General features: G+C 66.5%; 51 protein-coding genes (2 of these 51 running past the window's edge). 30 read left to right on the top strand and 21 right to left on the bottom strand.

Going from position 1 to position 57157, the window contains the following annotated elements; translation table 11 throughout:
- A protein-coding gene (locus tag ATO6_RS03350) for a carboxyl transferase domain-containing protein (protein ID WP_088622511.1) crosses the window boundary here: on the bottom strand, window positions 1-999 show its start. It extends 2238 nt beyond the left edge of the window; 999 of the gene's 3237 nt are visible here — the first part of the coding sequence; its start codon is at window positions 997-999; the stop codon falls past the left edge of the window.
- A gap of 130 nt (window positions 1000-1129) precedes the next feature.
- On the opposite strand from ATO6_RS03350, the gene ATO6_RS03345 reads away from it, so the two are divergent.
- Entirely contained in the window at window positions 1130-1909 is a 780-nt protein-coding gene (locus ATO6_RS03345; RefSeq protein ID WP_088622510.1) for an SDR family NAD(P)-dependent oxidoreductase, read from the top strand.
- Between the two features lie 43 nt (window positions 1910-1952).
- Here ATO6_RS03345 and ATO6_RS03340 read toward each other — a convergent pair whose 3' ends face one another.
- The 4 genes from ATO6_RS03340 to ATO6_RS03325 all read right to left on the bottom strand — a co-directional run bounded on the left by ATO6_RS03340 (window position 1953) and on the right by ATO6_RS03325 (window position 6806).
- Window positions 1953-2915, bottom strand: a complete 963-nt coding sequence (locus ATO6_RS03340; protein WP_088622509.1) for an SDR family NAD(P)-dependent oxidoreductase — start codon at window positions 2913-2915, stop codon at window positions 1953-1955.
- 38 nt (window positions 2916-2953) lie between these two features.
- Window positions 2954-4192 carry an MFS transporter gene (locus ATO6_RS03335; RefSeq protein WP_088622508.1) on the bottom strand — a complete coding sequence of 413 codons (1239 nt, stop codon included), beginning with the start codon at window positions 4190-4192 and terminating at the stop codon, window positions 2954-2956.
- Window positions 4193-4344: 152 nt separating this feature from the next.
- A complete protein-coding gene (locus ATO6_RS03330) occupies window positions 4345-5592 on the bottom strand; it encodes an alpha-hydroxy acid oxidase (RefSeq protein ID WP_088622507.1) in 1248 nt (415 codons plus the stop codon).
- The gene (locus tag ATO6_RS03325; RefSeq protein ID WP_088622506.1) at window positions 5589-6806 is read right to left on the bottom strand and encodes a PLP-dependent aminotransferase family protein; all 1218 of its coding nucleotides are present in this window, start codon (window positions 6804-6806) and stop codon (window positions 5589-5591) included. Before ATO6_RS03325 ends, ATO6_RS03330 begins: the two co-directional genes overlap by 4 nt.
- Window positions 6807-6925: 119 nt before the next feature.
- Here ATO6_RS03325 and ATO6_RS03320 point away from each other — a divergent pair, with 119 nt between their 5' ends.
- Window positions 6926-7342: a PAS domain S-box protein gene (locus tag ATO6_RS03320; RefSeq protein ID WP_088622505.1), complete on the top strand. Its 417-nt coding sequence runs from the start codon at window positions 6926-6928 to the stop codon at window positions 7340-7342.
- Here ATO6_RS03320 and ATO6_RS03315 read toward each other — a convergent pair.
- Window positions 7333-7833 carry an Lrp/AsnC family transcriptional regulator gene (locus ATO6_RS03315; RefSeq protein WP_088622504.1) on the bottom strand — a complete coding sequence of 167 codons (501 nt, stop codon included), beginning with the start codon at window positions 7831-7833 and terminating at the stop codon, window positions 7333-7335. The genes ATO6_RS03320 and ATO6_RS03315 overlap by 10 nt on opposite strands.
- 95 nt (window positions 7834-7928) lie before the next feature.
- Between ATO6_RS03315 and putA the strand changes: the two genes are divergently transcribed.
- A complete protein-coding gene (gene putA / locus ATO6_RS03310) occupies window positions 7929-11348 on the top strand; it encodes a bifunctional proline dehydrogenase/L-glutamate gamma-semialdehyde dehydrogenase PutA (RefSeq protein ID WP_088622503.1) in 3420 nt (1139 codons plus the stop codon).
- Here putA and ATO6_RS03305 read toward each other — a convergent pair.
- Window positions 11345-13597 (bottom strand): molybdopterin-dependent oxidoreductase, encoded by a 2253-nt coding sequence (locus ATO6_RS03305; protein WP_088622502.1) that lies wholly within the window; start codon window positions 13595-13597, stop codon window positions 11345-11347. The two genes, putA and ATO6_RS03305, sit on opposite strands and share 4 nt — an antisense overlap.
- Window positions 13598-13688: 91 nt before the next feature.
- Window positions 13689-14822: an acyl-CoA dehydrogenase family protein gene (locus ATO6_RS03300; protein WP_088622501.1), complete on the bottom strand. Its 1134-nt coding sequence runs from the start codon at window positions 14820-14822 to the stop codon at window positions 13689-13691.
- A 155-nt stretch (window positions 14823-14977) separates the two neighbouring features.
- On the opposite strand from ATO6_RS03300, the gene ATO6_RS03295 reads away from it, so the two are divergent.
- The 5 genes from ATO6_RS03295 to ATO6_RS24970 are packed head-to-tail and all read left to right on the top strand — an operon-like array spanning window position 14978 to window position 20652.
- The gene (locus tag ATO6_RS03295) at window positions 14978-15838 is read left to right on the top strand and encodes a MaoC family dehydratase (RefSeq protein WP_088622500.1); all 861 of its coding nucleotides are present in this window, start codon (window positions 14978-14980) and stop codon (window positions 15836-15838) included.
- Between the two features lie 27 nt (window positions 15839-15865).
- Window positions 15866-16276 (top strand): Zn-ribbon domain-containing OB-fold protein, encoded by a 411-nt coding sequence (locus ATO6_RS03290; RefSeq protein ID WP_088622499.1) that lies wholly within the window; start codon window positions 15866-15868, stop codon window positions 16274-16276.
- Complete coding sequence (locus ATO6_RS03285; protein ID WP_088622498.1) at window positions 16273-17418, top strand: thiolase; 1146 nt, start codon at window positions 16273-16275, stop codon at window positions 17416-17418. The genes ATO6_RS03290 and ATO6_RS03285 overlap by 4 nt, the downstream gene beginning before the upstream one ends.
- Complete coding sequence (locus ATO6_RS03280) at window positions 17415-18203, top strand: SDR family oxidoreductase (protein ID WP_254919055.1); 789 nt, start codon at window positions 17415-17417, stop codon at window positions 18201-18203. The genes ATO6_RS03285 and ATO6_RS03280 overlap by 4 nt, the downstream gene beginning before the upstream one ends.
- Window positions 18196-20652 carry a CoA transferase gene (locus ATO6_RS24970; RefSeq protein WP_088622496.1) on the top strand — a complete coding sequence of 819 codons (2457 nt, stop codon included), beginning with the start codon at window positions 18196-18198 and terminating at the stop codon, window positions 20650-20652. The genes ATO6_RS03280 and ATO6_RS24970 overlap by 8 nt, the downstream gene beginning before the upstream one ends.
- Window positions 20653-20691: 39 nt before the next feature.
- Here the strand turns inward: ATO6_RS24970 and ATO6_RS03270 are convergent, their stop codons facing one another.
- Genes ATO6_RS03270 through ATO6_RS03260 form a run of 3 tightly spaced genes read right to left on the bottom strand, consistent with a single transcriptional unit; the run spans window position 20692 to window position 24229 of the window.
- Window positions 20692-21489, bottom strand: coding sequence for an enoyl-CoA hydratase/isomerase family protein (locus tag ATO6_RS03270; protein ID WP_088622495.1), 798 nt, complete (start codon window positions 21487-21489; stop codon window positions 20692-20694).
- The gene (locus ATO6_RS03265; RefSeq protein ID WP_088622494.1) at window positions 21486-23078 is read right to left on the bottom strand and encodes a long-chain-fatty-acid--CoA ligase; all 1593 of its coding nucleotides are present in this window, start codon (window positions 23076-23078) and stop codon (window positions 21486-21488) included. The genes ATO6_RS03270 and ATO6_RS03265 overlap by 4 nt, the downstream gene beginning before the upstream one ends.
- On the bottom strand, window positions 23075-24229 hold the full coding sequence (locus ATO6_RS03260) for an acyl-CoA dehydrogenase family protein (protein ID WP_088622493.1): 1155 nt from the start codon (window positions 24227-24229) through the stop codon (window positions 23075-23077). The genes ATO6_RS03265 and ATO6_RS03260 overlap by 4 nt, the downstream gene beginning before the upstream one ends.
- A 110-nt stretch (window positions 24230-24339) precedes the next feature.
- Between ATO6_RS03260 and ATO6_RS03255 the strand changes: the two genes are divergently transcribed.
- The 10 genes from ATO6_RS03255 to ATO6_RS03210 all read left to right on the top strand — a co-directional run bounded on the left by ATO6_RS03255 (window position 24340) and on the right by ATO6_RS03210 (window position 35017).
- Window positions 24340-25242 (top strand): SDR family NAD(P)-dependent oxidoreductase, encoded by a 903-nt coding sequence (locus ATO6_RS03255; RefSeq protein WP_088622492.1) that lies wholly within the window; start codon window positions 24340-24342, stop codon window positions 25240-25242.
- A gap of 88 nt (window positions 25243-25330) precedes the next feature.
- Window positions 25331-25801, top strand: a complete 471-nt coding sequence (locus ATO6_RS03250) for a MarR family winged helix-turn-helix transcriptional regulator (RefSeq protein ID WP_254919054.1) — start codon at window positions 25331-25333, stop codon at window positions 25799-25801.
- 78 nt (window positions 25802-25879) lie between these two features.
- Window positions 25880-27034, top strand: coding sequence for a CaiB/BaiF CoA-transferase family protein (locus tag ATO6_RS03245; protein ID WP_088622491.1), 1155 nt, complete (start codon window positions 25880-25882; stop codon window positions 27032-27034).
- A 28-nt stretch (window positions 27035-27062) separates the two neighbouring features.
- On the top strand, window positions 27063-28040 hold the full coding sequence (locus tag ATO6_RS03240; protein ID WP_088622490.1) for a nitronate monooxygenase family protein: 978 nt from the start codon (window positions 27063-27065) through the stop codon (window positions 28038-28040).
- Window positions 28041-28164: 124 nt separating this feature from the next.
- A complete protein-coding gene (locus ATO6_RS03235; protein ID WP_176440807.1) occupies window positions 28165-29223 on the top strand; it encodes a C4-dicarboxylate TRAP transporter substrate-binding protein in 1059 nt (352 codons plus the stop codon).
- Between the two features lie 76 nt (window positions 29224-29299).
- Window positions 29300-29791, top strand: a complete 492-nt coding sequence (locus ATO6_RS03230) for a TRAP transporter small permease (RefSeq protein ID WP_088622488.1) — start codon at window positions 29300-29302, stop codon at window positions 29789-29791.
- A 15-nt stretch (window positions 29792-29806) separates the two neighbouring features.
- Entirely contained in the window at window positions 29807-31147 is a 1341-nt protein-coding gene (locus ATO6_RS03225; RefSeq protein ID WP_088622487.1) for a TRAP transporter large permease, read from the top strand.
- Window positions 31148-31155: 8 nt separating this feature from the next.
- The gene (locus ATO6_RS03220; protein WP_088622486.1) at window positions 31156-32685 is read left to right on the top strand and encodes a class I adenylate-forming enzyme family protein; all 1530 of its coding nucleotides are present in this window, start codon (window positions 31156-31158) and stop codon (window positions 32683-32685) included.
- A 259-nt stretch (window positions 32686-32944) separates the two neighbouring features.
- Window positions 32945-33859 (top strand): oxaloacetate decarboxylase, encoded by a 915-nt coding sequence (locus ATO6_RS03215; RefSeq protein WP_088622485.1) that lies wholly within the window; start codon window positions 32945-32947, stop codon window positions 33857-33859.
- A 15-nt stretch (window positions 33860-33874) separates the two neighbouring features.
- Window positions 33875-35017 (top strand): 2-methylaconitate cis-trans isomerase PrpF family protein, encoded by a 1143-nt coding sequence (locus tag ATO6_RS03210; protein ID WP_088622484.1) that lies wholly within the window; start codon window positions 33875-33877, stop codon window positions 35015-35017.
- Window positions 35018-35133: 116 nt separating this feature from the next.
- On the opposite strand, the gene tcuA is transcribed toward ATO6_RS03210, so the two are convergent.
- From tcuA to ATO6_RS03180, 6 genes are all read right to left on the bottom strand, one after another.
- The gene (gene tcuA, locus ATO6_RS03205; protein ID WP_088622483.1) at window positions 35134-36636 is read right to left on the bottom strand and encodes an FAD-dependent tricarballylate dehydrogenase TcuA; all 1503 of its coding nucleotides are present in this window, start codon (window positions 36634-36636) and stop codon (window positions 35134-35136) included.
- 86 nt (window positions 36637-36722) lie between these two features.
- The gene (locus tag ATO6_RS03200) at window positions 36723-37436 is read right to left on the bottom strand and encodes an ABC transporter ATP-binding protein (RefSeq protein ID WP_088622482.1); all 714 of its coding nucleotides are present in this window, start codon (window positions 37434-37436) and stop codon (window positions 36723-36725) included.
- Window positions 37436-38206, bottom strand: coding sequence for an ABC transporter ATP-binding protein (locus ATO6_RS03195; protein WP_088622481.1), 771 nt, complete (start codon window positions 38204-38206; stop codon window positions 37436-37438). The genes ATO6_RS03200 and ATO6_RS03195 overlap by 1 nt, the downstream gene beginning before the upstream one ends.
- A complete protein-coding gene (locus ATO6_RS03190; protein WP_141101923.1) occupies window positions 38203-39177 on the bottom strand; it encodes a branched-chain amino acid ABC transporter permease in 975 nt (324 codons plus the stop codon). The genes ATO6_RS03195 and ATO6_RS03190 overlap by 4 nt, the downstream gene beginning before the upstream one ends.
- Before the next feature lie 21 nt (window positions 39178-39198).
- Window positions 39199-40068: a branched-chain amino acid ABC transporter permease gene (locus ATO6_RS03185; RefSeq protein ID WP_088622479.1), complete on the bottom strand. Its 870-nt coding sequence runs from the start codon at window positions 40066-40068 to the stop codon at window positions 39199-39201.
- 57 nt (window positions 40069-40125) lie between these two features.
- Window positions 40126-41286 carry an ABC transporter substrate-binding protein gene (locus ATO6_RS03180; protein ID WP_088622478.1) on the bottom strand — a complete coding sequence of 387 codons (1161 nt, stop codon included), beginning with the start codon at window positions 41284-41286 and terminating at the stop codon, window positions 40126-40128.
- 135 nt (window positions 41287-41421) lie between these two features.
- Between ATO6_RS03180 and ATO6_RS03175 the strand changes: the two genes are divergently transcribed.
- The 4 genes from ATO6_RS03175 to ATO6_RS03160 are packed head-to-tail and all read left to right on the top strand — an operon-like array spanning window position 41422 to window position 46139.
- Window positions 41422-42894 carry an aldehyde dehydrogenase gene (locus ATO6_RS03175; RefSeq protein ID WP_088622477.1) on the top strand — a complete coding sequence of 491 codons (1473 nt, stop codon included), beginning with the start codon at window positions 41422-41424 and terminating at the stop codon, window positions 42892-42894.
- 33 nt (window positions 42895-42927) lie between these two features.
- Window positions 42928-43908 (top strand): NAD-dependent epimerase/dehydratase family protein, encoded by a 981-nt coding sequence (locus ATO6_RS03170; protein ID WP_176440806.1) that lies wholly within the window; start codon window positions 42928-42930, stop codon window positions 43906-43908.
- Window positions 43909-43921: 13 nt separating this feature from the next.
- The gene (locus ATO6_RS03165; protein ID WP_088622475.1) at window positions 43922-44707 is read left to right on the top strand and encodes an N-acyl homoserine lactonase family protein; all 786 of its coding nucleotides are present in this window, start codon (window positions 43922-43924) and stop codon (window positions 44705-44707) included.
- A gap of 25 nt (window positions 44708-44732) precedes the next feature.
- On the top strand, window positions 44733-46139 hold the full coding sequence (locus ATO6_RS03160; RefSeq protein WP_088622474.1) for an MmgE/PrpD family protein: 1407 nt from the start codon (window positions 44733-44735) through the stop codon (window positions 46137-46139).
- 27 nt (window positions 46140-46166) lie between these two features.
- On the opposite strand, the gene ATO6_RS03155 is transcribed toward ATO6_RS03160, so the two are convergent.
- From ATO6_RS03155 to ATO6_RS03145, 3 genes are all read right to left on the bottom strand, one after another.
- On the bottom strand, window positions 46167-46856 hold the full coding sequence (locus ATO6_RS03155) for a GntR family transcriptional regulator (RefSeq protein WP_217898964.1): 690 nt from the start codon (window positions 46854-46856) through the stop codon (window positions 46167-46169).
- A 160-nt stretch (window positions 46857-47016) separates the two neighbouring features.
- Window positions 47017-48534, bottom strand: a complete 1518-nt coding sequence (locus tag ATO6_RS03150) for an AMP-binding protein (protein ID WP_088622473.1) — start codon at window positions 48532-48534, stop codon at window positions 47017-47019.
- Window positions 48531-49691, bottom strand: coding sequence for an acetyl-CoA acetyltransferase (locus ATO6_RS03145; RefSeq protein WP_088622472.1), 1161 nt, complete (start codon window positions 49689-49691; stop codon window positions 48531-48533). Before ATO6_RS03145 ends, ATO6_RS03150 begins: the two co-directional genes overlap by 4 nt.
- Before the next feature lie 83 nt (window positions 49692-49774).
- Here ATO6_RS03145 and ATO6_RS03140 point away from each other — a divergent pair, with 83 nt between their 5' ends.
- On the top strand, window positions 49775-50320 hold the full coding sequence (locus ATO6_RS03140) for a LuxR C-terminal-related transcriptional regulator (RefSeq protein WP_088622471.1): 546 nt from the start codon (window positions 49775-49777) through the stop codon (window positions 50318-50320).
- A 3-nt stretch (window positions 50321-50323) separates the two neighbouring features.
- On the opposite strand, the gene ATO6_RS03135 is transcribed toward ATO6_RS03140, so the two are convergent.
- Window positions 50324-51097 carry an IclR family transcriptional regulator gene (locus ATO6_RS03135; RefSeq protein WP_088622470.1) on the bottom strand — a complete coding sequence of 258 codons (774 nt, stop codon included), beginning with the start codon at window positions 51095-51097 and terminating at the stop codon, window positions 50324-50326.
- 131 nt (window positions 51098-51228) lie between these two features.
- Between ATO6_RS03135 and ATO6_RS03130 the strand changes: the two genes are divergently transcribed.
- The 7 genes from ATO6_RS03130 to dctP all read left to right on the top strand — a co-directional run.
- On the top strand, window positions 51229-52431 hold the full coding sequence (locus ATO6_RS03130) for a CaiB/BaiF CoA-transferase family protein (RefSeq protein ID WP_088622469.1): 1203 nt from the start codon (window positions 51229-51231) through the stop codon (window positions 52429-52431).
- A 4-nt stretch (window positions 52432-52435) separates the two neighbouring features.
- Window positions 52436-53602, top strand: a complete 1167-nt coding sequence (locus ATO6_RS03125) for an acyl-CoA dehydrogenase family protein (RefSeq protein ID WP_088622468.1) — start codon at window positions 52436-52438, stop codon at window positions 53600-53602.
- 11 nt (window positions 53603-53613) lie between these two features.
- A complete protein-coding gene (locus ATO6_RS03120; protein ID WP_088622467.1) occupies window positions 53614-54072 on the top strand; it encodes a MaoC family dehydratase in 459 nt (152 codons plus the stop codon).
- Window positions 54072-54929 (top strand): CoA ester lyase, encoded by an 858-nt coding sequence (locus ATO6_RS03115; RefSeq protein ID WP_088622466.1) that lies wholly within the window; start codon window positions 54072-54074, stop codon window positions 54927-54929. The genes ATO6_RS03120 and ATO6_RS03115 overlap by 1 nt, the downstream gene beginning before the upstream one ends.
- Before the next feature lie 92 nt (window positions 54930-55021).
- Complete coding sequence (locus ATO6_RS03110; RefSeq protein WP_088622465.1) at window positions 55022-55609, top strand: TRAP transporter small permease; 588 nt, start codon at window positions 55022-55024, stop codon at window positions 55607-55609.
- Window positions 55606-56892, top strand: a complete 1287-nt coding sequence (locus ATO6_RS03105) for a TRAP transporter large permease (RefSeq protein ID WP_088622464.1) — start codon at window positions 55606-55608, stop codon at window positions 56890-56892. Before ATO6_RS03110 ends, ATO6_RS03105 begins: the two co-directional genes overlap by 4 nt.
- Window positions 56893-56919: 27 nt before the next feature.
- A protein-coding gene (gene dctP, locus ATO6_RS03100; RefSeq protein ID WP_141101922.1) for a TRAP transporter substrate-binding protein DctP crosses the window boundary here: on the top strand, window positions 56920-57157 show its 5' end (the start). The gene runs 773 nt beyond the window's last position; the window shows 238 of its 1011 coding nt (coding positions 1-238); it begins with the start codon at window positions 56920-56922; the stop codon falls past the right edge of the window.

The raw sequence follows: 57157 nt of genomic DNA, 5'->3' as shown, positions 1-57157 counted from the left end.
ACCGTTCGGCGCGGGGCGGGCGAAGTCGGCGAGGCTGCGACCACCGGCAAGGTCGAACTGGAGCGCGACGAGGTCGAGTCCGGTGACCATCTCGGTGACGGTGTGTTCGACCTGGATACGGGGGTTCACCTCGAGGAAGACGAAGCTCTCGTCGGGACGGACGAGGAATTCGACGGTCCCGATCCCGAGATAGCCGATCTCGCCACAGAGCTTCTCCGCCGCGCCGTGGATCGCGGCACGCGCGGCGTCGGAGAGGTTCGGGGCAGGGCCGATCTCGACCAGTTTCTGGCGGCGGCGCTGGAGCGAGCAGTCGCGGTCGCCGATGGCGAGGGTCTGCTTGCCGTCGCCCGCGACCTGCACCTCGATATGGCGGGCGCCGGTCAGGAACTCCTCGGCATAAAGCCGGTCGTCGCCAAACGCGCCCTTGGCCTCGGAGGCGCAACGGGCCGCGGCATCGGCCACTTGCGCGGGGTCGGACACGATGCGGATACCGCGCCCGCCGCCCCCGGCAACGGCCTTGATCGCGATGGCCGAGCCTTCGGGCAGCCGCTTCAACAGCGCGGCCATGTCGTCGGCCGTCGCCGGGGCGGCGACCCCTTCGGACACCGGCACGCCCAGCTTGACCGCAAGCGCGCGGGCGGCGGCCTTGTCGCCCAGCGTTTCCAGATGCTCGGGCGCGGGACCGAGAAAGGTCATCCCGGCCTTGGCCACGGCGCGGGCGAAAGCGGCGCTTTCGCTCAGCAGGCCATAGCCCGGATGCACGCAGTCGCATTGCAGGCGCAGCCCGGCCTCGACGACCGCGTCGATGTCGAGATACCCGGCGGGACCGGACCCGGCCAGCGGGGCCACGTGGTCGGCATGAAAGACGTGCAGCGCCTCGGCGTCATCGGGTGTATGCAGGGCCACCGTCTCCACCCCGAGCGCGGCGGCGCTGTGCATCACGCGCACCGCGATCTCGCCCCGGTTTGCCACCAGAACTCGCTGGAAACGTTGACTCATCGACACTCCTCCTGTCGCGCTGCCTGCGCCATTTCGCGGGCACTGTCATGGAATACTACCCGAGGGTCAATACATTGACCGGCGGTTCGATTGGGGCCATTGTCGTCCGGCCAGAGAGGGAGGACGTGGCATGAAACTGAAGGACAAGATCGGCATCGTGACCGCCGCGGCGTCGGGCATGGGCCTGGCGGGCGTCAAGATGTTCGCGGCCGAGGGCGCGGCGGTCGGCGTGGTCGACATCGACGGCGCGGGCGTCGAAAAGGCGGTCAAGGAGATCGAGGCGGCGGGCGGTCGTGCGATCCCGCTGATCGGTGACCTGACCGACGACAAGTTCTCGCGCGATATCGTGACCAAGACGGTGGCGGAGTTCGGCGGGCTCGACTTCTTCTGGGGGCATGCCGGCCACCCCGGCCCGGCGATGGTCGAAGAGATGGACCCGGCGCTGCTGGATCTCGCCATCGACCTGAACCTCAGGACCATCGTGCACACCACGGCGGCGGCGCTGCCCGAGATGCGCAAGCGGGGCGGCGGATCGCTGGTCTATACCTCCTCGACCGCCGGTCTGGCCGGATCGCCGCGCAGCCCGGTCTATTCGATGGTCAAGTTCGGCGTGATCGGCTGGACCCGGTCGCTGGCCAAGCGCACGGCGGGCGACGGCATCCGCGCCAATGCCATCTGTCCGGGCGGGGTGGATACGCCGATGCTGCGGACCTTCGTCGCGCGCCCCGACTCGCCGCAGGGCAACCAGGATGCCGAGGCGCTGGTCGCCGCGCGCGCCAAACAGACGCCGCTGTATGGTCGCAACGCGCGGCCCGAGGAAATCGCCTCGACCGCGCTGTTCCTGATCTCGGACGACTCGAGCTACATCACCGGGGCCGCGATCCCGGTCGACGGCGGCATGACCGCCTGATGTTGCAGGGGCAGGGGGCGCGGGTTGGCCGCGCCCCGCTGGCTCAGGCACTCTTGGCCTTCGCGTCCTCGGACCCGGCCAGCGCCGGATCGGTCTTGGGCACGATCGGCTCCAGCCCGTTCATCAGCGAATTGGGCACCGCCGACATCAGCTCGTCCAGCGTGAACATCCCGTCCGCGCCATGCACCAGCCCGCGCTGTTCCTCGCCGTAGTAGTAGGTGTGGATCTTGCCCATCTCGATATGGAAGTTCTGACCGGATATGGCCCAGCTTTCCGGCGTGGTCAGGTAGGCGACCATCGGCGCGATATGCTCCGGGCCGCGGAAGATCATCGTGCGCTCGTACTGCTCCTTGGTCATCAGCCCGGCCTCGTACTTGCGCTGCCGGTTGGCCTTGACCGCCTCGGTCAGGGTCATCCGCGTGTCTGCGGCGGGGCAGATCACGTTGCAGGTGATGTCGTTGCGCTGCGTCTCCTTGGCGATCGAGCGGGTGAGCGAGATGATGCCCCCCTTGGCGGCGGCATAGTTGCACTGCCCGACCGAACCCTTGAACGCGTCCGAGGCAAAGTTGACGATCCGCCCGTAGTTCGCCTTGCGCATGTGGCGGACGGCGTGGTGGCAGAGATTCCAATGTCCCTTGAGGTGGACATTGATGACCATGTCGAATTCGTCCTCGGTCATGTTCCAGATCATCCGCTCGCGCAGGACGCCGGCGGTGTTGACGACGATGTCGATCTTGCCGTGGTCGCGGACGATGCCGTTGACCAGCTCGCCCATCTTGTCGAAGTCCGAGACCGTGTCATAGCACGCCTCTGCCTTGCCGCCCCTGTCGCGGATCTCGGCCACGACCTCGTCCGCCGGACGGTCCTCCGTCTCTTCGCCGCCGCGGCCGACGCCGGGATCGACGGCCCAGACATGGGCGCCTTCCTCGGCCAGCAGCAGCGCGACCTCGCGCCCGATGCCCCGGCCCGCGCCGGTGACGATTGCGGTTCTGCCTTGCAGTTTCATCCTGTTCCTCCCTTTGCGCGCCACCCCCGGCGCGATAATCACAACCTGTCTTCCAGCATGCTGCGGAATCTGGAAAAGCCGACGACGTAGAACAGCATCAGCGCCAGATGGATCGACACCCCCGCGATCAGCGGGATCCGCATGCCGAGGCGATCCGACGCGATGCCCACGATCAGCGCGCCGATGGCGGGCGATCCGCGCATGACCAGCCCGACGACGGACAAGACACGGCCGCGGAATTCGTCCGGCACCAGCATCTGCGTGAGCGTCTGCGCCGTGGTCGCTGCCCCGACCATGCACATGCCGGTGAACATGGCCAGCGGCAGGGCCATCCAAACATGAGTGGAGAGAGCGAAGAGCAGAAGCGCCCCGCACATCGCGATATTCGACCAGACCAGCACGCCCGTCAGGCCCCGCGCGCTCTGCCGGGTGGCCAGCATCAGCCCCGCGATGATCGCCCCGATCCCGAAGGCCGAGGTCAGCGCGGCGAAGTCAGACGAGTTGCCGTTGAACGCCTGCGCGGCCCAGCCCGGCAGCAGCTCCAGCACCGGGCGGACGCAGATGCCCGAGACGATGAGCTGCAGGATGATCGCGTTGACCCCCGGCATGGTGACCGCGGTTTTCAGGCCGATGACGATGTCGGTGCCAAAGCTCTTGCCCGAAGGCGTGCGCGTCTGGCCGTGCAGCTTGACCACCGACAGGGCGGCGACGAAGGCGAGGAAGCTGAACGCGTTCAGGGCGAAGGTCAGGCCCATGCCGCCCAGGGCGATCATCAGGCCGGCGGCGGCGGGGCCGATGAACCGGGCGAGGTTGAAGGTGACGGAGTTGATCGCGATGGCCGCCGTCAGCCAGTCCTTGGTGACGAGGCCGGGCGTGATCGACAGGCGGAACGGCTGCAGGCCGCCGGTGACGAAGCCGTTGAACAGCGTGATCAGGAACAGCGGCCAGATCGTCAGGGTGTCGAGGAAGAACAGGATCGCCAGCAGCAGCGCCTGCGCAAAGCCGAGGTATTGCCCGATCCGCATGACCTTGAGCCGGTCCCATCGGTCCGCCGCCGCCCCCGCGAACGGGCCGATCAGCATACAGGGAAACAGGTCGGCAAAGGCGATGGCCCCGACCCAGCCCGCACTTTCCGTCAGCGTCCAGGCGAGCCAGCCGCTCGCGATCCGCTGCATCCACGTCCCGATCAGCGAGATCGAGTTGCCGAGGGTGAACAGCCCGTAGTTCCGCTGACCGAGGATCTGGAAGATGCGTTCAAAGCCGAGACGGGTGGGCATCGGGAATAGACCTAGTCGGCGCGGCGGCCGAACGAAATGTAGCTTGCTTACCGACCGGTAAGTGGTTTGAACCAGTCATACACCCGATGGGGAAACATGCTCAAGTCATGTTTGACGCCAATGCGGATCACCGCCTGCCTCGCCCCGGCGGGTCACAGCCCGTAGTGCCCGAACGGCACCCCGCCGATCCGCATCAGCAGGTCCGGTGTCATCTGTGTCGTGTCGGTGATCCCCAGCAGGGCCATGTCGCGGTTCACCTCTTCGCCCAGCAGACCGATGGCATGGCCGACTCCCGCCTCCCCCGCCAATGCGGCGGCAAAGATGAAAGGCCGGCCGGCAAAGACGAAATCCGCGCCGAGGGCCAGCGCCTTCAGCACATCCGCCCCGCGCCGGATGCCGCTGTCCATAAGAACCGGCACCTTGCCACCGACCGCTTCGGCCACATGCGGCAGGACCCGCAGCGGCGAGGGCAGGCTGTCAAGCTGCCGCCCGCCGTGGTTCGACACGACCACCGCGTCGGCACCGTGCGCCACCGCCTTGACCGCATCCCCGGCCGTCATGATCCCCTTGATGATCAGGCGGCCCTTCCACGTGCGGCGGATCAGGTCGAAGTGATCCCAGTTCAGGTGATCCCGCGCCCCCATGGCCCGCACCACGTTCCGCGACACGATGGCCGGGCCGCGTTCGACGCGGGCGTTCTCGAAATGCGGCATCCCGTGCTGGACGATCGTCCGCAGGAATGTGCCGACCGTCCATTCCGGGCGCACCATCCCGTCCCATGCCAGCCGCAACGACGGTCTCAGCGGGGCCGAGAAGCCGGCGCGGTAGTTGGTTTCGCGGTTCGAGACCACCGGCATGTCCACCGTCAGCACCAGCGTCCCGAAGCCTGCCGCCTTGACCCGGTCCAGCATCGACAGGATGACCTCCTCCTCGCCGGGCAGGTAGATCTGGAACCACGCGTCCGGACAGGCCGCCGCCACCTCTTCCAGCCGGATCAGCGAGGCGCCGCTCATGATCATCGGGATCCCGGCCCGCGCGGCGGATTTGGCCAGCGCAAGGTCGCCGCGATAGGCGGTCAGGGCGCTGAACCCGACCGGCGCAATTCCGAACGGCTGCGTATAGTCGCGGTCGAACAGGCGCGTCCGGGTGGTCCGTTTCGAGACATCGATCAGCGTTTTCGGCAGGAACGCCAGGTCGCGATAGACCGCGCGGTTGTCCTCCAGCGTCGCCCCGGTTTCGGAGGCGCCGGCGACATAGGCGTAGACCGGGCGCGGCAGGAAGCCCCTGGCCATCTTCTGGAAATCGTCGAGCGACAGCGCCCGCTTCAGCCTGCGCCGCGCCAGCCAGCCGGGTGTCGGCGCGGACGCCAGTGCGGCGGCGGACGGGGCGCCGTCCTTCATCCCGCGGCCACGTTCGCCCGCCGCTCGGGGAAACCGGCGACATCGTGACAGACGCGGGCCAGCGTAGCGACGCCCTCCTCGAGATCCGTCGCGGCCATGTGTGCGAAACACAGCCGCATGTGCCGCTCGCCGTTCTCGGGCATCACCGACCAGTCGGCCCCGGCGTTGAAGATCACGCCTTCCTTCGCCGCGGGCTCTAGCAGGCGGCGGGTGTCGAAGCCCTCGGGGAAGGTCAGCCAGATGTAGATCCCGCCGACATGCGGGGCCACGTCGACGCTGGTCCCGAACTCCCGCGCGACGGCGTTGACGATGGTGTCCCGCTTGGCCTTCAGCGTCTCGCACAGCCCGGCGGTGTGCGCGTCATAGCCGTCCGCCAGCACCTCGGCCACCATGGCCTGCGTGACCGAACTGGTGCCGCTGTCCGCCTTCAGCGCCGCGATCTGCCGGATCAGCGCGGGATCGCCCGCGATGAAGCCGAGCCGCATCGCCGGGCTGAGCGTCTTGGAGTAGGAGCCCACATAGACCGTCACGTCCGGCGCCAGCGCATGGATCGCCGGGGGCCGTTCGATGTCGAATGTCAGCTCGGCGTAACATTCGTCCTCGATGATCGGCACGCCGTATTCGCGGGCCAGCGCGACCAGCGCATGGCGGCGTTCCAGCGGCAGGATCGAGCCGGTCGGGTTCTGGATCGTCGGAATGGTAAAGATGAACTTGGGCCGCACGCCGTCGGCCCTCAGCCCCTCCAGCACGCCCGCGAGCGCGTCCGTGTCGATCCCGTCTCCGTCGAGCGGCGCGCTGACGATCCGCGCGCCCAGCTTCTTCAGCCGGGTCGCGGCGGCGGAGTAGGTGTGCTGTTCCATCAGCACCGTATCGCCCGGCGCGACGAAGCAGGTGTTGATCAGGTCCAGCCCCTGCCCGGACCCGGATGTCACCAGCACACCGTCCGCCGAGACGTCCATCCCCCGCAGCCGGTTCAGCCGGTCGGCGATCCGTTCCCTAAGCAGGTCGAAGCCTAGCGGCCCGCAGCCCATGTTGTAGAACGCCATCCGCGCCCCGTGCCGCCGAATCCCCGCCGCGGCGCGTTCGGCCAGCGTGTCGGTCGCGACGGTGTCGGGGTCGATGTTGCCGCCGACGAAATTGTATTTCGGAAAGCCCTTCCAGATCGGGACAGCGGGGGGAAGACCGGGGGCGAGGGACTGGGTGAGAAGGCTCATGATCTCTCCGGCGGCTGACGGACCGTATCATACGGGCATGGACATTCCGGGCCGCCAAGGCAACGCTGGCATGGCGCAGGCCACATATCTGGCGGCCCGCACGAGGGAGGAGAGAAGCCATGAACATCGAGGATCTGGCACCCGAGATCTGCGCGGCGATGCCCGACGCGCTGGTGGTTTCGGACCGCGAGGGCGTCATCCGCGTCTGGAATGCCGGGGCCGAGCGGATATTCGGCTTTGCCGCGTCCGAGGCTATTGGCGCCACGCTCGACATCATCACGCCGGAACGCCTGCGGGCGCGGCACTGGGAAGGCTATGACCATACGATAGCGACGGGTCAGACCCACTACGGCGCGGGCGATCTGCTGTCGGTGCCCGCGCTGCGCAAGGACGGGGCGCAGATCTCGGTCCAGTTCTCGATTTTCCCGCTGCTCGACGGTGATGGCGGGATTGCCGCCATCGGCGCGGTGATGCGCGACGTGACCGCCGATTTCGAGGAACGCAAACGCCTGCGCCGCGCCGCCGCTCAGACCTGATCGACGCCGCGGTCGATCACGCTTTCAAGCGAGACGTAGGTCGAGGTCGCCGCCACGTTCGGCAGGGTCGAGATACTTTCGCCCAGCACTCGCCGGTAGTCGGCGATGTCGCGCGTCCGGACCTTGACGAGGTAGTCGAACCCGCCGGCGATCATGTGGCACTCCTCGACCTCGGGGATCGCCCGGACCGCCGCGTTGAACGCACGCAGAGCCTTTTCCCGCGTGTCGGACAGCCGGACCTCGAGGAACGCGACGTGATCGCGCCCCAGCCTGCGCGCCGAAAGTTCGGCCCTGTAGCCGGTGATGACGCCCTCCGCCTCCAGCCGTTTCACCCGCGCGGCGACCGGGGTTTTTGACAGGCCGACGCTCTGCCCCAGTTCGACGAGGGAGACACGGCCGTTGCGGACAAGTTCGCGCAGGATTGCCCTGTCGATCTGGTCGAGCGCGACGGCACCGCTCCTCTCGGGTCGTTCGTCCTGCTCCGGGGGCAAAGTTTGGTCCTTCTGGCTGCGATTTGCCGAAGTTTGGGCGAAGGGCCGGGTGCGAGTCAATTATCATGGCCACACCGGCTGACATGGTGAGACAAATGATCGACCTTGATCCGAAATGGGATGTGAACAAGCGACAGGACGAGGCCGCCCTGGTAGCGCGTCTGACCGACCGCGCCGCTCTGGACGCCGGGGCGCGGGCGCGCATCGTCGCCGCCGCCGCGGACCTCGTCCGGCGGATCCGCAGCCGTGCGCGACCGGGGATGATGGAGCTGTTTCTCGCCGAATACGGCCTGTCGACCGAGGAAGGCGTCGCGCTCATGTGTCTGGCCGAGGCGATGCTGCGCGTCCCCGACGCCGCCACGCTCGACGCGCTGATCGAGGACAAGATCGCTCCCTCCGACTGGTCCCGTCACATCGGCCATTCCCACTCGCCGCTGGTCAACGCCTCGACATGGGGCCTGATGCTGACGGGCCGCGTTCTGGCGGATGAGGAGCCGGGGGTCGCCGGCACACTCCGCGGGATGGTGCGCCGTCTGGGCGAGCCGGTGATCCGAACCGCCGTATCCGGCGCGATGCGCGAGATGGGGCGGCAGTTCGTGCTGGGGCAGGACATCGGGGCCGCGATGAAGCGTGCGCGCGGGAAGGAGGCCGAGGGCTTCACCTATTCCTACGACATGCTGGGCGAGGCGGCGATGACGGCTTCCGATGCCGCACGCTATGCCCGTGCCTATGCCGAGGCGATCAAGGCGATCTCCGTCGCCTGTCGTCCCGGCGACATCGCGGCGAACCCCGGCATTTCGGTCAAGCTGTCCGCCCTGCATCCCCGCTATGAGGTCGCCAAGACCGGGCGCGTGATGGCCGAACTTGTGCCGGTCCTGCGTGATCTGGCCCGGCAGGCGGCGAAGGCCGGGATGGGCCTGAACGTCGACGCCGAGGAGGCGGACCGGCTGGGCCTGTCGCTGAAGGTGATCGAGGCAGTGCTGTCCGATCCGGCGCTGGCGGGCTGGGACGGGTTCGGCGTGGTGGTGCAGGCCTATGGCCGCCGCGCCGGGGACGTGATCGAGGGCGTCTACCGCATGGCGCAGACCCATGACCGCCGCATCATGGTTCGACTGGTCAAGGGCGCCTACTGGGACACCGAGGTCAAGCATGCGCAGGTCGAGGGGCTGGAGGATTTCCCGGTCTTCACCCGCAAGGCGGCGACGGATGTGTCCTTCCTCGCCCATGCCCGGATGCTGCTCGGGATGACCGACCGCATATATCCGCAGTTCGCCACCCACAATGCGCACTCCGTGGCTGCCGTCTTGGACATGGCGCGCGGGATCGACACCGCCCGCTACGAGTTCCAGCGCCTGCACGGCATGGGCGAGGCGCTGCACGACATCGTCCTTCGGAACCACGGCACCCGTTGCCGTATATACGCCCCCGTAGGGCAGCACCGCGACCTGCTGGCCTACCTTGTCCGGCGGCTGCTGGAGAACGGCGCGAACTCCTCCTTCGTGCACCAGCTGGTGGACGAGGAGGTGCCCCCGGAAACCGTCGCCGCCTGTCCGTTCGAGGCGCTGTCGGAGCCGGGGCCCGCCCTGCCGACGGGGCCGGAGCTTTTCCTGCCGGAACGTCCCAACTCCGAAGGGTTCGACTTGCACGACGTCACCATACTTGAGCGTATAGACGCGGCACGTGATCGGCCCGCGCACTGGCAGGTGACTCCGATTATCGCGGGCGCGGTCGAGGGCGCGACGCCCGAAGCCGCGTACAATCCCGCCACCGGTGAACGGATCGGAGAGGTCGTCCCGGCCACCCGTGCCGATGTCGAAACCGCCCTCACCGCCGCCCGCACCTGGGACGTGCCGGTCATCGAACGTGTGCGGATCCTCAACGCCGCAGCGGACCGATACGAGGCGGATTTCGGCACCCTGTTCGCCCTGCTCGCCACCGAAGCGGGCAAGACCCTGCCCGACGCCGTGGCCGAATTGCGCGAGGCGGTGGATTTCCTGCGATATTACGCCGCCCGCGCGCAGGAACAGGCCGCCCCGCCGCGCGGCATCTTCGCCTGCATCAGCCCCTGGAACTTCCCTCTGGCGATCTTCACCGGCCAGATCGCCGCCGCGCTCGCCACTGGCAATGCGGTGCTGGCCAAGCCCGCCGAAACTACATCCGCCATCGCCGCCTGGGCCGTCCGCCACCTGCATGCGGCGGGTGTTCCGGACACCGCGCTGCAACTGCTGCCCGGTGCGGGAAGCGAGGTCGGCGCGGCGCTGACCTCGGACCCGCGCGTCGATGGCGTGGCCTTCACAGGCTCGACCGCCACCGCGCGGCGCATCCAGCGGGCGATGGCCGAACACCTCGCCCCCGGCGCGCCGCTGATCGCGGAGACCGGCGGGCTGAACGCGATGATCGTCGATTCCACCGCGCTGCCGGAACAGGCGGTGCGGGACATCGTCGCCTCGTCCTTCCAGTCGGCGGGGCAGAGGTGTTCCGCCCTGCGCTGCCTCTACGTGCAGGAGGATATCGCGGACACGCTGCGCGAGATGCTTACCGGTGCGATGGACGAGCTGGCGCTCGGCGATCCGTGGGAGATCGCAACCGATGTCGGGCCGGTGATCACCGCGCAGGCGCGGGACGAGATCGAGAGCTATGTCGAGAAAGCCCGCGCCGAGGGGCGACTCGTTCATCGCGTCGCCAAGCCGGAGGGCGGGCATTTCGTGGCCCCCGCGCTGATCTCGGTGAAGGGCATCGCGGATCTGGAACGCGAGGTGTTCGGCCCGGTCCTGCACATCGCCACCTTCAAGGCGCGCGATCTGGACCGGGTGATCGACGCGATCAACGCGACGGGCTACGGACTGACCTTTGGCCTGCACACGCGGATCGACGACCGGGTGCAGACGATCGCGGACCGGGTGACCGCCGGGAACATCTATGCCAACCGCAACCAGATCGGCGCCATCGTCGGCTCGCAGCCCTTCGGCGGCGAGGGGCTGTCGGGCACCGGGCCGAAGGCGGGGGGCCCGCACTACGTGACGCGGTTCACGATGCGGGGCAGAGCGCCTGTTGCGCCTGAAACGGGCGAAACTGCAGACCCTGCCAAGCTCCGCAAGGCGCTGGAGGCGGCGGCGTCCCGACCGTCGGAGCCTCAATACACCCAGCTCCCCGGCCCGACCGGAGAGCTGAACCGCCTCAGCCTGTCACCCCGCGCGCCGGTGCTCTGCCTCGGACCCGGAGGTGCGGCGTCAGACCAGGTGCAGCAGGTCGAGGCGCTTGGCGGCAGGGCCGTCGCCGTCGACGGATCACTGCCGCCCGAGGCGCTGAAATCGCTCGACCGGATCGGGGGCGTCCTGTGGTGGGGCGACTCCGCCACCGCCCGCGCCTACGCCCGCGCGCTGGCGGACCGCGACGGCCCGATCATCCCGCTGATCACCGGCCAGCCGGACACCGCCCACGCGATGCACGAGCGGCACCTCTGCGTGGACACCACGGCTGCGGGCGGCAATGCCGCGCTGTTGGCGGGGCGCTAGCGCTCCAGCTTCGCCACCTCGACCAGCGCGGTATGCGCGCTGCACCCCTGCCCGAGGCGCGAGGTGCCGACGTCGCGGGTCAGCACGTTGGGGTTGCCGTCCGGGTCGATGTTGCCGCCCGGATCGCCGAACCATGCGCCGGTCGGAAGCGCGACGACGCCGGGACGGATGTCCCGCGTCAGCGTCGCCCGCGCCCGGCAGGCGCCGCGCGCGTTGAACACCCGCACGATCTCGCGCCCCTCGATTCCGCGCGCAGCGGCGTCGTCCGGATGGATCGCCAGTGCCACGGGGCGCGCGCCCTCGACATCGCGCAGGGCGGCCTCAAGCTGGCTGTGCAGCTTGTCGCCCGGCTGGGGCGAGACCATGTGCAGCGGGTAATCCACGGTCGCATTGCCCAGCCATTCGTCGGCGGGCAGCCAGACCGGATGGCCGGGGCAGTCGTCATAGCCAAACCCGTCGATGGTCTCGGAGAAGATCTCGATCTTGCCCGACGGTGTCCCGAGCGGCGATCCCTCCGGGTCCTCGCGGAACGGCGCGAACAGCTCGCGGTTCGGGCCGGGATCGCGGATCGGCAGCTGCATCCAGTTCTGCTCCACCAGCCCGTCGAACTCCGGCACCTCGATCCCCTTGGACGCAGCCCGTTCGCGGTAATCTGCGTAAAGCTCGCGGATCCATTCGGCGGAGGTCTTGCCCTCCGTGAAATCCGCACCGATCCCCATCCGTTCGGCGAGCCCGGTCAGGATGTCGTAGTCATCCCGCGCCTCGCCGACCGGGGGGATCATCGCGGGCATGTAGAACAGGTAATCGTCCGTCGGCGCGCGCCCGATATCCTCGCGCTCGTAGGGCGTTGTCGCCGGAAACACGATGTCCGCGCGCTTGGCGGTCGGGGTCCACCACGGTTCGTTGACGATGATCGTCTCGGGCTTCTGCCATGCCTCGTGCAGCGCGTTCAGGTCCTGGTGGTGATGGAACGGGTTGCCCCCCGCCCAGTAGACGAGGCGAATGTCGGGATAGGGCTCGTTCCGTCCGTTGAAGTCGTAGGGCACGCCGGGATTGCGCAGCATGTCCGCGATCCGGGCGACGGGGATGAAGCGTTTCACCGGGTTCTGCTTTTGGGAAAACGTCATGCCGGTCAGCCCCATCAGCGACTTGCCGATCCCGCCGATGGCCCCGTAACCGTAGCCGACCCCGCCACCCGGCAGGCCGATCTGGCCCAGCATCGAGGCGAGTACGGCGGACATCCAGAACGGCTGTTCCCCGTGATGCCCGCGCTGCAGTGACCACGACACGGTGATCAGCGTCCGCGTCGCCGCCATACGCCGCGCCAGTTCGCGGATCGTCTCCGGCTCGACACCACAGAGCGGCGCGGCCCATTCCGGCGTCTTGGGCTGACCGTCCGTCTCGCCCATCAGGTAGGGCCGGAACCGGTCGAAGCCGGTGGTGTAGCGGTCGAGGAAGGCGTGATCGGCCAGCCCCTCGCTTTCCAGCACGAACGCCAGCGCCAGCATCATCGCGGTGTCCGACCCCGGCGTCAGCGGCAGCCATTCGCAGCCGTCCACCGCGTCGGTGCGCTGCGGGCCGATGTTCACGCAGCGGGTGCCCTTGTCGAGGATGCGCTGCATCCAGCCGGCCGTGCCGTGTTCGGTCATGCCGCCCATGCTGACCTGGGAATTCTTGGGGTTGATCCCCCCGAACATCACCAGCGTTTCGGTATGCTCGTGGATGGTGTGCCAGCCGTCCTGGCATTCATAGAGCAGCTTCTGGAACACCACGCCGAAGACATGCGGCATGATCGCGCTGGCGCAGCCGGTGGAGTAGCTGCCGAACGAGGCGACATAGCCGCCCGCGCAGTTCAGGAACCGGTGCGCCTGGCTCTGCGCGTGGTGGAACCGGCCCGCCGAGGACCAGCCGTAGGAGCCGCCGAAGATCGCCTCGTTCCCGTGCGTCTTGCGGATGCGGTCGATCTCGGCCGCCGCGATGTCCAGCGCCTCGTCCCATGGCAGTTCCACATAATCGTCCGTCCCGCGCCCCATCCGCTCGCGCCGGTCCAGCCAGCCGCGGCGGATTGACGGGCGCGCGACCCGGCTGGAATGGTGCACGGCGGCGGGGACGATGGCCGGGATGTCGCTGGGGTGCGGATCCTGAGAAAAGGGGCGGGTGGCGACGATGCGGTCGCCTTCCACGTCGACCTCGAACGCGCCCCAGTGGCTTGAGGTCACATGCGTGCGTCTCGTGTTTCCGTCGGCCATGGCGGGATCCTCCTGCTTTTGCGGCGGAGGCTACAACATGCCGCGCGCCACTCCAATCGGCGCGACGGGTCTTTGCGCGGATGAAGCGGCGTCAGCTGGCCAGCGCGCGGGCGATGACAAGCCGCTGGATGTCGCTGGTGCCCTCGTAGATCTGGCAGACACGGACGTCGCGATAGATCTTCTCGACCGGGAAATCGCGGGTGTAGCCATAGCCGCCGAAGGTCTGGATCGCGGCGGAACACACCCTTTCCGCCATCTCCGAAGCGAACAGCTTGGCCATCGACGCCTCCTTGAGCGCGGGCCGCCCGGCGTCGCGCAGGGCGGCGGCGTGCAGCACCATCTGGTGCGCCACCTCGACCTGCGTGGCCATGTCGGCGAGGCGGAAGGCGACGGCCTGATGCCCCATCAGCTTCGACCCCATGCTCTCGCGGTCGTTCGCATAGGTCACGGCATGGTCCAGCGCCGCCCGCGCCATGCCGACGGATTGCGCGGCGATGCCGATGCGCCCGCCTTCGAGGTTCGACAGCGCGATGCGATAGCCCGCGCCCTCGTCGCCCAGCAGGTTCTCGTGCGGGATCTCCAGATCCTCGAACGCGATCTGCGCGGTGTCCGACAGGGTCTGGCCCAGCTTCTTCTCAAGCGAGGCGACGCGGTAGCCGGGCGTATCGGTCGGCACGATGAAGGCGGAGATGCCCTTCTTGCCCGCCTCCGGATCCGTCACGGCAAAGACGATCGCCACGTCCGCATTCTGCCCCGAGGTGATGAACTGCTTGACCCCGTTAAGCCGCCACCCCGCGTTCGTCCGCACCGCACGTGTCTTGAGCGCCGAGGCGTCGGACCCGGCGTGCGGTTCGGTCAGACAGAAGGCACCCAGCTTTTCGCCGCGCGCCATGGGTCGCAGGAACGTCTCTTTCTGCGCCTCGGTGCCGTAGCGCAGGATCGGCACGCAGCCGACCGAGTTGTGCACCGACATGATCGTCGAGATGCCGCCGTCGCCCGCCGCGATCTCCTCCAGCGCCAGGGCATATGCGATGTGGTCCGACATCGCGCCGTCCCAGTCCTCGGGCACCAGCATCCCCATCAGGCCGAGCGCACCCATCTCGGCCAGTTCGGCCTTGGGGAAGGCGCCGGTCCGGTCCCAGTCGGCCGCGTTCGGGGCCAGCCGTCCGGTGGCAAAGCGGCGGGCCATGTCGCGGACCATTTCCTGGTTGTCGTCGAGAATCATGGCGCCCTCCTCCGCAGTGCCGATGGCCCGGCTCGGGGCCGGTCGTTTCACTTTGTGCGGCGGTGCGGTGCGGCGTGCAAGCGGGGTTGCGCTCAATTCAATTAGCTTGCAAACGATTATCGAGCTATGTAATTACCTCGACAGGAGGAGACGTCATGATTGATTACCACGCCCTGATGTCGCGCGCGTTCCCCATCGTGGAACATACCTACACCGCGAAAGACACGATTCTCTACGCGCTTGGCCTCGGCCTCGGGACCGATCCGCTGAACCCCTCGCACCTCCGCGCCGTCTATGAACGCGCCGAAGGGTTCGGCGCGCTGCCCGCGATGGTCAACGTCATCGGCTATCCCGGTTTCTGGGCGATGGAGCCGGACACCGGCCTGACCTGGCAGAAGATCCTGCACGGCGAACAGAGCCTGACGCTGCACGCGCCGCTGCCCGCCGAGGGCACCCTGCTGGGCAAGACGCGTATCACCGGGATCGTCGACAAGGGCGCCGACAAGGGCGCGCTGATCTACTCCACTCGCGAGATCACCGACAAGGCGACGGGTTCGCTGATCGCCACGGTCGAAAGCACCTCGTTCGCGCGGGGCGATGGCGGCTTCGGCGGGTCCGACGATGCCGTCCGCCCGGTCCACACGATGCCCGCGGGTGATCCGCAGACCTATCACGACTTCAAGACGCCCGAGGGCGCCGCGCTGGTCTATCGCCTGTCGGGCGACATGAACCCGTTGCACGCCGACCCCGAGGTCGCACGTCAGGCCGGGTTCGAGCGGCCGATCCTGCATGGGCTCTGCTCGCTCGGGGTCGCGTCCTGGTCGATCACCGAGGCGCTGGCCGGCGGCGATTTCTCGAGGCTCAAGCACCTGCAGCTGCGCTTCTCCTCGCCGGTCTATCCGGGCGAGACGATCCGCACCGAGATTTGGCGCGACGGCGACGACTACAGCTTCCGCGCCCGCGTCGTCGAACGTGACGTCGTGGTTCTGAACAACGGTCTCGCCCGGCTGGGCTGAGACGGACACTTCCGAGGAGACGAGACGATGAGCGAGCGGCCACAGCCGACGATCTACCCCGAAACGCAGTTCTACTGGGACGGGGCGAAAGAGGGCAAACTCCTGCTGAACGCCTGCACGCCCTGCGGCGGCAAGGCCTATTTCCCGCCGCGCCCGTTCTGCCCGACCTGCGGGTCGCGCGATGTCGCGGTGATCGAAGCGTCCGGCAAGGGGCGGCTCTATTCTTACATCATCAACCACCTGCCCGCGCCGGGCTATACGCCGCCGTTCACCGTGGCGGTCGTGATGCTGGACGAGGGCGTCAAGATGGTCGCCAACATCCTCGACTGCCCGGCCGAGCCCGAGGCGCTGACCCTCGACATGCCGCTCGAAGTCACCTTCGAGCAGCGCGGCGACATCGCCGTTCCCCAGTTCAAGCCCGCAGGAGGTGCCGCATGAGCCGCGCAAGTATCGCCATCGTCGGCGCCGCAGAAACCACCCGCATGGGCAAGGTGCCCGAGCTGAGCCAGACCGGCCTGCACGCCGATGCCGCGCTGAACGCGATGGCCGAGTGTGGCCTGACGCCCGCCGACATCGACGGCGTGGCGACCGGCGGCCATGACGTCGCCGAGATCATCCAGTACCTCGGCATCACGCCCACATGGTATGACGGCACCTCGGTCGGCGGCTGTTCCTTCATCACGCTGGTCCGCCACGCGGCGGCCGCCATCGAAACCGGTCTGTGCAAGACCGTGCTGATCACGCATGGGGAAAGCGGGCGATCGAACAACCGCAACCACCGCCCGATCTTCCCGTCCATGCAGCAGCAGGAATTCGAATCCATCTATGGCCCCCTGTTCCCGCCTTCCCGCTTCACACTCCCGGTGATGCGGAAAATGAAGGACGACGGTCTGACCGAGGAACAGCTGGCCATGGTCGCCGTGGTGCAGCGAGAGTGGGCCTCCCACCACCCTCGCGCCACCATGCGCGATCCCATCACCGTCGACGATGTCCTGAACTCCAAGATGATCGCCTACCCGTTCCGCCTGATGATGTGCTGCCTCGTCAGCGACGGCGGCGGCGCGCTGATCCTGACCAGCGCCGACCGCGCCAAGGACTTCCCGACCAAACCGGTCTACCTGCGCGGCATGGGCGGCGAGAGCGCCGAGGGTCCGATGATCAGCCAGATGGAGAGCTTCTCCTCGTCCAAGGCGTTCCGGGTGTCCGGCAAGATGGCCTTCGACAACGCGGGAATCAGCCATTCCGACGTGGATCACCTGATGATCTACGATGCCTTCGCGCATCTGCCGATCTACGGTCTGGAAGACCTCGGCTTCGTCAAGCCGGGCGAGGGCGGCGCCTTCATCGCCGAGGGCAACACCCGCCCCGGTGGCAAGCTGCCGCTCAACACGAACGGCGGCGGACTCAGCTACATGCATTCGGGCATGTATGGTATGTATGCGCTTCAGGAAGGCGTCCGGCAGATGCGCGGTGTCTCGCCCGCGCAGGTCGAGGGTGCCAAGCTGTCGGTCGTCCACGGTGTGGGCGGCATGTTCAGCGCCGCGGCCACCGTGGTCATGACGACGGAGGATCAGTGGTGACCACTTTCGCGGGCAAGACCGTTTTCGTCTCGGGCGGGACGAGCGGCATCAACCTGGGCATCGCCCGGCATTTCGCGGGGGAGGGGGCGAAGGTCTTTGTCATCTCCCGCGATCCGAACAAGGTCGGCGCTGCGGTCGAGGAACTGCGCGCCCTCGGGGCCGAGGCGGACGGCATGTCCGCCGACGTGCGGCACTACGACCAGGTCGAGGCGGCGCTGGCCGACTGCGCAGCGAAGTTCGGTCAGATCGACATCCTCGTTTCCGGTGCGGCGGGCAACTTCCTCGCCCGTGCGGAAAAGATCAGCTCCAACGGCTTCCGCGCCGTGATGGAGATCGACGTGCTGGGCACCCACCACGTCATGCACGCGGCCTTTCCGCACCTGAAAAAGCCGGGCGCGGTCGTGTTCAACATCTCGGCCCCGCAGGGCAGCGTGGCGATGGTCGGCCAGAGCCACGTCTGCGCGGCCAAGGCGGGCATCGATATGCTCACCCGCTCGCTCGCGCTGGAATGGGGGCCACTCGGCATCCGCGTGAACTCCGTCTCGCCGGGCCCGATCGCGGACACCGAGGGGCAGAAGCGGCTGGTGCCGGATCCCAAGGCCGTCGAGGAGCGGGTCAATTCGATCCCGCTGAAACGGATGGGCACGCTGGACGACGTGTCCGAGCTGGTGTCCTTCCTCGCCTCCGACAAGGCAAGCTACATCACCGGCGCGGTGATCCCGGTGGACGGCGGCACGACGCTGAACCCGACGCCGACGCGCATGGCGCAGTTCCTCGATGGCTGAGGGCGCGCTGGCGGGCCTCCGCGTCCTGGACCTCACCGATCATCGCGGCATCCTTGCCGGTCGCATGATGGCCCTGATGGGCGCGGACGTGCTGGCCGTTGAACCCCAAGGGGGCAACGCCGCGCGGCGTCAGGCGCCCTTCGACGCCGATGGCGCATCACTCTACTGGCAGACATACGGCAACGGACGGCGTTCGCTGATCCTCGACCGCGAGGCAGAGGCCGAGCGCCTGATGGCGCTGGTCGCGCAGGCGGACGTGGTGTTGGAAAGCGGAACGCCGGGGAAGGACGCTTTCCTCGACACCGACGCGCTGCTGGCGCGGAACCCGGCGGTGATCCATGCGATCATCACGCCCTTCGGCCTGACCGGGCCCAAGGCGGGCAACGCGGCGACCGACCTGACCATCTGGGCCGCCGGCGGGCCGTTGAACCCGACCGAGAACCAGGCCGGCGTTCCGACCCGGCTGACCCTGCCGCAGGCATGGCACCATGCGGCGGCGGATGCGCTGTGCGGCGTGATGGTCGCGCTCGAGGCGCGGCGGCGTGGCGGGCGCGGACAGCAGGTCGTGACCAGCGCGCAGGCCTCGGCCACCCAGTGCACGCTCAGCCTGTCGATGGCGACGGTGATCGGGCATCCGAACTACGTCTTCCGGGCCGAGGTGAAGTCGAAAAAGAAAAAGGAACTGGACCTCTCCGGCTCCGGTTCGCGGACTCAGCGGTCCAAGTGGCCGGTGCGCGACGGCATGGTCGAGATGCACCTCGCCCTCGGCCCCGCGGCGGGTCGGTTCACCAACAACCTGTTCAAGATGCTGGGCGACATGGGTGTCGTGTCGCAGAAGTTCGTCGACTGGGACTGGATCACCCTGCCGCCCAAGATCGAGAACGACGAGGTCAGCGAAGAGGAAATGGAACAGGCCCGGACCGAAGTCGCGGCCTTTTTCGCGGGCATCACCAAGCGCGAGGCGGTCGACCTGGCACTCAAGCACCGGCTGATGCTGGCGCCGATCATGGATGCTGGCGACCTGCTGGACAGCCCCCACGCCAAGGCGCGCGACTTCTTCCACAAGATCGGCGCGCTGACGCTGCCGGGCAAGATCGCCATCGGCTTTGACGAAGGCTTTACCGTGCCGCGTCCCGCGCCCGCACCGGGCGAGGACGGCGCGGAAGCCGAGGCGGAGTGGCTGGCCGGTCGCGGCGCGGTGCCCTTCGCCCCCGCCGCCGTGCCGGCAGAGGTCGCGCGGCCGCTGGACCAGATCACCATCCTCGACCTGTCGTGGGTCGTCGCCGGACCGATGATCGGCCGCAACATGGCGGATTTCGGGGCCAGGGTGATCCGCGTGGAAAGCGCGAAAAAGCCGGAGGTCGCCCGCCTGACCGGCCCGTTCCCCGAAGGCGTGCGCGACCTGAACCGGTCGGGTCTCTACGAGACCTGCAACGCCGGGAAACTCGGCCTCGCGCTCGACATGGGGCATGACGAGGCCAAGGCGATCATCCTAGATCTGGCCGCCAAGGTGGACGTCATCGTCGAGAGCTTCGCGCCGGGCCAGATGGACCGCTGGGGGCTGGGCTACGACGCGCTGTCGGCGAACAATCCCGGTCTGGTGATGGTGTCGACCTCGCTCATGGGCCAGTCCGGCCCGTGGTCGTCGCTGGCGGGCTTCGGCAACATCGGCGCGGCCATGTCTGGGCTGCAGATCCTCGCGGGCCGCGAAGGGGCGGACCCGGTGGGGCCCTATGGCCCCTACACCGACTTCGTCGCCCCACGCCTGGCCCTGCCGGTGCTGCTGGCGGCGCTGGAGGACCGGCGCAAGACGGGCCGTGGCCGCAAGCTGGACATCAGCCAGGCCGAGGCGGGGATGCAGTTCATCGCCGAAGCCTTTGCGCAGGCCTCGGCCACCGGCAAGGCGCCTGTGGCCATGGGCAACCGCGATCCGCAGATGGCGCCGAACGAGGTCTACCGCTGCGCCGCACCCGAGGGCGAAACCGCATGGGTGGCGATCAGCGTGACATCCGATGCCGCATGGTCCGCTCTGGTCGAGGTCACAGGGGTGTCGGCGCTGGCCGATCCGGCCTTCGCCACGCTCGAAGGCCGGAAGGCACGCGAGACGGAAATCGACATGGCGCTGTCCGCGTGGTGTGCGGGCCGTAACGCGGGTGAGATCGAGGCCGCACTGCAGGCCGCAGGTGTCGCCGCTGCCGTTGCCGCCACGCCCAACGATCTCGCCGCCGATCCGCAACTGGCCGCGATCGGGCATTTCCGGACGCAGCCCCGCTGGGACGGCACGCCGGCCCACCACGAGGCCTGCCGGTTCCGCATGTCGCTGACCCCCGCGCATGTCGATCGCGCCGCGCCCCAGTACGGGCGGGACACGGACATGGTGCTGACGGACTGGCTGGGGATGGACCCGGACCGGATCGCGGAATTGCGAGAGGCCGGGATCCTCACCTGAGACAACGCGCCCGTCCCGAAAGGGGCGGGCGCTTTCGGTTCACTTGAAGTCGAACCGGGGCGGCTGCTTGTTCGTGAAGCGGTCGATCGCGTCCTTGTGGTAGGCGCTGGACAGGCAGATCGCCTGCGCGGTCGCTTCCATGTCCAGCAGCGTGTCGCTGTCGGTTTCCAGCGCACGGGCCGAGATCGACTTTGTCAGCGCGAAGGCCGTGCGCGAGGTGCCGCACATCATCTGCGCCATCTCCTGCGCACGGGGCAGCAGGGCCTCGGGCTCCGTTACTTCCATGCAGATGCCGATGCGCTGTGCCTCTTCCGCGTGGACGGTGCGGCCGGTGTAGAACATTTCGCGCGCCCGTTGCAGGCCGACCATGCGGGGCAGCGAGTAGAAGAGGTTCCCGTCCGGCACCGCGCCGACCTTGCAGAAGGACGCGTTGAACGACGCCCGAGTGGAGGCGAGGATGATGTCCCCCGTCAGCGCCAGCCCCAGACCCGCGCCATAGGCGGGGCCGTCGACCGCGACGATCACCGGGATCGGCAGGTCGCGCAGCAGCTTCAGCCAGCCGTGCAGGCCCTTCATCCGGGGAGTGAAATCCTCGGCCCCGGTGACGAGGCCCGCCTTGTGATCGGCCAGCATCTTTTTCAGATCGCCACCCGCGCAGAAGACGCCGTCGGACCCGGTCAGGATGACCGCCTGCGCCTCGGTGTCGGTGGTCAGGTCCCGCACGGTTTCCTCCAGCGCCGCCTTCAACTTCACGGAGAAGGCGTTGCGGGATTTCGATTCCATCATCTCGATCTGGACGACACTGCCGTCACGGGTGATCCTCAGTGGCTCGGTCATGCGGCGTCTCCCTTGTTGCGCGCGGCCAGAACCTGCGCGCGGATCGTGCTCTTTTCGATCTTGTTGGTGGCGGAAAGGGGCAGAGCGCCCTCCCAGAACGTCACCCCGCGCGGCGCCTTGTAGTCCGCGATCTTCGCCCGGCAGAAGGCGATCAGCTCGGCCTCGGTAACGGACTTGCCGGGGTGCAGGGCGACGGCAGCATAGACCATCTCGCCCCATTTCTCGTGCGGGACGCCGATCACGGCGGCCTGCGCCACGGCCGGATGCTTGCAGAGCGCGTTCTCGGTCTCGATCGGATATACGTTCTCGCCGCCCGAGATGATCATTTCCTTGGTGCGCCCGGCCAGCGTCAGGTAGCCGTCCGCGTCCAGCACCCCGGCGTCGCCGGTGTGGTAGAAGCCGCCGCGCAGCGCCTGCGCGGTTTCCTCGGGACGGTTCCAGTAGCCGTTCATCACCTGCGGCCCGCGCACGATGATCTCGCCCGGCTGGCCCTGCGGGACAGGCTGGTCGTTCTCATCCACGATGCGCAGGTCGACATAGATGACCGGTTTCCCGACCGAACCGAGCTTGCCGATCATCGGGTTGCCGGGGACATGGTCGGCGGGGGTCAGGACGGTCAGCACCGGCGAGGTTTCCGTCATGCCGTAGCCCTGGCAGAAGGTGACGCCTGGGATCGCCTCCAGCGCCTGTTCCATCAGCGCGATCGGCATCGGTGCGGCACCGTATGTCAGGCAGCGGATGGAGGAGAAGTCGAATTCCGCGAACTTCGGATGGTCGAGGATCATGCGCAGCATAGTCGGCACAAGCGTCATGGTGGTGATCCGCTGCGCCTCGATGATCCGCATCGTCGCCTCGACCTCGAAGCGTTCCTGGATCACCATCGTCGTGCCATAGGCCACGGCGGTGTAGACACGGCTGCCGGTGCCGAGGTGGAACAGCGGGCCGGACAGCAGCAGAACGTCGGTCTGGACGTAGCCATAAAGGTGCCCCGACCCGGTGGCGTTGGCCAGCAGGTTGGAATGCGACAGCATCACCCCCTTGGGCTGACCGGTGGTGCCCGAGGTGTAGAAGATGATCATCGTGTCGTCGGACCGGCTGGCCATGTGGTCGAAGGCATCGTTCGGCACCGTCCCCGCCGCCGTGGCGAGGTCATCGTAGTAGAGCGTGCCCTCGGGCATCCCGTCCGGCACGCCGTCCCAGTCGGCAAAGACCAGATGCTTGAGCGACGGGCAGCGCGCCAGCAGCGCGGCGCCGCGGTCGGGGAAGTGGCGGTCGACGATCAGCACCTCGGGGGTGCAGTCGGCGATCAGGTCGGCCATTTCGTCCTCGGACAGGCGGTAGTTGATCGGAACCGAGATCGCGCCGATGGCACAGGGGGCGTAGTACATCTCGACCAGCCAGTGCGAGTTGTGGCCGAGGTAGGCGACCCGGTCGCCCACCCCGACGCCCAATCCGGTCAGTGCCTGACCCATGCCGTGGATGCGGTCGCGGAATTGCGTCCAGGTGAAATCGCGGCCCTCGAAATGGGTCGCGATCTTGTCCGGTGTCAGGAAGGCATATTTCCGGACGAGGTCCGGGTAGCGGATCATTTCGACCCTCCGAGGACCGCGCGTCCGATGATCTCGCGCATGATCTCGCCGGTGCCGCCCGCGATCCGTCCGACCCGCGCATCGGCCCAGGCCCGCGCGATCGGGTATTCCCACATGTAACCGTAGCCGCCGAACATCTGCAGCATGTCGTCCAGACATTTGCACAGGGTTTCCGAGGTCAGCATCTTGCCCATGGCCGCATCCACCGCGTCAAGCTCGCCCGCGACATGCATCTCGAGGCACTTGTCGGTGAACACCCGCATCAGCACCGCCTGCGCCTTGATCTCGGCCAGACGGAAGCGTGTGTTCTGGAAATCGCCGATGGTCTGGCCGAATGCGCGGCGGCCGGTGACATGCTCGACCGTCCATTCCAGCGCGGCCTCCAGCGCCGAGGCGGAGCGGACGCACTGGATCAGGCGTTCCTGCGGCAGCTGTTCCATCAGCTGGTAGAAGCCGCGACCCTCGCCGCCGATCAGGTTGGTGGCAGGCACGCGCACGTTGTCGAAGAACAGCTCGGCGGTGTCCTGCGCCTTCCAGCCCACCTTATCCAGCAGCTTGTTCCCCTTGCGGAATCCGGGCGTGTCGGCGGGGACGAGGATCAGCGACGTGCCCTTTGCGCCTTTCGACGGGTCGGTCTTGCAGGCCAGCACGAGGATGTCGCAATTGCCGCCGTTGGTGATGAACACCTTCTGCCCGTTGATGACGAAGTCGTCGCCGTCACGCACCGCGGTGGTCTTGATTCCCTGCACGTCGGACCCTGCGGCCGGTTCCGTCATGGCGATCGCGCCGATCGCCTCGCCCGCCGCCATCTTGGGCAGCCACTCGGCTTTCAGCTCGTCGCTGGCATAGTGCAGGATGTAGGGCGCGACGATGTCCGAATGTAGCACGAAGCCCGGCCCCATGGCCCCGGCGCGGGCCAGTTCTTCCATGACGATCATCGAGAACAGGAAATCCGCGCCCGCCCCGCCGTATTCCTCGGGCATCGCGGCGCAGAGCAGGCCGTTCTCGCCCGCCTTCTTCCACGCCTCACGGCTGACACGGCCGTCCTTTTCCCATTCGGCGTGATGGGGGGTGATTTCCTCGGCCACGAAACGGCGGACCTGATCGCGGAACAGCTCGTGATCCTCGGTGAAAATGGTGCGCTTGAACATGCGGTGCTCCTCCCTGATCGGCCCGGTTTTCAGGCTTGTTCTTATTTAGCTTGCAATTAATTATCAAGCTAATTAGACCGGGGCCCAATCACTACGGAGGAGATCCAGACATGTTGGACGGCAAGGCAGTCATCGTCACCGGCGCGGGCCGGGGCATCGGTCGCGACATCGCTCTCATGATGGCGTCGCGCGGGGCGAAAGTTATCGTGAACGACCTCGGCGGCGCGGCAGACGGGGCAGGCGCGGACGCGACCCCGGCACAGGAAGTCGTGGACGAGATCAAGGCGGCGGGTGGCGAAGCGGTCGCCAACTTCGGCAACGTGGCCAAGCACGAGGACGCCAAGGCGATGTACGAACAGTCCATGGACGTGTTCGGCACCATCGACGTCGTCGTCAACAACGCGGGCATCCTGCGCGACGTGATCTTCCACAAGATGACCGAATCCGACTGGGACAGCGTCATCGCCGTGCACCTCAAGGGCAGCTTCAACATGGCGCATGCCGTGGCCGCCCAGTTCAAGATGCAGGCCTCCGGCTGCTTCATCAACTTCACCTCGACCTCCGGCCTGATCGGCAACTTCGGGCAGGCGAACTATTCGGCGGCCAAGATGGGCATCGTCGGCCTGTCCAAGTCGCTGGCGCTCGACATGGCACGCTTCAACGTGCGGTCGAACTGCATCGCACCCTTCGCCTGGTCGCGCCTGATCGGCACCATCCCTGCCAAGACCGAGGCCGAGAAGGCCCGCGTCGAACGGATCAAGGAAATGACCCCGGCCAAGATCGCACCGCTCTGCGTGGCGCTGGCGGATCCGACCTGCGACGTGACCGGCCAGATCTTCGGCGTGCGCAACAACGAGATCTTTCTGTTCAGCCAGCCGCGCCCGATCCGTTCCGCGCACCGGTCCGAAGGCTGGACCCCGGAGACCGTGAAAGAGCACGCGCTGCCGGCTATGAAGTCCGACTTCTACGCGCTCGAGCGGTCCGGCGACATCTTCACCTGGGATCCGGTCTGAGGTCGTTCGGTCGGGACTTGGCACGGACCACCTGAACGGCTTAGGCTGACCTACCGTTCAGGAACAACCGCGAAAAGGACGCCACGTCGTGACAGAGGCCATCAAGGAAAAGACGATGCGCATGTCTCTGGGAGAGGACAACAATCCGATCTATCAGGACATCGCGCGGTTCCGGGCCATCCTGTTCGACCAGATCCTCAAGCCCCATGACATGACCATGTCGCAGGGCTGGGTGCTGGTGCATCTGGTGCGGGAAAACGGCCTGCGGCAGTCCGATCTGGCCGACCGGCTGGAGGTGGCGACCGTGACCACCTCCAAGCTGATCGACCGGCTGGAGGCGCGCGGTTACGTGGAGCGTCGGACGGACCCGGAAGATCGCCGGTCCAACCGCGTCTACGCCACGCCGCAGGCCAAGGACATCGTCAAGATCATGACCAAGACGATCCTCGACGTCGATGCCATCGCGAACGAGGGAATCGACGCAAGGGAACTGGCCGCGACGCTCAAGGTGCTGGCCCGGATGCGACGGAACCTCAAGGACGCGCTGCACAAGCGCTGACCTCTTGCCGGGCGCCGTTCCGCGCCCGGTCTCCTAGACTTACGACAGGCGCGGCAATGCGCCGGACAAGGACGCAAGATGCCCCATGACGCATCCGCGCCCCCGCTCGCGGGGCTGCGCATCATCGAGTTCGCCGGGATCGGACCGGGCCCCTTCGCCGGCATGATGCTGGCCGACATGGGCGCCGAGGTCATCCGCGTCGAGCGCCCCGGCGCCACCTCGCCGACCGCGCAGGGCGGGGCCGATCTGGACTTCATGCTGCGCGGGCGCAAGTCGCTGGCGCTGAACCTCAAGGCGCCCGGCGCCGTGGAACTGGCGCTGCGCCTGATCGACAGCGCCGACGGGCTGATCGAAGGCTTCCGCCCCGGCGTGATGGAACGCCTCGGGCTGGGGCCGGACGTCTGCCTGGGCCGCAATCAGAAGCTGGTCTATGGCCGGATGACCGGCTGGGGCCAGTCCGGGCCGATCGCCCACACCGCCGGCCATGACCTGAACTACATCGCGCTGTCCGGTGCCCTGTGGGCCACGGGCGAGGCCGGGCACAAGCCGTCTTTCCCATTGAACCTGCTGGGCGATTTCGGCGGCGGCGGCATGTATCTGGCCTTTGGCATGGTGACTGGGCTGCTCAAGGCCGCGCGCACCGGACACGGGGACGTGGTGGACGCGGCCATCGTGGACGGCACGGCCAGCCTGATGACGATGATCTATTCCCGCCGTGCCATGGGTGTCTGGCGTGACGAACGTCAGGCCAATGCGCTGGACGGCGGCGTGCCGTGGTATGGCGTCTACGAATGCGCGGACGGCGGCTGGATCACCATCGGTTCGCTCGAACCGCAGTTCTGGGCCGTCCTGCTGGACAAGCTGGGCCTGACCGAGGCCGAGATCGGCGACCGCAAGGACCGGGCGACCTGGCCCGCGATGCGCGACAGGTTCACGCAGATCTTCCTGTCGCAGCCGCGCGATCACTGGGTCGACCTGCTGCAGGACACCGACACCTGCTTCGCACCGGTACTCAGCCCGGCCGAGGCCGCGTCGCATCCACACAATCGCGCGCGCGGCATCTTTGCCGAGGGCCCGGTCCAGCCGATGCCCGCGCCCCGCTTTGCCGCATCGCAGACCCCGCTGCCGCCCAAGCCCCCGGCCCCCGGTGCGGACACCCGCGCCGTGCTGCAAAGCGCCGGCTTTGCGGCCGACGAAATCGAGACGCTCTTCAAGGATGGCGCGGTGTCCTGACGGCACCGCAGGCGAGGGAGGATTTGCCATGACCATGCCGACCCAGTTCAAGAACCTGACCCTGCCGCTGATCGGCAGCCCCCTGTTCATCATCTCGACCCCCGCGCTGGTCACCGCCCAGTGCAAGGCCGGTGTGGTGGGCAGCTTTCCGGCGCTGAACGCGCGGGAAAAGGACGGGCAGTCGCTGGACGAATGGCTGTCGCGGATCAAGGACGACCTTGCCGCCTATGACGAGGCCAATCCCGACAAGCCCTCGGCCCCCTTCGCGGTGAACCAGATCGTCCACCGGTCGAACGCCCGGCTGGAAAAGGACGTGGAGCTTTGCGTCAAGCACAAGGTGCCGGTCTGGATCACATCGCTCGGCGCGCAGGAGTGGGTCTACGAGGCGGCGCATTCCGTCGGCGCGGTGGTTCTGCATGACGTCATCAACAACCGCTTTGCCCACAAGGCCATCGAGAAGGGCGCGGATGGCCTGATCGCCGTTGCGGCGGGCGCGGGCGGCCATGCCGGCGCGCAGTCGCCGCTGGCCCTGATCCAGGAGATCCGCGACTGGTTCGACGGCCCGCTGTTCCTGTCGGGCGCCATCGCCAAGGGCGACTCGATCCTCGCCGCGCTCGCCATGGGGGCGGATGGCGGCTATGCCGGGACCGCGTTCATCGCGACCGAGGAGGCGAACGCCGTCGAGGGTTACAAGCAGATGATCACCGCCCACGGGGCCGAGGACATCGTCTATTCCAACCTCTTCACTGGCGTCTGGGGCAACTACCTGAAGCCCTCGATCGCCGCTGCCGGGATGGATCCGGATGCGCTGGAAATCTCGGATCCCAGCAAGATGAACTTTGCCGAGAACCGCGAGAAACCCAAGAGCTGGAAGGAGATCTGGGGATCCGGCCAGGGAATCGGTGCGATCCGCGAAACGGTGCCGACCGCCGAGCTGGTGGCGCGGCTGAAACGCGAATTCGACGCCGCACGCGCACGCCTGAAAGCCACGCTCGACGCCGCCTGACGCCGCGCAAACCCGCCGGGGCACGAAACGCACTGTTATTTAGTTTGCTTGGTTACTATCATCCTGCTATGCAAATATGGAAAAGACACGGGCTGTGATCCCGGTCGTTCAAGGGAGGAACCGAATGAAATCCATCACGAAAACCCTGCTTGCCGCTGCATCCGTTTCGGTGCTGGCGATGGCCGCGAACGCACAGACCGTGCTGATCGCCAACGAGCCGGGGCCGAACCGCGGCGTCCGCGCCGAGGCCGTCACCTATATCGCCGAGCAGATCGCAGAGCGCACCAACGGCGACGTGACCGTCGAGCAGAACTGGGGGGGCGCGCTGTTCAAGACGAACGCGGCGCTTGAATCGATCGGCCTCGGCGTGGCCGACATGGGCGTGATCATCGGCGCTTACGCGCAGTCCGAATTCCCCGAACTCCAGATGGCCGGCCTTCAGCTCAAGTCCGCGCATCCGTGGGTCATGATGCAGGCGGTGTACGAACTCTTCACCACCAACGAGCACATGCAGGCGCGGTTCGACGAGCTGAACCTCGAATACATCTCGACCTTCTCGCTGTCGCCGGGGATCCTCGCCTGTTCCGGTGAAGGCATCCGTTCGCTGGCCGACGTTCCCGGCAAGAAGATCGCACACACCGGCGCGTCGACTGACATCTTCGGCGATCTGGGCGGCAACCTCGTCGCAATGCCGATCTACGACGTCTACCAGGGCATGGAGACCGGTCTGGTCGAGTGCTCGGTCACCTACGCCTACTATGCCGTCGCCTCCAAGCTGAACGAGCTGGTCGACACCGTCACCGACATGCACTTCGGCAGCCTCGCCAGCCTCGGGACCTTCATCAACAAGGACACCTTCGAGTCCCTGTCGCCGGAGAACCAGGAAATCATCAAGCAGATCGGTCGCGACACGATGGACTTCTACGGCCAGCGTCTGGCCGAGGCGGACATCAAGGCGATGGAAACCCTGACCACCGGCGAAGACGCCGTGGACATGGTCGAACTGCCGGCCGAGGACTATGCCCGCATCGACGAACTGTTCGCGCCGTCCATCCAGAACTGGAAGAACGACGCATCCGCCGTCGGCACCGATGGCGACGCGCTGATCGCCGAGCTGATGCAGCTGATCGACAAGTGGACCGCTGTGATGGAACAGCAGGGTCTGCCCTGGGAACGCAGCTGAGTTCTGCCCGACCCCGGCGCGTCATCCGCGCCGGGGTCTCCCTTTTCCGAACATTCTGATCTGAACGGACTCCCCCATGAAACGCATCGAGCATGTCCTCGATACGGTGGCGGCGATTGCCATCGTTCTTCTCTGTCTCCTGATCTCGGCGAACATCGTCGCACGTGAAGTCATCAAGACCGGCGTGCCCGACATCATCGTCATGGTGCAGGAACTGATGGTCCCCGCGATCCTGTTTCCGCTGGCCGGCGCGACTGCCGCCCGCGCCCACATCGCGATTGAGGTGATCGCGAACCACTTTCCTGCCGCGCTGAACCGCTGGATCGCGGTGCTGGCCGCGCTGATCGGCGTCACGATCGCGACGGTGCTGCTGCTGGCCGGGTGGATGGAGTTCTGGAAGACTTTCAATTCGAACGCCCACTACGGCGGGGAATTCTTCTGGCCGAAATGGCCTGGCCGCGCGCTGTTCTTTGCCGCCATCGCTTTTTTCGAGATCCGACTGCTGCACGTGCTGTGGGTCGATCTCCGCGCTGCCGTCACCGGACGGCCGGCCCCCGAAACGCTCTGACCGGAAGGAACCGTCATGGACCTGGCTACCATCGGCTATGTCGCCTGCGCGACCGTTATCCTCCTTCTGGCGATCCGCGTGCCGATCTCCTTCGCCATCGGCGGCGTCGCCGTCGTCGCGATCTTCGTCGTCTTCGCGTTCCGCACCGGGACGTTCATGCCGGAACGCGCGTTCTGGACCACGCTGTCGCTGGCCTTCTCGTCCAGCTTCGACCTTGTCCACTCTTACGACCTGTCGATGATCCCACTGTTCATCGCGCTTGGTCACGTCGCCTACAAGGCTGGGATCACGACCGAGATCTATGCCGCCGCGCGCGTCTGGCTGGCCCGCCTGCCGGGCGGCGTCGCCATCGCATCGGTCGCAGGCTGCGGCGGCTTCTCGGCCATTTCCGGGTCGTCCATCGCCTGTGCCTCGACCATGGGCCGGATCTGCACGCCCGAGATGCTGCGCCTGAACTATGACCCGCGCCTCGCCACCGCCTCGGTCGCGGCGGGCGGCACGCTGGGGTCGCTGATCCCGCCGTCGGTGCTGTTCATCATCTACGGCATCTTCACCGAGAGCTCGATCAGCCAGCTGTTCATGGCCGGGTTCCTGCCCGGCATCCTGTCGCTGCTGGCCTATGCGCTGGTCATCGTGATGTGGGTCAAGCAGTCGCCCGAGATCGCGCCGGTCCCGGACGAGGTGTTCACCACCAAGCAGAAGCTCATGACGGCGCTTGGCGCGTGGCCCGCGGTGCTGCTGTTCGTTCTGGTTCTCGGCGGCATCTACGGCGGCATCTTCACCGCCACCGAAGCCGCGGCCCTGTCGCTGCTGTTCGCCACGATCCTCGGGATCGTGCGCGGCCGGATCAAGGTCACCGAGATCGTTCCGCTGATCCGCGAGACCATGACCACCACCGGCGCGATCTTCCTGATCGCCGCCTGTGCCAAGATCTTCGTCGCCCTGATCGCCCTGACCGGCCTGTCGAACAGCCTTGTCGGCCTGCTGAACAGCGCGGACATCAGCGCGGGCATGTTCATCGTGATGGTCTGCCTGATCTACCTCGTGCTCGGCATGTTCCTCGATCCCGTTGGCATCATGGTGCTGACGCTGCCGCTGATGATCCCGATGGTCGAAAACTACGACATGAACCTGATCTGGTTCGGCGTGGTCATCGTGAAGCTGCTCGAGATCGGCCTGATCACCCCGCCCGTCGGCCTGAACGTGTTCGTTCTGGCTTCGGTGCTGGAGGACAAGGTCGAAATCGGCAAGATCTTCTCCGGCCTCTGGCGTTTCCTCGGGATTGACCTGATCGTGCTGGCACTGCTGATCCTGATCCCCTCGATCTCGCTCTTCCTGCCAATGTCGATGTACTGAGACCGCCCATGCTCCGCTTCCAGCCCCCCGTCGTCCCGAACGAATCCTTCATCAATTTCGGCGCCGCCATAGCGCAGCACGCTGCCGGTCAGGGCGACAAGACTGCCCTCATCGTGGACGGTCGCGAGGTGTCATGGCGCGATTTCGGTGCGATGGTGGCACAGGTCGCGGGCAAGCTCCGGGCCGAAGGCGTCGGCAAGGGCGGGTTCGTCGCGACGCTTGGTGAGAACTCTCTGGAACACGTCGTGATCTACTGCGCGACGCTCGCGGCGGGCGCGTGCAACGTGCCCCTGCCGGTATCCGCCACGCCCGAGGCGCTTGTCCGCATGGTGTCCGACAGCGGGGCGGCGATGCTCTTTGCCTCACCCGGCCAGATGGCAGTGGCCGAGGGTCTGGGCGCGCCCAGGCTGATGGACATGTCCGGACTGTTCGACTGGGCCTCGGATGCCACGCCCGCCGAACCGGTCGACGTCTCGCCTGACGATCTGTTCGACATCATCTACTCCTCGGGCACAACCGGCCTGCCCAAGGGCATCCTGCACGATCATCGCTTCCGGTCGCGCCAGCTGTCGCGGATCACCAACTTCGGCCTGACGGGCGAGGCGCGGATGATCATCTCGACCCCGGTCTATTCCAACACCACGCTGTTCGGAATGCTGCCGTCGATTGTCCTCGGCGCGACGCTGGTCGTCATGTCCAAGTTCAACACGGTGGAGTTCCTCAAGCTCTCCGAAGCGCACAAGCTGACCCACGCGATCCTCGTTCCCGTCCAGTATATGCGCCTGATGAACGAACCGACGTTCGGCGACTACGACCTGACGAGCTATGCCTGCAAGTTCTCCACCTCGGCCCCGCTGGCCGCGCCGCTGATCGCTAAGGTGATGGAGCGCTGGCCCGGCAACCTTGTCGAGGTCTACGGCATGACCGAGGGCGGCATCTCGACCGCGCTGAACTGCGGCGCGTTCCCCGACAAATGGGACACGGTCGGCCGGGCGGGCGACGGCGTGGATATGCGGGTGATCGACGACCAGGGCAACGAACTGCCACGAGGGTCCTTCGGTGAACTGGTCGGGCGGTCGCCGTCGATGATGCCCGCCTATCACAACCTGCCGGACAAGACGCAGGAGATCCTGTGGACGGACCCGGAGGGCAACCATTTCATCCGTTCCGGCGACATGGGCCGCATCGACGAGGACGGGTTCATCCATCTGATGGACCGCAAGAAGGACATGATCATTTCGGGCGGCTTCAACATCTACGCCGCCGATCTGGAGGCGGTGCTGCGCGCACATCCGGACGTGGCCGACACGGCGGTCATCGCCGTCCCCAGCGAAGCCTGGGGCGAGACGCCGCTCGGCTTCGTGATTCTCAAGGCAGGGGCCGATACCACGGCCGAGGCGATCAGGGACTGGGCCAATGCGCAACTCGGCAAGACGCAGCGGCTGTCCGAGGTCGTCCTTCGTGACGACCTGCCCCGCAGTGACATCGGAAAGATCCTGAAACGCGACCTGCGCGCGCCCTACTGGCCCGCGAGCTAACCCAGTCACAGTTGCAGATTGGCGGATGCCGGCGACCCGAATGTCGCCGGCATTTTCCGTTGCGCCGGTCAGGACGCGACGTGGCGCGCCGCCGTGGCCGGGTCATTTCTTCGATTTGAAACATCTGAATCAGGATGCCGCCTCGGGCCGCATCCCGATGTAATATTCACGCCAACTCACGCGAGCCACAATAGTGTAGACAGTTGACATATAGGCCTGCAACTCGGTAGGGTCCTGCGAGTTCAGAAGGATGATTTGGATGTATGAAGACAGCATCACGGGCAATGGCCCCCACGGTCATGCCAGTCTGGCCGGGCGCCGCCGGCTCCTCAGGGGGCTCGTCGACGAAAGGTCCGCGGTGCTGTTGCCCGGTGCGCCCAATGCCATGACCGCCCGGATCGTCGAGGCCATCGGGTATCGGGCCGTCTATCTGACCGGGGCGGGGCTGACCAACATGTCCCTCGGCCTGCCGGATCTGGGGCTGGTGACCGCCAACGAGGTCGTCGAGGCCACGGCGCGTCTCAGCGATGTCTGCAGTCTGCCGCTGATCGTCGACATGGACACCGGGTTCGGCAACGCGCTGAACGCCTATCACACCGTCCGCAAGCTGGAACGCGCGGGTGCCGCAGGCATCCAGATCGAAGATCAGGTGTTTCCCAAGAAATGCGGCCACTTCTCGGGCAAGGCCGTCGTGCCCATCGACGAGATGCTGGGCAAGCTGCGCGCCTGTCTGGACGCCCGGGAGGACGAGAACACGATGATCATGGCGCGGACCGACGCCCGCGCGGTGGAGGGGTTCGACGCCGCGATGGAGCGCGCGCACCGGATGATCGAAGCGGGCGCGGACATCATATTCGTCGAGGCGCCGGAAACGGTCGAAGAGGTCCGCGCCATTGCCGCGCTGCCCGCGCCGGGCGTGGTCAACCTTGTGGTCGGCGGCAAGACTCCGATGATGGGGCTGGACCAGCTGCGGGAGACGGGGTTTTCCATGGTGCTTTACGCGAACGCGGCCCTTCAGGCCTCGATCCGGGCGATTCAGGAAGTCCTCGGTACGCTGCACGAAACCGGATCGCTCGACACGGTTCAGGACCGGCTGGCCAGTTTCGCGGAACGGCAACAGGTGGTCGGCAAGCCGGGAATTGACGCGCTGTCGCAGCGCTACGAAGGGGCATAGGCGGGCAGGACTGACATGACGCTGAACAGGATCCCCGCGCTTTTCATGCGGGGCGGCACGTCCAAGGCACTGGTGTTCCTCGCCCGCGATCTTCCGGCTGAACAGGTCGAGCGGGACCGGATCTTCCTCGCCGCCATGGGCACGCCCGATCCGAACGGTCGCCAGCTGGACGGAATGGGCGGGGGTATATCTTCGCTTTCCAAGGTCTGCATCCTTGGTCGGGCAAGCCGCGAAGACGCCGACATAGACTATACTTTCGCGCAGATCGGCGTCGGCCGGGCCGAGGTCGACTATGCCGGAAACTGCGGCAACATGAGTTCGGCCATGGGACCCGCCGCGCTTGAGCTGGGACTGGTCCCGCCACCCGCCGGGCCCGAGGCCGCGGTCCGGCTTCACAACACCAACACCGGCAAGATCATCGTGGCCCGGTTCCCGGTCCGCGACGGCCTGCTGGACCCCGAGGGCGACTTTGCCATCGACGGCGTCGCCGGTCAGGCCGCGCCGATCCGGCTGGAGTTCCTTGAACCCGGTGGCGCCAAGACCGGTCGCCTGCTGCCGACCGGCCATGCCGTGGATGATCTGAGCCTGCCGGACGGCACGACCATCCGCGCCAGCCTTGTGGATGCGGCGAATCCCTGCGTCTTCGTCGCAGCCGCTGACATGGATAAGACCGGCGCGGAGGGGCCGGACGACCTGGTCGGAGATGCGGCCTTCATGGACCGCATGGAAGCGATCCGCCGCGCCGGGTCCGTCCTGATGGGGCTGACGCCGGACATCGAGGCCGCCGCGGCGATGCCCAGCCTTCCCAAGGTGGCGATGGTCGCCCCGGCGGCTGACAGCGTGACCCTGTCCGGCGCGGTGATCCCTGCAGGTGAGATGTCGTTGCTCGTTCGGATGATCTCGATGGAGCAGCCGCACCGTGCCGTGCCGATTACCGGTGCGATCTGTCTGGCCGCCGCCACGCGGGTCACCGGGTCGGTCCCGCAGATGGCTGTCACGGAACAGGCCGGTGCCGTGGTGGTCGGCCACCCCTCGGGCACGACTGTCGTGGATGCCGAGATCACACAGGCGGACGGCATGGCCTTTGCAAAGAGCGCCACAATCTACCGCACGGCACGCACGCTTTTCGCGGGCGAAGTGCGCTTCCGGCTGTCCTGACGCAATGGCAGTCTGAAGCGTTTTCCGCCTGAAGAGACACGAAAAGGCCCGGACGCATACATCGTCCGGGCCTTTTGCAATGGCTGGGTGCCCGCCCTGCGACGGGCACCCGGATATCATGCGGCGTCCACCTTGGCCGACGCACCGCAATAGGCCGCCGCGCTTTCGCCCGCCAGCTTGCCGAAGACCGAGCCGGACATCAGGCCGGTGCCGCCCGGATAGTTTTCGTAGAACAGCCCGCCCACCAGTTCGCCCGCGGCGTAGAGGCCGGGGATGGACTGGTCGGTCATGTCCTGGACCTCGCCGCTGGTGTTGATCTGCAGGCCGCCGAAGGTGAAGGTGATGCCGGTGGTGCAGACATAGGCCTCGTAAGGCGGCTGGTTGATCGGCAGCGCCCAGTTGGTCTTGTTCGGGCTCAGCCCCTTGGTCGTCACGCCATCCAGAACCGACGGGTTGTAGTCGCCGCCCTGGCAGGCATCGTTGTAGTCCTTGACCGTCTTCGCCAGCTTCTCGGGATCAAGGTCCAGCTGTTCCGCCAGCCCCTCGATGGTATCCGAGGTCGCCTTGGTCACTTCCTTGATCCGGTATTCGTCACGCAGGCGGTGGATGGTCTGCTGGTCGAAGATCTGGATCGCGGTCCGGTTCGGCTGGGCCATGATCTCGCGCCCGTATTTCGCATAGGTCAGGTTTCGGTAATCGGCGCCTTCGTCGACGAAGCGTTCGCAGTCGGTGTTGACCATGATCCCCAGCGGGTAGGAGTGCTTCTGGAAGTTGTCCAGCACCCAGCGGTCGCCATAGGGCGGGGCCGAGATGTCCCATTCGCAGGCATGGCACGAAGACCAGTTGCCATAGGGTTTTGCCCCGATGTCCAGAGCGGCCTGAATGCCCTCACCCATGTTGTGCCGGGTGCCGCGGACGCGGCAGAGGTCCCAACCCACGCCCAGGTAGCGCACGCGCCACTGCTGGTTGGATTCGAACCCGCCACAGGCCAGGATCACGGCCTTGGCGGTGATCTCACCATAGCCGTCCTTGGTGCGCGTCTTGACCCCGGTCACGGTCCGGTCGTTCGACTGCAGCAGCCCGATTGCCGCGGTGCCGTAACGGATTTCGATCCCCAGTTTCTCTGCGCGCTGGATCTCGGCCTCGACTAGACCGGCGCCACCGCCGACCGCCTCGATGTTCACGCCGCCGTAGAAGTGGTGCTTGCCGTCCACGACGTAGGACTGGCGTCCGAACATGGGAACGAAGCGGATGGAATGGCTGCGCAGCCAGCCCATCGTCATCCGCGACCGGTCCACCAGCAGCTGCGCGAGGTCCTCGTCGGTCTGATAGCGGGTCACTTCGCGCATCTGGTCCATGAAGAACTCCCGCGAATGCGGCGGCAGGATGATCTGGTTGCGCTCTTCCTCGGAGAGGTCGGTCAGGATGTCCTCCATCACGTCCTCGAGCCCGTTGTGGGCAAAGCGGAAGCCGCCGGCGGTAAAGTAGGAATTCCCGCCCCGTTCCTCTTCCGGCGCACGCTCCAGCACGAGGGTCTTTGCCCCGTTCTCGTGGGCCGACAGGGCCGCGCAGAGGGCGGCGTTCCCGCAACCGACGACGATCACGTCATATTCGCTCAACTCTAGTCTCCTTTGTTCTCCGCCCGCCTCAGGCGGTGGTTGGTGTCGTGTTCCGTGTTGCAGGGCGGGGAAGCCGCCCCGGTTCGTCAGCCGCCGAGGTACGCCTTGCGCACGTGATCGCTGGCCGCCAGTTCCCTGCCGGTGCCCGACAGCGCGATCTCTCCGCTTTCGATCACGAAGGCGCGGTGGCACAGGCGCAGGGCCATGCTGGCATTCTGTTCGACGAGGACAATCGAGATCTCCTCCTCGCGGTTGATCTCCTGAATGATCTGGCCGATCTCCTGCACCCGTATCGGGGCGAGCCCGAGCGAGGGTTCGTCCAGGAGCAACAGGCGCGGCCGCGCCATCAGGGCACGCCCGATGGCCAGCATCTGCTGTTCGCCGCCCGACATCGACCCGGCCAGCTGCGTGCGCCGTTCGCGCAGGCGGGGGAAGTAGGTATAGACCCTTTCCATCGTCCTTGCGGTCTCGTCCCGGTCGGTCTTGAGATAGGCACCGAGCTGCAGGTTCTCTTCCACCGTCATCTGCGGGAATACCCGCCGCCCCTCGGGCGACAGCGCGATGCCGAGCTTGACGACGGCGGGCGGTGCCAGCCGGGAAATGTCGGTGCCGTGAAAGGTGATGGTCCCGCGGTCCGGCGCGGTCAGGCCCATGATCGCGCGGAGCGTTGTGGTCTTGCCCGCGCCGTTGGAGCCGATCAGGGCCACGATCTCGCCCGGAGCGACGTCCAGCGACAGGCCGCGCAGGGCGGAGCGGGGTCCATAGCTCACGTCGATCGCGTCGATGGTCAGCGCGTTCATCAGATGGCCTCCGTTCCGAGGTAGGCTTCGATCACCTGCCGGTTGTTCCTGATCTCCTCCGGCGATCCGGCTGCAATCTGTTCGCCGTGGTCCAGAACGATCAGTCGATGACAGATCCCCATGACGAGCCGCATGTCGTGTTCGACGATCAGGACGCTGGTGCCGCCCGCTTCGTGGATTTCCCGGATCAGCTGGCCCATGGCATGGCTTTCCTCGGGGTTCAGGCCGGCGGCGGGTTCGTCCATCATGATGACCTTGGGGTCCGAGGCCAGTGCGATCGCCACGCCGAGCCGGCGCTGGAACCCGTAGGGCAGGGCACCGGCGAGGTGGTCATGCACGTGCGCGATACCGACGCGGTCCAGGATCTCCATGCAGTGCCGGCGCAGGCGGGCATCCGCGTCGCGCGACGCTGCAAGCCCCAGAAGCGAGCCAAGGAAGGTGTCTTCGGACCGGGTGAAGGCCCCGCGCACGACGTTTTCCAGAACGGTGGCCGTGGGAAAGACGCTCGTCGCCTGATAGGTGCGCGCCAGTCCGATCCGGACAATCCGGTTGGGCCGCATCCCCACGATATTGTGGCCGTCGAAGGTGATTTGGCCTTCGCTGGGTGGGAAGGTGCCGCTGATGACGTTGAAACAGGTGGTCTTTCCGGCCCCGTTCGGGCCGATGAGGCCGACGATTTCATTGTCCGAGACGGTCAGGTTCACATCCTTCAGCGCCATCAGGCCGCCGAACCGCTTGGAAACGCCGCAGACGTCGAGAAGCGTGGTCATTTGCCACCTCCGATCCGCCGCAGGGTTGCGGGCAGCGAGATCAGGCCACCCGGCAGCAGGCGCAGCACGAGGATCATGATGGCGCCGTAGATGATGTGCTGAAGCCCGGCGAAATCGCGCAGGAACTCTGGCAATGGCGTCAGGAACGCCGCCCCGACCACCGCGCCCCAGAACAGCGAGCGCCCGCCGACGACCAGCATCGTGATGTAGGCCACCGAGTTATGGAAGGTGAAGGTATCGGGCGAGATATAGCGGATGTAATGGGCGATCATCGCCCCGCCGACCCCGGCGATGCCGCTGCCGATGGTGAAGGCGATGATCTGGTACTTCGACGTGTCGATCCCGCAGCTCTCGGCAAGGTCGATGTTCTGCTCGATGGAATCGAACGCCCGCCCGAAGGTGGACCGGGACAGGGCCCAGGTGAACAGCAGAACCAGCAGGAAGACGACGAAGGCAAAGTAGAAGAACACCGGCCGCGGCCCGAAGCTGAGCCCGAGGATGGTGATCGGCGGAATGCTGATCAGGCCATTCGCGCCGTTGGTCAGGCTCTGCCAGTTCAGCACCATCAGCGTGAACATCTGGCCGAAGAGGAAGGTCACCAGCACGAAATAGACACCACGCAGGCGCAAGATGACGGCGCCGAGCAGGGCCGCGACCGTGGCCGTGCCGATCCCGGCGATCAGCAGGGACACGAAGGGCGGCACGCCGAGGCGCAAAGACAACAGCGCCGAGGCATAGGCCCCGAGCCCGGCAAAGGCCGCATGGCCCAGCGACAGCTGGCCCACGCAGTAGATGATCCACAGGCTGAGCGCGAAGATACCGCTGACCAGCGTCAGGTTGGCAATGTGCACGTAGAACAGGTTGGGCAGCAGTCCGGGTGTGGCATAGGCCACGGCACAGGCCAGCGTTACCAGAACGATGCGGGTCCAGAAGCCGCGCTGCGAGGCGCTGGCTGCGGTTGGCTGGGTCATATGTGTGTCCACGGTATTCACTTACGCCTCCTTGCGGCCCATGAGGCCGGTCGGGCGGACCAGCAGGATCGCGATGACGAGGGCGAGCTGAAGCATGTCGGCGACGAGGGCGCCGAACAGTGTCGCGCCGAAGCTTTCGATCATTCCAAGCAGGAGCCCCCCAAGAACCGCGCCCGGAATCGACCCTAAACCGCCAAGAATAACCACGATGAAGGCCTTGAGCATCGGCGTGATACCGACGAAAGGCGAGACCGAGAAGACCGGCGCCATCAGCGCGCCCGCGACGGCGGCCAGGGCGACCGACATGCCGAAGGCGAAGGGAAAGATGCGTTCGACGTCGATCCCCTGGATCAGGGCCGCCTCGCGGTCCTGCGCGACGGCACGCATGGCGCGGCCGGTGCGGGATTTCTGCATGAACAGCCAGAACGCCCCGATGACGAGCGCGGCGGCCACGATGACGAATATCCGGGACCACGAAAAGACGACCGGTCCAAAGCGGACGAGTCCGCTGACGACATCGGGCATGGGGCGCGGCGAGGCGCCGAAATACATCAGGGCGGAGTTCTGAAGCACGACGGAAATGCCGAGCGTCGCGATCATGCCGGTCAGTTCGTCCGCACGCAGGGGACGGATCAGCAGCCATTCGATCAGCGCGCCGGCGATACCGACGACCGCGATGGTGATCAGCAGTGTCATGGCGAATGGCAGGTGCCACTGGGCATAGGTGATGAAGGCGACGAAACTGCCGATCATGTAGAATTCGCCATGTGCGAAATTCACGACCCGCATGATGCCGAAAACGAGGGTGAAACCGATGGCCATCAGCGCATACATCGTGCCGATCACCAGCCCGTTGACGCCCGACTGAACCAGAAGGGTTAGCAGGTCCATGAGAACTCCGAGTCAATAGTCCGGTCGCGGTGAGGCCGGAGCCTCACCGCGTGCGGGTCATTCGCACTTTTCGAGATCGCAGGTCGCGATGACCTCGGGCTTGCCGCCGCTCACCTTGCCAATGGCGTAGGGGATGTACTGTTGGCGCATGGTTCCCCAGATTTCCTGCCCCATCCAGTTGGCCTTGCCCGCCGGACCGTCGAAGTCCGAAAGCTTGCCCATTTCGGCGATGATCGCGTCCGTGTCGTCGATGGTGCCCGCAGCCTTCATGCCCTCGAAGATCATGTTGATCGTGGTGTAGAACAGCGGGCTGAACGCGTTCATCGTTCCGCCATATGCGTCGATGTAACGGGTCTGGTAGGCCTGCGCCGACGGCAGCGAACCGTCGTATTCCATGTGGACGTAGAGCCCTTCGGATGCCTCCGCCCCGGCCACGGCCAGAATGTCGTCGGTGGCGTCGCCGCCGGTGCGGACGATGTTCCCGGTGAAGCCCAATTCGCGCAGCTGACGGACCAGCAGGCCCGCGGTCTGCGGCGGGGAGCCGTCCAGTTCGAACGTGTCGATGCCCTGCGCCAGCAGCCGCGTCAGCAGCGGCACGAAGTCCACGCGGCCACGTTCGTAGTAGTCGACGGCAGAGGCATCTGCGCCTGCGTTCTGATAGGCCGAGGCGATGTCGTTCGACATTGTCTGCCCCGTCTCGTCATTGGGGAACAGCGACCCGACCTTCTGCGCGCCAAGCTCGGTGACGACATAGGAGATTTGCGGGTTCGCGTAGATCTGTGTCGGCAGGACGGCGCGGAACGAGTAGGGATGTTCCTCGGCCATGGCGATCGGGGTGAAGCCGCCGGTGATCGTGATCTTCTTGTTCTCGGTGGTGGTCGGCACCAGCGCAGCCAGCGGCGCGGAGCCGAGCGGCCCGACGATAAATGTCGCCTCGTCCTCGAACACCAGCCGGTTGACGGCGGTCACCGCGTCGTTCGGGTTATAGTGGCTGTCGTAGGCCGCGATACGGATGTCATAGGTCGTGTCGCCGACCTTCAGTCCGCCAGCGTTGTTGATGTCCTCGACCGCCAGCTCCAGCGCGCCTTTCATGGCGGTGCCCCATGCGGCGCCGCCACCGGACAGCGGTGCGACCAGGCCGACCGTCATGGTTTCGGCGCCCGCCGCTGTTCCGAGCGCAAGGGCCGAAACTGTCAAACAGAGCAGTGTTTTCTTCATGTCTACCTCCCTTTTGGTGCCGCCTCCTGAACGGCGCAGCTGGGTGCGTTATGCAGAAAGAATCGCATTCAGTCAACTGTTGACACTTTGTGAAGGAGCATGCAGGTTGCGCGTGAATAAAGGGCGGAGAACCGAATGAAGACGTATGGCCTCTATATCGGCGGAGCATGGGTGGACCCCGCCGCCGGGCAGAGTTTCGAGGCGGTGAATCCCTACACGGGGCAGGCCTGGGCGCGGGTGTCGGAGGCGACGTCGGCGGATGTAGATGCCGCCGTGGATGCGGCGACGGCGGCGCAGCCGGGTTGGGCCGGGACCAATGGCGCGACCCGCGCGATCATCCTGAACCGCATCGCGGATGTCATCACGGCCCATGCCGGCGAGATGGCCGTCTTTGAGTCGAGTGACAACGGCAAGGTGATCCGCGAGACGTCTTCCCAGATGCTCTTTGCCGCGCGGCTGTTCCGGTTCTATGCCGGTTATGCAGACAAGTTGTATGGCAGCGTCATTCCGCTGGATAACCCGCAGGTCTTCGACTACGCGACGCGTGAACCCTACGGTGTCGTCGGGCTGATCACCGCGTGGAACTCTCCCATTACGTTGCTCTGCAACAAGCTGCCCGCGGCGCTGGCGGCGGGGAACACCGTGGTGGTCAAACCGTCCGAACACGCCTCCGTCTCGACGCTGGAACTGTGCAAGTTGCTGGACAAGGCGGAACTGCCGCCGGGCGTCGTCAACGTGGTGACAGGGGCGGGGGAGACCGGTGCGGCTCTGGTCACGCATCCGGGGATCGCCAAGGTCAGCTTTACCGGGTCGCCGGGCGTCGGCCGCCGGATTGCCGCGGCGGCGGGCGAGCGGCTGAAGCCGGTCTCGCTCGAGCTCGGCGGAAAGTCCCCCAACATCGTGTTCGACGACGCCGATCCCGAGGCCGCGGCGGTCGGCGCGCTGGCCGGCATCTTTGGAGCAACCGGACAGACCTGCGTGGCCGGGTCGCGGCTGCTGGTGCAGCGGGGACTATATGACGAGGTGACAACGCGGCTGGTCGAGCGGGCCAAGGCGATCCGGCTGGGCGATCCGCTGAGCCCCGACTCCGAAATGGGAACGGTCGCGAACCAGCCGCAGTTCGACCGCATCATGGCGTCGATCGAGGGCGCGCGCACCGATGGGGCCACCCTGATGACGGGCGGCGGGCGTGCCGAGGGCGAAGGGCTGGGCGAGGGGCTGTTCATCCAACCGACCATCTTTGCCGACGTCCGGAACGACATGGCCGTCGCCCAGACCGAGATTTTCGGCCCCGTCCTGTCGATCCTGCCGTTCGATACGGAGGAGGAGGCGATCGCGATCGCCAATGACGTGCCATTCGGCCTTGCCGGTGGAGTCTGGACGCGCGACATCACGCGGGCGATGCGGGTCGTGCCGCAGCTTAAGACCGGTGTGGTCTGGGTGAACACCTATCGCATGGTGGCCGCGCAGGCGCCGTTCGGCGGCACCAAGGATAGCGGCTTTGGTCGCGAACGGGGCGAACAGGGGATCCTCGAGTTCACGACGACGAAGAATGTGATGATCGACTGGTCCGGCAAGATCAGCGATCCCTTTGCCATCAAGAACTGAGACTGGCCAACGGGCCGTATGGGAGTGAGAAGTATGAAGATTTCGGGCGGAAAGTTCATGGTCACCGGCGGCGTCAGCCTGATCGGCAGCCACGTCACCGAACAGCTGCTGGAGGCGGGGGCGGAAGAGGTGATCCTCTTCGACAACTACTCGCTCGGCTCCAACGACATGATCGGCCACATCCTGGAAAATCCCAAGGTGCGGCTGGTTCGTGGTGACATCACGCGGATCAACGAACTGTATGACGCGCTCGACGGGGTCGACGGGATATTCGCCATCGCAGGCTTCCTGACCCTGCCGTTCAGCGCGAACCCGTCGCTGGGGATCTCGGTCAATGCGCTTGGCCATGCGACGGTGCTGGAAGCGGCGCGGTATCGCGGGGTCAAGAAGGTGATCTTCTCGTCCTCCGTCGCCACCTATGGCGATCCCGAGGGCGGCGTGATCGACGAAACGCGCCCGTTCCGGTTCCACACCATGACCCCTCCGGGCGTGCTGTACGGTGCGACCAAGATCATCGGCGAGCAACTGGGCAAGCTCTATTCCGACCGGTACGGCGTCCAGTCCGTGTCGCTGCGCTACGCGACGGTCTACGGCGAGCGGCAGCACTATCGCGGAGTGAACGCACTCTACATCATCGACACCTATGACAAGCTGATGGCGGGCGAACGCCCGCAGATTCCGGGCGACGGGTCCGAGGTGCACGATTACATCCACGTCGCGGATGTCGCCCGCGCGAACCTGATGGCGATGGACAGCGACGTCACCGCGGAGTCGTTCAACGTCGCGACCGGCAAGGCGACGAACCTGAACCGCCTGTTCGAGATCGTCGCCGGTATCGTCGGTTCGGACCTCAAGCCGGAGTACAAGGACAAGGCCGGTGCGGTGCGCGTGACGACCTCCAGCGAGCTCGATTTCTCGATCGACAAGATCGAGAAGATGATCGGCTGGACGCCGCAGGTCTCCATCGAGGATGGGATCGAGCGCCTGATCAAGTGGCGCCGGTCGCAGGGCTGAAAGGGGCAAGGTCATGTCGGAATACGAGGTCCACGCTATCAAATATGCCTCGATGGACCGTCAACGGTCCGACAACTTCATTCGCATCGACGATCACGACGGGCCGATGCCGCTCGACTTCTTCGTCTGGGTGATCCGGGGCGAGGCGGGGACCTTCGTGGTCGACACCGGGTTCGACCCCGACACCGCCACCCGCCGGAACCGCCGCGTCTGGCGGCCGGTGGCCGAGGGGCTGAAGGCCGTCGGGGTGGAGGCCGGGACCGTGTCGGACGTAATCGTCACGCACCTGCACTGGGACCACGCCGGAAATCACGACCTGTTCCCGCAGGCGCGTTACCATCTGCAGGAAAAGGAAATGGCCTATGCCACCGGCCCCTGCATGTGCCACCACGCGCTGAACCACACCTTCGAGGTCGCGGATGTGCAGAACATGGTCAAGCGTGTGTTCGAAGGCCGTGTCTGCTTTCACAACGGCACCCGCGAAATCGCTCCTGGCCTCAGCCTGCACTGGATCGGCGGCCATTCCCGCGGGCTGCAGGTGGTCCGCGTCAGGACCCGTCGGGGCTGGGTCGTGCTGGCTTCGGATTCCGCGCATTATTACGAGAACTTCGAGAACCGGTCGCCGTTTCCCGTGGTCGTCGATGTGGCGGACATGCTGAGCGGCTATGACACGCTGCTGTCGCTGGCCTCATCCCCGAACCATATCGTGCCCGGTCACGATCCTATGGTTCTGGACCGTTATCCCCTGTCGGGCGGGGCGCAGGCGATCGTTCGCCTCGATGCCGAACCGACCTTCTGACATGGCCACAATTCCGGAGCCGAACATGAACATCCAGACTGATACCGAAAGCGCGACCGCCATGGGCCCGTCTCATGCAATGGCACAATTCGCCGAAGGTCTTCGCTTCGAGGATATCCCCGCCGAGGTCATCGAACGCGGGCTGATCCATATCATCGACGGGCTGGGGCTGGCGCTGGCCTCGACCACGTTTCCCTTTGCCGGGCCCACGCTGTCGGCAGTTCGGGAACTGAGCGGCGGAGACGCCGGCTGCACCGTCATCGGGCAGGGCTTTCGCGCATCGGCGCGGGATGCCGCGATGGCGAACGGCGTCCTGATCCACGGGCTGGATTACGACGACACGCACCTGCAGGCCATCGTGCACCCCACCTCGGCCGTGCTTCCGGCGGTGCTGGCGATGGCTGAACAGCGGGGCGGGTCAGGGCCCGAGGCGCTGGCGGCCTTCTGCATCGGGATGGAGGCGGCGATCCGCCTCGGCGCTGCGGTCAAGGGCGGGTTCCACCACACCGGCTTCCATGCGACGGGCGTTCTGGCGCATTTCAGCTCGGCTCTTGCGGCCGGTCGCCTGATGGGGGCCTCGGCGGCGGATCATGTCAATGCGCTCGGCATCGCGGCCAGCACGGCGTCCGGTGTGCAGGTTTTCCTTGAGGAAGGAGCCTGGACGAAACGGTTGCATCCCGGCTGGGCCGCGGCTGGCGGCATCACCGCCGCGACGCTGGCGCGACACGGGTTCGTCGGCCCGACCCGCGCACTGGAAGGGCGGTTCGGCCTGTTCGACACGCATCTGCACAACCATGCCAAGGACGTGGACCCCAGCTATCTGACCGAGGGCTTCGGCACCCGGTGGATGATGGCGGACACGGCGCTGAAACCCTATCCGGTCTGCCATTTCATCCACGGCGCCGCAGATGCCGCGCTGGACCTGAGGGACGAGATCGCGGGGGCCGAGATCGCCGCAATCGACATCCTTCTGCCCCACGACACGCTCAAGATCGTGGCCGAACCCATCGAGCACAAGCGCAACGCCCGGAACGAATACGAAGCGAAGTTCAGCGCGCCCTTCGTCGTCGCCTCCACCCTGCTCCGGGGGCGCTTCGGTCTGCCGGACCTGACCGATGCCGCTATCGCGGACGAGACCACGCAGGCGTTGGCGAAACGCTGCACTTGCCACGCAGATCCGGACAGCCTGTTTCCGGAATACTTCTCGGGCGGGGTGAAGGTGACGCTGGCCGACGGCCGGGAACTGTCCCGCCACGTGCCAGTCAACAGCGGCGCGGGCGAGCGCATGATGACGCTGGACGAAACCACCGAGAAATTCCTGCAGAACGCGGGGCTTGCGATCGACGAGACGCGGGCGATGGCCATTCGCGACGCGGTGCTGGCCCTGCCCGGCGGGAATGTTGCACCGCTCGTCAGCGCGCTGCGCGGCTGATCCGGGGGCCGGGCGCGATGCCCGGCCTCAGTCCGCGGCGTCCTCGTCCTGCTGGGCCTTGGCCATGGCCAGCCCGGCATGGATGCGCGCGTTGCTGATATGCACCCGCATCGCCGCCTCGGCCCGGTCGGGATCCCCGGCATCCAGCGCGTCGAGGATGGCGTGGTGTTCTTCCAGCGCACGGGTCGCGCGGCCGGTCATGGTCGACGACTTGTAGCGATAGACCCGCAGCAGGTCATACAGATCGCCGGTGATCATCGAGATCAGGAATTCGTTGTCCGACGCCTTGGCGATGCGGAAATGAAAGTCGAAATCGCCGCTCTGCTGGTAATAGCCTTCGCCCGACTGGACCTCGCTGCTGGATCCGTGCTCGGTCAGCAGTTCGCGCAGCTTGGCGACCTCGTCGGGGGTGATGCGCTCGGCCGCCAGGCGGCAGGCCATGCCCTCAAGTGCCTCGCGGACCTTCAGCAGTTCATCCAGACGCCGCGGCGACAGGTCGACCACCCGGACCCCCTTGTTGGCGATCCGCTCCAGCAGGCGACGGCCTTCGAGACGGCGGATCGCTTCGCGCAGCGGGCCGCGGCTGATGCCGTATTCCGCCGCAAGAACCTGCTCCCGGACCCGCTCGCCCGAGGTGAGCTCGCCCGCGATGATGGCGGCCTCAAGCCGTTCGGTCACCGCATCGACCAGAGATTTCGCTTCGATTTTTCCCGGCACGGTTTCCCCAGAAATCAAATGGTTGGCCTGTCTGGTATTCCAGTGTCGACACTATGGCCTGGGCCGGGGGAAGGCAACGCTTTTACGTGCGCGGATGCACCCTGCCCGCCGCTCGGGCAGCGGCGGGCAGGGCCGGTCCCGTCATCGTTTCGCCAGCCGGTCAGTCGTCGCCGAGCCGGGCGCGCAGTTCGGTTTTCAGGACCTTGCCATAGTTGTTCTTGGGCAGGTCTGGCACCATCACGTAGCGCTTCGGCTTCTTGAACCGGGCGATAAGCGCGGTGCAGGCCGCATCGAGATCCGCCGGGGCGGGGGTGCAGCCCGGTTCCGCCACGATGAAGGCCACGACGATCTCGCCCCATTCGGGGTCCGGCTGTCCGATGACCGACACTTCGCTGACCTCAGGGTGCGTAAGCAGCGCCTCCTCGACCTCGCGCGGGTAGATGTTCGATCCGCCGGAGATGACCAGATCCTTGGCCCGGTCATGCAGCGTCAGATATCCCCCGTGGTCCAGATGCCCGAGATCCCCGGTCAGCAGCCAGCCGTCGCGAAGTGTCTTTGCGTTGGCCTCGGGGTTGTCCAGGTACCCGGCCATCACCTGCGGCCCGCGCACCGCGATTTCGCCGACGTCGCCGGGCGGCAGGATCCGACCCTCGGCGTCGAGGATCCGAACCTCGGCCACACTGTGCGCCCGGCCGACCGAGGCCAGCCGCGCCTCCCAGTCCGGGTGCGTATGGTCGGCGATGTCCGCCCGCGACAGGGCCGAGATCGTCATCGGCGCCTCGCCCTGGCCGTAGATCTGCACGAACTTCGGCCCGAGGACCGACAGCGCGTCCTTGATGTCGGCGACGTACATCGGACCGCCACCATATACGATCGTCTTGATCCCCGCGCCGTCCGAGCCTTCGCTCCGCGCGCGGTCGACAAGGCGTTTGACCATCGTGGGGGCGGCGAACATCGAGATATTGCCCAGTTCGCGGGCCAGCGACAGGATTTCCGCCGGATCGAACCCGCCGCTTTCGGGCACGACGTGCCGCGCGCCGCGCTGGACATGGATGAAGTTGTAGAGCCCCGCGCCATGCGACATCGGCGCGGCGTAGAGCGCGGCGTCGTCGGGCGCGACATCGTCAACATCCGCCAGATAGGACAGTGAGGCGGCCAGCAGGTTGTCGCAGGTCAGCATCGCGCCCTTGGGCCGTCCGGTGGTGCCGGAGGTATAGAACAGCCACGCGGGCGCATCGCCCGCCATCGGCTCAGGCCAGTCGGACGGCTGCGTGTCGAGCATGGCGGCATGGTCCGGCCCGCCGGTTTCGATACAGACGGTCTGCCCGATATCTTCGGTCGCGCGGAGCGCATCGGCGTCCTTGGCAAAGACCAGACGTGTCCCGGAATGCCCGAGGATCCACGCCGCCTCGCGCGCGTGGAGCTTGCCGTTCACCGGCACGCAGGTCGCACCGGCCCAGAGGATTCCGTAGAAAAGCGGCAGGTAATCGATGCTGTTCGGCTGAAAGATCGCGACGCGATCCCCGGCCCCGATCCCGCGCGCGGCGAGTGCCGCCGCGATCGACCCCGCCTGCCGCGCAAACCCGGCGTAATCGGTCACGTGCCGCGCCCCGAGGAAAAGCGCCGGCCTGTCCGGATGCGCGCGTGCGGTGCGCGCCAGCCACTCCGCCGGGTTCATTTCGCGGCCTCGAGGACCGAGCAGTAGTTTGCCACGGCCGAGCCGCCCATGTTGAAGACCAGCCCCAGTTCGGCGTCGGGGGCCTGCATCCCCTCGGCCGTCCCGGTCAGCTGACGGGCGGCCATGACATGCATCGACACGCCAGTTGCGCCGACCGGATGCCCCTTGGCCTTGAGCCCGCCGGACAGGTTCACCGGCAGGCGACCGTCCCTCATCACCGTGCCGTCGGCGACCGCACGCGCGCCCTGCCCGACGGGGGCGAGACCCATGGCCTCGTAGATCATCAGCTCGGCGATGGTGAAGCAGTCGTGAACCTCGGCAAAGGATATGTCGTCGAGCGTGACGCCCGCCTTGTCGAACGCCTGCCGGAACGCGACACGCGGCCCGTCAAGCTCGGTCATGTCGCGGCGCGACATCGGCATGACGTCGTTGACCTGCGCGGTCGACCGGAACGTCACGGCGCGGGGGAACTCCCCGGCCAGTTCCGGCGCCACGATCACCAGCGCCGCCGCCCCGTCCGAGATCAGTGAGCAATCGGTCATCCGGAGCGGCTCGGCGATCATCGGGTTCTTGTCCGATACCGTGCTGGCAAAGTCGAAGCTGACCTGTTTCTGCATGTGTGCCAGAGGGTTGGCCATGGCATTGGCGTGGTTCTTGACCGCGATCCGGGCCAGCGTGTCGGCCTGATCGCCGAACCGCTGGAAATACTGCCCCGCGATCCGGCCGAAGATCTGCGGGAATGAAACGCCCGATTCCTCTTTCTGGTAGGAAGCCCCGGCCAGCGCCTTGGTCACGCCCGCGGTGTCCAGATCGGTCATCTTCTCGACCCCGACCACCAGCGCGATCTTCGTCTCGCCCGCCCTGATGGCGTTCAGCGCGGAATAGATGGCCGCCGACCCCGAGGCGCAGGCGTTTTCGCAGCGCGTGGACGGGGTGAACCGCAGGTCTTCGTCCATGCCGATCACCAGCGATGAAGCAAAGGCGTCGGGCACCATGCCCGAGTTGAAATGCCCCAGCCAGATCCCGTCGACCTGCTCCGCGCCGATACCGGCGTGGTCCAGCGCCTCGCGCGCGGCCTCGGCGATCAGGTCCTCAAGGCTCCGGTCGCGCAGCGCGCCGAATTTCGTATGGCCCCAGCCAGTGATACATGGTTGCATGATGATCCTCCGCTTGGGCCGGGACTCTACGCCTTCGCCCTGCGCCGGGTAGTCCGCAAAGTTACCTAATCGCAAAGCTTCACATGCACGCCGATGTCGATGCCATTTTCGAGAACGCCCCGGTCGGGCTGATGTATTCCGAGCATCGGGTCGTCCTGCGCTATAACCGGAAGTTCGCGACGATCTTCGGCTACGCCCCGTCGGAACTCGACGGCCAGTCGCTGGCGCTGCTCTATCCCTCGCCCGAGGATTTCACCCACACCGGGGAACACTGGGTCAGGGAACTGGGGCTGCACGGCCATTATTCCGACGAACGGATCATGCGCCGCCGCGACGGCACGCTGTTCTGGTGCCGTGTCCGGGGGCAGGCGCTGGATCCGGACGATCCGCTGGCCCGCGCGGTCTGGAGCTTTTCGGACCTGTCGTCGGAACGGCCGGTTGCGGCGCTGACCCGGCGCGAGCGTCAGGTGGGTATGCTGCTGGTCGAAGGCCTGACCGCCAAGGAAATCGCCCGGCGGCTGGATATCTCGCCCCGCACGGTCCATGTCCACAAGAACCGGCTGATGACGCGCTTCGGTGTCCGCAATTCGCTGGAACTGGTGCGCTGTCTGACGTCGCTGCCGGGCTGACACTCAGTCCTGCAGCGGGTCCGCGCGCCAGGCATTCGGGTCGTATCCGGGTCCGAGTTGGGCGGATGTCGCCCTGACGATGGCCTCCGCATGGGCTTCGGCCTTGTCCGCCACCCGGAACAGCGGGCCCGCCACGGTGACGGAAAACGTGCGGCCGTTCAGCGTGATCGGCATCGCGACACCGCCCAGATCGGGCGAATAGTTCGACGCCGACCGGAACCATCCCCGCCTGCGCCCCTCGTCCAGATCGCGGCGCACCTCGTCGGCGCTGGCCGGCGCGTTCGGTCCCCAGCATCCATAGGCGGCCTTGCGCAGCAACACGTCGCGATCGCGGTCCGGCATCTGCGACATCAGCGCCTGCCCCGTCGCGGTCACATGGATCGGCACCCGCTTGCCGGGGCGGGCCGCGTAACGGACCGCGGCGGGTGATTCTGCGACGTCGAGGAACACCGCGAACAGCCCGCTGGGGGCTGACACCCAGATGGTTTCCCCGGTCTCGTGCCACAGCGCGATCATGATGGCGTGCAGGGCGTCCGGCAGTGGCTCCGACTCGGCGAACGCGGCGCCGAGCTGCTGCCAGCGGACCGTCGGATAGTAGCCGCCGCGTGCCCTCGGTTCATAGAGATACCCGGATTCAACAAGCGTTGTCAGTATGTTGAAGGCGCTGGATCGCGGCCAGCCGAAGTGGCGGACAACATCGGCCAGCGTCGCCGGTTCCTGCCGCTCCGCGAAGTATTCCAGCAGCGCGAGAAGGTTCTCGATCTGTTTGACGCTCATGACCGGCAGTCCTCCACCAATGGGACGTCCCCGCGCAAGCCGATTGACAAGCGCGGATCGCTCTGACTTATTTGTTTCAAATATTGGGGTATTTGTCCACATATTTGGACAAATGTGAGGAGAGGAAAGAAATGGGACCGCTGGAGGGGCTTCGAGTCCTCGATCTGAGCTCGATTCTGATGGGGCCTTACGCGACCCAGATCCTGGGCGACTACGGTGCCGAGGTGATCAAGGTCGAGGCGCCTTCGGGCGATCTGGTGCGGCAGATCCAGCCGTCACGGAACCCCGGCATGGGGGCCATCTTTCTCAACACCAACCGGTCCAAGGACAGCATCGTGCTGGACCTCAAGACCGCCGAGGGCAATCGCGCGCTGCTGCGCATGGCCGCGGAATGCGACGTCCTGCTGACGAATGTCCGCCCGCGCAAGATGGCCGCGCTCGGCCTGTCGTGGGAGACGCTGCATCAGGCGAACCCGCGCCTGATCTACGCGGCGCTGGTCGGGTTCGACCAGCGCGGGCCCTACGCCGGGCGTCCGGCCTATGACGACCTGATCCAGGGCGGCGCCTGTATCCCCTACAGCTTTACCCGCGCCGGAAATGCCCCGGCCTATGTGCCCGCCGCCATCGCCGACCGCATCGTCGGGATGTCCGCCGTCAACGCGATCCTTGCCGCCGTGGTGGAACGGGACCGCTCGGGGCAGGGGCAGAAGGTCGAAGTCCCCATGTTCGAGACGATGGTGTCGATGATCCTCGGCGATCATCTGGGCGGGCTGACCTATGATCCGCCGCTCGACAACGGCGGCTACCGGCGGCACCTGTCGCCCGACCGCAAGCCCTATGCGACGCGCGACGGCTATGTCTGCGCGCTGATCTACAACGATGGCCACTGGGAACGCTTCTTCCGCGCCATCGGCCGGCCCGAAATGCCCGCCGCCGATCCGCGCTACGCGACCTTCGCCGCGCGCCTTGCGCATATCGACGAGGTCTATGCCGAACTGGGCGAGATCCTGAAGACCCGCACAACCGCCGAATGGCTGGCGCTGTTCGACGAGGCCGACGTGCCGGCGATGCCGATGCATTCCTATGAAAGCGTCATGTCGGACCCGCATCTGGAAGCGATCGGGTTCTTTTCCCGGACGGAGCATCCGACCGAAGGACCGATCCGGCAGATGGCCGTGCCCGCCGGATTCTCACGCACGCCCGCCGTTCCCGAGAAAGCCGCGCCCGCCATGGGGGCTCAGGGGGGCGAGGTGCTGTCGCGCCTCGGGTTCGGCGTGGATGAAATCGAGGGGCTGGCGCAGTCGGGCGCCCTGCACCTGCCAAGGGAGGACTGAACCGATGGACTTTGCACTGACCGAAGATCAGGAAGCGATCAAGGCCGCAATCGAGCGCATCTGCGCCAATTTCGGTGACGATTACTGGCTGGAACGGGACCGCAAGGGCGGCTTCCCCACCGATTTCTACGATGCGCTGGCCAGGGAAGGCTGGCTGGGGATCTGCACCGCCGAGGCGCAGGGCGGCGCGGGGCTGGGTGTGACCGAGGCCGCGATCATGATGCGGACCATCGCGGAATCCGGGGCGGGCCTGTCCGGTGCGTCTGCGGTACACATCAACATCTTTGGTCTGAAACCGGTCGATGTCTTCGGGACAGAGGATCAAAAGGCCCGCATGATCCGGCCGATGGCCGAGGGCCGCGAAAAGGCGTGTTTCGGCGTAACAGAGCCGAATACCGGCCTGAACACCACCCAGCTCAAGCTGCGCGCCGACAAGCGGGGCGACAAGTACGTCGTCAACGGCCAGAAGGTCTGGATCTCGACCGCGCAGGTGGCCGACAACATCCTGCTGCTCGCCCGCACCACGCCGCTGGATCAGGTCAAGAACCCCACGCACGGCCTGTCGCTGTTCTACACGCCGTTCGACCGCAGCCGGATCCGTGTCTCGGAAACCGAGAAGATGGGCCGCAAGGCGGTGGATTCGAACGAGCTGTTCTTCGAGAACTTCGAAATCCCCGAAGCCGATCGCATCGGCGAGGAGGGCGAAGGCTTCAAATACATCCTGCAGGGCATGAACCCGGAGCGTATCCTGATCGCCGCCGAGGCGGTCGGGCTGGGCTTCGCCGCGCTGCGCAAGGCGACGGCCTATGCCAAGGAGCGCATCGTCTTCAACCGCCCCATCGGTCAGAACCAGGCGATCCAGCATCCGCTTGCGATCTGCCATTCGGAACTTGAGGCCGCGTGGATGATCACCATGAAGGCGGCCTGGGAATACGACACCGGGCAGAACTGCGGCGCCTCAGCCAACATGGCCAAGTATCTGGCGGGCGAGGCCGGGTTCAACGCCTGCCAGCAGTCCGTCATGACCCACGGCGGGTTCGGCTACGCCCGCGAATACCACGTCGAGCGTTACCTCCGCGAAAGCCTGATCCCGCGCATCGCCCCCGTGTCGCCGCAACTGGCGCTGTGCTTCATCGCCGAGCGGGTGCTCGGCCTGCCCAAGTCGTACTGAAGGAGGACCCGATGGCCGGTCTCTGGTTCGAGCAGTTTCACGTCGGGCAGCACTTCCGACACGAGCTCACCCGCACGGTGACGGAGGCGGACAACACGATGTTCAGCCTCATGTCGATGAACCCGCAGCCTCTGCATATCGACGCCCACTTCGCCGAAGGTACGGAATGGGGGCAGCGGCTGTTCAACTCCATGTTCACCTTCGCGATCATGGTCGGGATGACGGTGCAGGACACCACGCTGGGGACCACGATCGGGAACCTCGGCTTTTCAGAAGTGACCTTTCCCGCCCCGGTCTTTCATGGCGACACGCTGAGGGCCGAGACCAAGGTGATCGCGGTCCGAGAGTCGAAATCGCGGCCGACACAGGGCCTGGTCGAGTTCGAGCACCAGTGTTTCAAGCACGACGGCACGCTCGTCGGCCAGTGTCGGCGGATGGCGCTGATGCGCAAATCGCCCGAGGCGGCGTGATGCGGTCGTTCCTGTTCGTTCCGGGCGACAGCGAAAAGAAGTTCGCTAAGGCGCGCGAGGGGGCGGCGGATGCGCTGATCCTCGACCTGGAGGATTCAGTCGCCGTGCCGGCCAAGGCCCGCGCCCGTGAAATCGTCGCCGGGATGCTGGACGCCCCGCGTGACGGTCCTGCGCTGTTCGTGCGGGTCAACGCGCTGGACACCGGGATGACGCTGACCGACCTCGCCGCCGTCATGCCGCACCGGCCGGATGGCATCGCCCTGCCGAAATGCGAGGGCCCGGCGGATCTGGAGAAGGTGGCGAACTACCTCGCCGCGTTCGAGGCGGCGCATGACCTGCCGCCGACCCGGATCATCGCCATCGCCACGGAAACCGCCGCCTCGCTGTTCACGCTGGGGGACTACCGGGATTGCGATGAACGGCTGTGGGGCATGATGTGGGGAGCCGAAGATCTGGCCGCCTCGCTCGGCGCCCGCGAGAACGGGGCGCGGCAGGGGTTCCATGAACCGTTCCGGCTGGCGCGGAACCTGTGCCTCGCCGGGGCAGCGGCGGCCGGGGTCGTGGCGATCGACACGATCTGTGCGGTGCTGGACGACCTGTCGGTGGTCGAGCGCGAGGCAAACGAGGCGCGCCGCGACGGGTTCGGGGCCAAGGCGGTGATCCATCCCAAGCATGTGGACCCGGTGAACCGCGCCTTCACGCCGACCGAGGCCGAAGTCGCCTGGGCGCAGAAGGTTCTGGACGCCTTTGCCGCTGATCCATCGGCCGGCGTGGTCCGGATCGACGGCCAGATGATCGACAAGCCGCACGAACGGGCGGCGCGCAAGATCATGTCCGCGGCCGGTCTCATTTCGTAAAATGTAAACTGTAGACAAAACGCAGATCCTGCGGCTAGTGTGCCGGAGGACCTGCGAGGGACGGGCGCAGGCCCGGAAAGGGAGGAGGACGGATGGCGAATCCGGCACATAAGCAGGTGCCCCTGAACGCGATTTCCGCATGGATCGCGAAGATGGAGACGGTCTGTATCGCGCTGTCTGCGCTGTCGCTTGCCGCGATCATGCTGATCGTGATGCTGGACGTGATCCTGCGCTATGCCTTCAGTGCGCCGCTTGTCTGGTCCTATGACCTGATCGGGCTCTATCTGGTCGGCGCGGTCTTCTTCTTCGCCCTGTCCGACACGATGCAGCAACACGGGCATATCGCGCTGGACGTGTTCCAGCCGATGATCCCGCATCGGATTAAGCACGCCGCGTTGTCCCTCGGCTTTGCGGCCTCGACCGCGTTCGTCCTCGCCATCGCCTGGCTTGAACTGAAAGAGGCGTTGCACACCTACGCCGCCGATGAACGGATCGCGGCCATCGTTCCCATGCCCACATGGGTGTCCCACCTGGTGCTGACCATCGGCGTCGGCGTCCTCGTCCTGCGTTGCGCCTACCGGACCGTTTTCCATGCGCTGTCCGCCATCGCGGGCCGCGACCTGGTGGAACTGCCGCCGCCGCCGATCACCGATCTTACCGCCGCGGAGCATGCAGAATGACCGTCACCATCGCTCTGGCGGTTCTTGCCGCGATGCTCGTGTTCGGCCTGCCCGTGGCTCTGGCCATGGGGGTTTCGGGGGCGGTCGGCCTCTATATGTTCGGCGGCTGGCCGATCCTTCAGGGCATCCTCAAGACCGCGCCGATGTCCACGGCCAGCAGTTACGAGATCATCACGATCCCCATGTTCATCCTGATGGCCGAGTTCGTCATCATCTCGGGCGTCGCGGGCGACCTGTTCAAGGCGGCGACGGCATGGGTCGGACGGTTGCGCGGCGGTGTCGCCATGGCGACGGCCATTGCCGGGGCCGGGTTCGGTGCAATCTCCGGATCCTCCACCGCCGCGGCGGCCACGCTGGCCTCCACCTCGATCCCCGCGATGCTGAAGGAAGGCTACGAGCACAAGCTGGCCTGCGGCGTAGTCGCGATTTCGGGCACGCTCGCCATGCTGATCCCGCCGTCGATCGCGCTGATCCTCTACGGCATCATCGCCGACATCCCGATCGGATCGCTGCTGATCGGCGGTGTCATTCCCGGCCTGATGGTGACCGTGACGATCATCCTCACCGTCGCCGTGCTGGTCTGGCTGGACCCGACCGCGGCCCCGATGGGCCGGTCCTATACGTGGCGCGAGAAGTTCGGTTCGCTCAAGCGTGTCGGGCCGCTGCTGATCCTTTTCTTTGCGGTGACGGGGACGATCTATTCCGGCATCGCCACGCCGACCGAGGCGTCGGGCATCGGTGCCTTCTGCGCCATGCTGATCGCGGCATGGGAACGCAAGCTGACGCTGCCTGCCGCATGGCATGCGCTGCGCTCGGCGGCGCAGACGACCTGCATGGTGCTGTTCATCATCCTCGGCGCGCATGTCTTCGGCTACTTCTTCACGCTGACGCGGGTAACCTACGACCTGACCAGCTGGGTCGGCGCGATGGAGGTGTCGCGCTGGACGATCCTCGCCGTGATCCTGCTGGGCTACCTGATCCTCGGGTTCTTCATGGACCAGATCGCGATCCTGATCCTGACGGTCCCGGTCGTTCTGCCGCTGATCCTGCAACTGGGCTTCGATCCGGTATGGTTCGGCGTGCTGATCGTCGTCACCGCCGAGGTCGGCATGGTGACGCCCCCGCTCGGGATGAACGTCTTTGTCGTCGCCCGCTACACGCGCCGCCCGGTCGGCGAAATCTTTCGCGGCGTGGCCCCGCATGTCTGGGCCCACCTGATCGTCATCGCGATCCTCGCCGCCTTTCCCGCCATTACCCTCTGGCTGCCGTCAACGATGCAGTAGCCAGTCCATCAACAGGAGGAGACTGCCTTGAAACTGAGAACTTCCCTTACCGCCGCGCTGATGCTGACCGCCAGCAGCATGGCAACCCACGCGCAGGACGTGACGCTGCGCGTCGCCGACAGCCTGCCCGTCGGTCACTACATGACCAAGGGCGTGCTGGAGCCGCTGATGGCCGCCGCGCAGGAAAGCACGGGCGTCACGTTCCAGCACTTCCCGGCCGAACAGCTGGGCAAGGCCAAGGACATGTTGTCGCTGGTCCAGACCG

This window comes from Oceanicola sp. 22II-s10i (assembly GCF_002210105.1).
Classification (GTDB): domain Bacteria; phylum Pseudomonadota; class Alphaproteobacteria; order Rhodobacterales; family Rhodobacteraceae; genus Pseudooceanicola.
This window is presented reverse-complemented; position numbering and strand designations above follow the sequence as displayed.

Bases quoted from the DNA above. Each gene is read 5' to 3' on its own strand.
- ATO6_RS03175 (WP_088622477.1), top strand. From the start codon at position 41,422: ATGAAGACGTATGGCCTCTATATCGGCGGAGCATGGGTGGACCCCGCC.
- ATO6_RS03145 (WP_088622472.1), bottom strand. From the start codon at position 49,691: ATGCAACCATGTATCACTGGCTGGGGCCATACGAAATTCGGCGCGCTG.
- ATO6_RS03255 (WP_088622492.1), top strand. From the start codon at position 24,340: ATGTTGGACGGCAAGGCAGTCATCGTCACCGGCGCGGGCCGGGGCATC.
- ATO6_RS03330 (WP_088622507.1), bottom strand. From the start codon at position 5,592: ATGAAGGACGGCGCCCCGTCCGCCGCCGCACTGGCGTCCGCGCCGACA.
- ATO6_RS03125 (WP_088622468.1), top strand. From the start codon at position 52,436: ATGGACTTTGCACTGACCGAAGATCAGGAAGCGATCAAGGCCGCAATC.
- ATO6_RS03140 (WP_088622471.1), top strand. From the start codon at position 49,775: ATGCACGCCGATGTCGATGCCATTTTCGAGAACGCCCCGGTCGGGCTG.
- ATO6_RS03215 (WP_088622485.1), top strand. From the start codon at position 32,945: ATGTATGAAGACAGCATCACGGGCAATGGCCCCCACGGTCATGCCAGT.
- ATO6_RS03270 (WP_088622495.1), bottom strand. From the start codon at position 21,489: ATGACCGAGCCACTGAGGATCACCCGTGACGGCAGTGTCGTCCAGATC.
- ATO6_RS03235 (WP_176440807.1), top strand. From the start codon at position 28,165: ATGAAATCCATCACGAAAACCCTGCTTGCCGCTGCATCCGTTTCGGTG.
- ATO6_RS03130 (WP_088622469.1), top strand. From the start codon at position 51,229: ATGGGACCGCTGGAGGGGCTTCGAGTCCTCGATCTGAGCTCGATTCTG.
- ATO6_RS03285 (WP_088622498.1), top strand. From the start codon at position 16,273: ATGAGCCGCGCAAGTATCGCCATCGTCGGCGCCGCAGAAACCACCCGC.
- ATO6_RS03320 (WP_088622505.1), top strand. From the start codon at position 6,926: ATGAACATCGAGGATCTGGCACCCGAGATCTGCGCGGCGATGCCCGAC.
- ATO6_RS03120 (WP_088622467.1), top strand. From the start codon at position 53,614: ATGGCCGGTCTCTGGTTCGAGCAGTTTCACGTCGGGCAGCACTTCCGA.
- ATO6_RS03265 (WP_088622494.1), bottom strand. From the start codon at position 23,078: ATGATCCGCTACCCGGACCTCGTCCGGAAATATGCCTTCCTGACACCG.
- ATO6_RS03340 (WP_088622509.1), bottom strand. From the start codon at position 2,915: ATGAAACTGCAAGGCAGAACCGCAATCGTCACCGGCGCGGGCCGGGGC.
- ATO6_RS03180 (WP_088622478.1), bottom strand. From the start codon at position 41,286: ATGAAGAAAACACTGCTCTGTTTGACAGTTTCGGCCCTTGCGCTCGGA.
- ATO6_RS03290 (WP_088622499.1), top strand. From the start codon at position 15,866: ATGAGCGAGCGGCCACAGCCGACGATCTACCCCGAAACGCAGTTCTAC.
- ATO6_RS03295 (WP_088622500.1), top strand. From the start codon at position 14,978: ATGATTGATTACCACGCCCTGATGTCGCGCGCGTTCCCCATCGTGGAA.
- ATO6_RS03115 (WP_088622466.1), top strand. From the start codon at position 54,072: ATGCGGTCGTTCCTGTTCGTTCCGGGCGACAGCGAAAAGAAGTTCGCT.
- ATO6_RS03245 (WP_088622491.1), top strand. From the start codon at position 25,880: ATGCCCCATGACGCATCCGCGCCCCCGCTCGCGGGGCTGCGCATCATC.
- ATO6_RS03195 (WP_088622481.1), bottom strand. From the start codon at position 38,206: ATGACCACGCTTCTCGACGTCTGCGGCGTTTCCAAGCGGTTCGGCGGC.
- ATO6_RS03230 (WP_088622488.1), top strand. From the start codon at position 29,300: ATGAAACGCATCGAGCATGTCCTCGATACGGTGGCGGCGATTGCCATC.
- ATO6_RS03240 (WP_088622490.1), top strand. From the start codon at position 27,063: ATGACCATGCCGACCCAGTTCAAGAACCTGACCCTGCCGCTGATCGGC.
- ATO6_RS03210 (WP_088622484.1), top strand. From the start codon at position 33,875: ATGACGCTGAACAGGATCCCCGCGCTTTTCATGCGGGGCGGCACGTCC.
- ATO6_RS03150 (WP_088622473.1), bottom strand. From the start codon at position 48,534: ATGAACCCGGCGGAGTGGCTGGCGCGCACCGCACGCGCGCATCCGGAC.
- ATO6_RS03300 (WP_088622501.1), bottom strand. From the start codon at position 14,822: ATGATTCTCGACGACAACCAGGAAATGGTCCGCGACATGGCCCGCCGC.
- ATO6_RS03335 (WP_088622508.1), bottom strand. From the start codon at position 4,192: ATGCCCACCCGTCTCGGCTTTGAACGCATCTTCCAGATCCTCGGTCAG.
- ATO6_RS03220 (WP_088622486.1), top strand. From the start codon at position 31,156: ATGCTCCGCTTCCAGCCCCCCGTCGTCCCGAACGAATCCTTCATCAAT.
- ATO6_RS03305 (WP_088622502.1), bottom strand. From the start codon at position 13,597: ATGGCCGACGGAAACACGAGACGCACGCATGTGACCTCAAGCCACTGG.
- ATO6_RS03165 (WP_088622475.1), top strand. From the start codon at position 43,922: ATGTCGGAATACGAGGTCCACGCTATCAAATATGCCTCGATGGACCGT.
- ATO6_RS03170 (WP_176440806.1), top strand. From the start codon at position 42,928: ATGAAGATTTCGGGCGGAAAGTTCATGGTCACCGGCGGCGTCAGCCTG.
- ATO6_RS03260 (WP_088622493.1), bottom strand. From the start codon at position 24,229: ATGTTCAAGCGCACCATTTTCACCGAGGATCACGAGCTGTTCCGCGAT.
- ATO6_RS24970 (WP_088622496.1), top strand. From the start codon at position 18,196: ATGGCTGAGGGCGCGCTGGCGGGCCTCCGCGTCCTGGACCTCACCGAT.
- ATO6_RS03325 (WP_088622506.1), bottom strand. From the start codon at position 6,806: ATGAGCCTTCTCACCCAGTCCCTCGCCCCCGGTCTTCCCCCCGCTGTC.
- ATO6_RS03190 (WP_141101923.1), bottom strand. From the start codon at position 39,177: ATGACCCAGCCAACCGCAGCCAGCGCCTCGCAGCGCGGCTTCTGGACC.
- ATO6_RS03135 (WP_088622470.1), bottom strand. From the start codon at position 51,097: ATGAGCGTCAAACAGATCGAGAACCTTCTCGCGCTGCTGGAATACTTC.
- ATO6_RS03200 (WP_088622482.1), bottom strand. From the start codon at position 37,436: ATGAACGCGCTGACCATCGACGCGATCGACGTGAGCTATGGACCCCGC.
- ATO6_RS03110 (WP_088622465.1), top strand. From the start codon at position 55,022: ATGGCGAATCCGGCACATAAGCAGGTGCCCCTGAACGCGATTTCCGCA.
- ATO6_RS03160 (WP_088622474.1), top strand. From the start codon at position 44,733: ATGAACATCCAGACTGATACCGAAAGCGCGACCGCCATGGGCCCGTCT.
- ATO6_RS03345 (WP_088622510.1), top strand. From the start codon at position 1,130: ATGAAACTGAAGGACAAGATCGGCATCGTGACCGCCGCGGCGTCGGGC.
- putA (WP_088622503.1), top strand. From the start codon at position 7,929: ATGATCGACCTTGATCCGAAATGGGATGTGAACAAGCGACAGGACGAG.
- ATO6_RS03105 (WP_088622464.1), top strand. From the start codon at position 55,606: ATGACCGTCACCATCGCTCTGGCGGTTCTTGCCGCGATGCTCGTGTTC.
- ATO6_RS03225 (WP_088622487.1), top strand. From the start codon at position 29,807: ATGGACCTGGCTACCATCGGCTATGTCGCCTGCGCGACCGTTATCCTC.
- ATO6_RS03185 (WP_088622479.1), bottom strand. From the start codon at position 40,068: ATGGACCTGCTAACCCTTCTGGTTCAGTCGGGCGTCAACGGGCTGGTG.